Origin of the sequence: Limnothrix sp. FACHB-1083, from assembly GCF_014696485.1 — a bacterium.
Taxonomy (GTDB): Bacteria; Cyanobacteriota; Cyanobacteriia; order CACIAM-69d; family CACIAM-69d; genus CACIAM-69d.
Window position 1 is genome coordinate 57,672 of the sequence record NZ_JACJQD010000013.1, and the last position, 57,671, is coordinate 115,342.

The window sequence follows — 57,671 nt, forward strand, 5'->3', positions numbered from 1 at the left end:
CAACTTAACTATCGCTATGGTTTGGCTGAGTGCCAGTCTTTGGTGGATTGGTTGGCAGCAGATGCGTTGATTTTGCATCTGAACCCCTTGCAAGAGGCGGTACAAACCAAGGGCGATCGCAACTTTGCTGGGTTGCTCGATCGCATCGCAGACCTTTGTGCCCAACTGCCCGTGCCTGTGATTGCCAAGGAGGTGGGCAACGGCATTTCGCGCACCATGGCTGAAAAGTTGCTGGCGGCCGGTGTCCAGGCGATCGACGTGGCCGGAGCGGGGGGCACGTCTTGGGCCAAAGTGGAGAGCGTGCGGGCTTTGGATCCTAAACAGCGTCGCTTGGGCGAAACCTTTGGTGATTGGGGCATTCCCACGGCTGAATGTATCACTGCAATTCGCCAAGTGGCTCCAACGATTCCGCTCATTGCGTCCGGTGGTCTGCGCAATGGTTTGGATGCGGCTAAGGCGATCGCCCTCGGGGCAAATTTGGCGGGATTCGCCATGCCCTTTTTACATGCGGCCAACGAGTCCGACAGTGCTTTGGACTTTCTGTGTGATGTGTTGATTGCGGAATTGGAAACCGCCATGTTTTGCACCGGCAATCGCACGATCGAAGATCTACAAACCTGCGGCCGACTGCAACTTCAGTAGGCGACTGTGGCTGATGGCGCTTGCTTCTTGGGCGCTGAGGGGATGATCCCTTCAGCGATTCCTCAAGATGGGGTCAAATTGGATCGCTGCTTGAGCCAGACTTTAAAATAGTAGAACTTTGAGTGATCACAATCACAATCAAAATGTAATTTGCAGTTTCCCGAGTTAGGGACGCGTCCCGCTTTCCTAGGGCTAGGGATTAAGATCAAGACAGCAAGATAAAGATAGAATAAGTATAAGCTTCTGACGATTCATTGTAACCACTTCATCAGTGGCTTTTCTTTGCTTTTTTGCCCTTCAAGAATGCGCCTCAAAAGGTGGCATTGCTTTTTTCGTGGCTTTTTTCATGATTTTTTCAGGGCTGTTGATCGGCTGCTGGGATGGCCTTGATGGGTGAGTCCTGAATTCCTGGTGTTGAGTAGTTTGGCAAACGTTGCTCAACATGATCGCCCGGAAGCCACGACCAATGCCCTGCTCAAAATCACTGCCCGATCGTTGCTCTGGTGACCCAATGGGGAATGGCGATCCGGCTCGAAATCAAGCTTCTTTCGCTCAATCTTCTCTCTAGCGTTAGGTTCATGACCAATTCTCAGGCAATTGCAGCCAATTCAGAACCCATTCGACGATTAGCGACGGGCAAGGCAGAATCGCCAGCCCGGCCGTTTGATCCCGGATCGTTTCTAGTTTTGGTGGTTGATGATGTCAGCCAAAATGTGCGCCTGTCGATCGAAATGCTAGATCAGGCGGGCTATGAAACCACATTTGCCATGACGGGAGCCGAAGCGTTGATGAGGGTGCGATCGGCCCAACCGGATTTGATTTTGCTGGATTTGATGATGCCGGGAATGAGCGGTTTGCAACTGTGCGATCGCCTGAAAGAAGATCCGATTCTGCGGGATATTCCCGTGTTGTTTGTCACGGCCAGCAACGAAGAAACCCACATGCTCGAAGCCTTTCAGCTTGGCGCTGTGGACTACATCACCAAGCCCTTTCGCTCGGCGGAACTCCTGGCCCGGGTGCGGGTGCATTTGGAACTCAAGCAAGCACGCGATCGCCTTAGTCAGGCCCTGAATGCCCTGCAACGAACCCACGCCCAACTGCAAAGCGCCTACACCGAATTGGGCCGCTTGGCCACCACCGACCCCCTGACCGGTTTGGCCAATCGTCGGCATTGGATGACCCTGGCCAAAAAGGAATTTCAGCGCAGTTGTCGCTATCAACATCCCCTTTCGGTGTTGATGTTGGATTTGGATCACTTCAAGGCCGTGAACGATACCTATGGCCATGCCGTGGGCGATTTGGCCTTGGCCACGGCCACCCAAGCCGCCAGCAGCATTCTGCGAACTCAGGATTGTCTGGGGCGCTATGGGGGTGAGGAATTTGTGATGTTGTTGCCGGAGACCGATGCGGCCGCCGCTGCGATCGTGGCGGAACGGATTCGCAAGGCGATCGCCGATCCGACCATCACCAGTTTGCCCAGCGCCCCGGGCTTAACCCTAACGGTCAGCATTGGCGGCACAAGTTGCCAGTCCACCGACACCTCGATCGAGGCGGCCTTGAACCGGGCCGATCGGGCCCTCTACCAAGCCAAAAACCGGGGCCGCAATCGAGTGATGATGGTGCTGTAGCGGCCCGATTGTTTACGGTTGATTAACCTTCGGCAAGGGCCCACTGCTGGCCGAGGTGCGATAAACTGTTACGAAATGTAAAACTCAAAACGTAACAATTCAGGAACAAACCATGACTCAACCACAACCGACCACCACCCCCAACCTCGAAGAACCCAAATTTGGCTTCAATGACTATGCCGAGCGCCTGAATGGCCGTGCCGCCATGGTGGGTTTCCTGCTGGCTTTGGCGATCGAGGCGGTGACGGGTCAAGGGCTGTTGGCTTGGTTGGGCCTGCTGTAGGGGCCTGCTGTTGTCCGTTGCTTGGCAACCTGCTGCAACTGGTTGAGCTTGTTGAGCGGGATTTGCCAAGCCTCATCCTTTGCGAAATGCTTTGTGAAATTAAGGGCGCAGCCCCTGCCCGATCGCTCGGCCCAAGAGGCGGGTGGGTGTGGCTGCGTCCCTTCCGTGGGCTGCGAATGAGTCGATTCCACAACTGTAGACTCCACAACCGCAAATGTGGAAGGTTGTTGAAGGTCTTTTTTGAAGGTCTATTGATAGCAGCAGAAAAAATTTCTAGCAGCAGAAAGGTTTATACAATCAGAATTAGGGGCGACATGGCTAGGGATTGGCCATCGTTTGGGGATCACCCTTGGGATCAAAACCGCTGAGGACTAAACCGATGGGTAAGCGTTGGCCGCGGCTGTTGCAGCAACGATATCGACGAGAGCCGATCGCCGCCTTCGTGCTAACCATGGGCCTGGTGCAGGTGACGATCGGGGGAGCGGATAGCGATGCGGGTTTGGCCGCTTTGGGGCTAATCTTTTTGGGCGCGGCCGCCGCTCTCTATTGGCTGAAATATTCCGCGCGTGTGATTGACGCGGCCCGATCGCCCCGCATGACCTACCGCAGTTCCTCCGCCAGTCGCTTGCCCGTTTTGCCCGCCGCCCCCCGGCTAACCTCGGTTTACGGAGACCCGGTTTACACAGATCGATCGCGATCACCCCTGCCGCCCTTGCGCCTCCGCGATCGCCCCCATTCCGCCGACTAGCCCTTGTCGCCAGCCTCCGCGATCCCCCAGCCCTCTTGTCAGGGTGAATCCAGAAGTCTGAGCGAATCATCGTCCCGATCGAGCCGCATTGCATGAGCGATCTTTGCACCATCAGCCGTCGTGTCCAATTTTCCGCAAGCTACCGTTATTGGTTGCCGGAACTGACGGAGGCGGAAAATCATCGACGGTTCGGGATCGCCGCTCGATCGCCCGGCAGCACCTTCACGCTTTGGGTGCAAGTCCAAGGGCCGATCGATCCCTTTGGCATGGTGGCCAACCTATCCACCACCATCAAGCGCGCCCTGCAACGGGAAGTGCTGGAACCCTTGCACGGAGCCAACCTCAACCAAATTTGGCCAGAATTTGCCAACACCCTGCCCACCAGCGAGTGGGTGGCCCAGGTGCTGTGGCAGCGTTTGAGCCAATGTTGGCAGCGGCAGGGCTTGCAACTGCGGCAAGTGCAACTGTCGCCCGATCCCGGTTTAGTTGTGGAATATCGAGGGCAAGCTATGGAAGCTCATCTAACGGTTCATACCCACTTCAGCGCCGCCCATCGTTTGGCTTTGCCAACCCTGACCTTGGCTCAAAATAGCGAAATTTATGGCAAATGTTCCCGCCCCAGTGGCCATGGCCACAACTATCAATTGTGGGTGACGGTGCGCGGTCAAATTGACCCTAGAACAGGGATGGTTGTTGAACTCAACCGGCTCCACAATCTCATTGAAATGCAAGTGGTGGAGCAGCTTGATCACACCTTTTTGAATCAGGATATTGCCTACTTTCAAGACATTGTGCCCACGGCGGAAAATATTGCCGTTTATATTCGCGATCAACTGCTGGAGCCATTGCGAGAATTGGGAGTGCAGTTGGTCAAAATTCGGTTGGATGAAACCGAAAATAATTCCTGTGAAGTGTATGTGCAAACGGAGGCTCCGTGGGTCGATCGCCCCGTGACCAGCGCGATCGACCAAGGAAAACCGGCGGGCGTGGGTGCAAACTAGGGCAGTTCGTGCCAGCTATTCAAACCGCATTACTCAAACCGCACCGCCGTGCCACTGACCGCCACCATCAACATGCCACCGCCGTTGGACAGGCTAATGGTTTCATAATCAATATCAATGCCAATGATGCCGTTCGCTCCCAATTCCGTAGCAGCGGCTTTCATTTCATTCATGGCGATGTCTTTGGCCTTGCGCAGTTCTTTTTCGTAGGAACCCGATCGCCCGCCAATCACGTCTCGGATGCCAGCGAAAAAGTCCTTGAAAATGTTCGCCCCCAAGATCGCTTCTCCACTGACCACGCCGTAATAGGAGATGATGCGCTTGCCTTCGAGGCTGGAGGTTGTGGTTAGCAACATAGTGTGACTAGGAATTCCGGTGATCGGTTCTTTTGTTGGGTTTTGCTTGATCTCATCCCTGTTGTAGCAAGATTGATGGGCGATCGACCGAGGGGTTGTGGGGGACTGTTCACGGGTTTTGGTGACTTTCACAGAAAAGACCAAGCCGCTCGATCGGGTCAATGGCCACTTAATCGCCACGAATGGCGGCAAATTTTGCTTGAATGGCCCGCAGATGTTGCACGGGGTCTCAACCATGCTGGTACGAAAGTTGGGCGATTGCGAAGAATTTGTGGCCGGCGATAATTCGATTTTGCGAGAGCTGCTGCATCCCGACAAACAGCCGATCGACCTGCGCTATAGCTTGGCCCATGCGATTTTGCCCGTGGGCGAAACCTCGCTGCCCCATTCCCTGACCACCTCAGAGGTCTACTACATCATGGCGGGGCGGGGGGAAATGCACATCGATGGCGAGGTGCAAATCATTGAGCCGGGGGATGCGGTTTATATTCCGCCCAACGCTAAACAATTCGTGCGCAGCTTGGGGCCCGAGCCGCTGACCTTCATCTTGGGGCATGGAAAATCAACTGTTTTCGTTGAATCCCAGGAAATGAGGACAGACCCTGACGACCTGTGCCAGTTGCAGAGGCGATTGGGAACAGGTGGGTTGCTATTTTTGGTAAAAATTACTATAAATAAATTGACCGGCCACCCGTCAACGGCCAGAGCGGTGTGACTGCCTCAAGATCCCTCCTGGCGATCGCCCGATCGATCGCTTCCCCAGTTATGTTGACCCTCACCACGCCCGACTTGGGGCCCGCAACCCTAGACGCTCAAGTGGGCAACAGCGCCCTGCTGACGGATCTGTATCAGTTGACGATGATCGCTTGCTATTGCGATCGGGCGGTGGAGCAACAAACCGCCAGTTTTGAGCTGTTTACGCGCCGGTTGCCCGATGGGTTTGGCTACTTGGTGGCCATGGGACTGGAACAGGCCCTGCAATACCTGGAACAGTTTCAGGTCAGCGCGTCCCAACAGGCCCAACTGCGGGCCACGGGGCTGTTTGACCATGCGCCCGATCGATTTTGGGACTTGCTGGCGACGGCTCGGTTTACGGGAGACTTGTGGGCCGTGCCCGAAGGAACCGTGGTATTTGCCCATGAACCGCTGCTGCGAATTGAGGCTCCCCTCTGGCAAGCCCAGTGGGTGGAAACCTATTTGCTGAATGTGCTGAACTATCAAACCTTAGTGGCCACGCGATCGGCTCGGTTGCGGGATGTGGCGGGCGATCGGGCGCAAATTTTGGAATTTGGCACAAGGCGGGCCTTCAGTCCCCAGGCGGCCCTGTGGGCAGCGCGGGCGGCCTTGGCGGCCGGCTTGGATGCCACTTCTAATGTGGAGGCGGCGTTGCAATTGGGGCGACAACCGGCGGGCACGATGGCCCATGCCCTGGTGATGGCCCTGGGCGCTTCCATGGGGTCGGAGCTGGCGGCGTTTGAGGCTTTTCAGGGACTGTTTCCCCATGGGACACTGCTGGTGGATACCTTTGACCCGGTGCGGGCGATCGAACAGTTGGCGGAGCGGGTGCGGGCCGGTGGGGCCCCCGTGCCGGCCATCCGATTGGATTCGGGAGACTTGGTGAGCCTGTCACAGCTAGCGCGCGATCGATTGCCGGGAACGCAAATTTTGGTTAGCGGCGATCTGGATGAGGCGGAAATCGATCGCCTACGGGCGGCCGGTGCTGAGATTGATGGCTATGGCGTGGGCACAAAGTTGGTGACGGGCCAGCCGGTGAATGGGGTTTATAAATTAGTGGAGTTGGCGGGGCAACCGGTGGCCAAAGGCTCCAGCGGCAAGGCCACCTATCCGGGCCGAAAACAGGTGCTGCGCGATCGGGACGAGGCGGGCCGTTGGTTGGGCGATCGGCTGGTGTTGGCTGATGAAGTGCCCCGATCAGAGCTGGGATTGTTGCGGCCCGTGATGCGTGCAGGACAACGGCTGACGGATCCAGAATCCCTGCTGACCATTGCCCAACGCACCCGATCGCAGGTTCAAAGCCTCCCGGAGGCGGTGCGATCGATCCATGACCCAACCCCAGTGCGGCCGGAACTGTCGCCTGCGCTACAATCGCTCACGACTCGGGTGCATCAATCGATCCAAGCTGCTTCTTAAGCTGCTTTCCACGCTCCTTCCCAAACTGTCCCAAGGCCAGCACCCCAGTGGTTGCCAATTCCGCTCCATCAACCCGTCATTTTCCACAAACCTGTATTCCTGCCGTTGTTTTGGCGGCCAGAATCCCATGATGTCGATCGCGTTGTTTGGAACCAGTGCAGATCCCCCAACCTATGGCCATCAGGCGATTGTTGCTTGGTTGGCCCAACGGTTCGATCGGGTTGCGGTTTGGGCTGCGGACAATCCCTTCAAAAGTCATCGCGCTCCCCTCGACTGTCGCACGGCCATGTTGCGGGTGCTGATCGAGTCGATCGAACCACGGCCCGCCCATGTGCAGGTTTGTCCAGACCTGAGCCACCCGCGCACGGTGGTGGTGTTGGAACGGGCCCGGGAACGCTGGCCCCACGCCCAGTTCAGCCTAGTCATTGGGTCAGATTTGGTGGCCCAACTGCCCCGTTGGTATCGCTCGGCAGACATTCTGCAATTTGCCCAATTGCTGGTGATTCCTCGGCCGGGCTATCCCTTGGAAACGGCCGCGATCGAACATTTAGCCGACCTGGGAGCCAGGGTGCAGGTGGCTGACCTCAGCAGCCCCGCCAGTTCTTCCACCGCCTATCGGGAAGCGGGCGATCGCAACAGTATCCCCCCCGAAATTGAAGCCTATATTCGGGGTGAGCAGCTTTACCTATGGCAGAACGTCGGCTAGGTTCCCATCGCCTCAATGCAAAACTCAGTGCCAAGCTTAGTGCCCAACAGAGCACCAAACAGAGCGCCAAACAGAGCGCCAAACAGAGTGCCAAACAATCGCCTGCTCCCCTGGCGGGCGATTCCCTGGCCGATTTCAAAGTAGGAGTTGATAACGTCATTTTTTCCGTGGACAGCGACAAGCGCCGACTGTTGGTGTTGCTGGTGATGCGGCAACACGAACCCTTTGCCGGTTGTTGGAGCTTGCCCGGAACCTTGGTGCGCCAAGGCGAGGCCCTGGAAGCGGCGGCCTATCGCGTCTTGGCGGAAAAAATTCGCGTCCGGCATCTGTACCTAGAGCAGCTTTATACCTTCGGTGGGCCCGGCCGCGATCCCCGGGAAGCCGCCGACAGTTTCGGAGTGCGGTACTTGTCCGTCAGCTACTTTGCCCTGGTGCGCTATGCGGAGGTGGAGGCGATCGCGGATTTTGCCACCGATGGGGCGATCGGGATTGCTTGGTATCCGTTTGATCGCCTGCCGGAACTGGCTTTTGATCACGATCGAATTGTGCAATACGGCTATCAACGCTTGCGCAACAAATTGGAATACAGCCCGATCGCCTTTGATGTGTTGCCGGAATCCTTCACCCTCAGCGATCTTTATCAGCTTTACACCATTGTTTTAGGCGAAAACTTTTCAGACTATTCCAACTTCCGCAGCCGCTTGCTGAAGCTGGGAATTTTGTTGGACACGGGCGTGAAGGTGTCGCGCGGTGCTGGTCGCCCGGCTAGTCTTTATCAATTTGATGCGATCGCCTTTCAACAGTTGGAAAATAAGCCCCTCGTTTTTGTCTAAATCTTGGGCGAAATCCTGGTCTAATAGTCAAAATCGCCTGCAAAGACCCTGCCCAAAACGCCAATGACTGCGCCCAGTAACTCCCCCGATCTTGACCAGTTGCCGGCCGATCAAGCCAAGCAACCGGCCCAGCCTTGGTTTTGGCTCCTGTGGGCCGGCTTCACGCTCTATGCTTTCCTGCTGGCTCCGCCCGATCGCCCGGACACCTTGGATTTGATCATTCGCCTTTCGACGGGTCAAGTATCCGGCGAAAATCCGCTCATCGTGGCTCTTTTTAACCTGATGGGCATTTGGCCGCTGGTTTACTGTTGCTTGCTGTTTGCCGATGGGCGGGGGCAACCGGTGCGTGCTTGGCCCTTTGCGATCGGGTCAATGGCATTGGGAGCCTTTGCCCTGTTGCCTTACCTGGCCCTGCGGCGATCGAACCCACAGTTCACGGGCGAGCGATCGCGTCTGATTCGGTTCTGGGATTCCCGTTGGCTGGCTTTGGGCCTCGCGATTGGGGCGATCGGGCTGCTGGGTTGGGGTCTGTCCCAAGGCAACTGGTCAGATTTTGGGCAACAGTGGCAAACCAGCCGATTTATCCATGTGATGAGCCTCGATTTTCTGATGCTTTCCCTGCTGTTTCCTGCCCTGGTGGGCGATGATTTAGCCCGGAGAGGTTGGCATCAGCAAACCATTTGGCAATGGCTAACGTTTTTGCCTTTAGTGGGGCCTTTGGCTTACCTTTGCCTTCGCCCACCGATTCAGGTGACGAATGAGTAACTAGCAATTATTGGGGGAGTGAACCTGGTTGGCTTTTAGCAAACTTCTAAAGTCTCTTCAGGGCTTTTTCAGAATTTTTTGAATTTTTTTGAATTTTATAAACTTTGCAAACTTTGCAAATTCCGTTGAAAGCTTCAATCCCTTTCGGGCTGTTCCAGCGTCTTTTGGAAGAGTGTTTTAACCCATGAAACGTCGCCATTTAATGCAGTCGATCGGGCTGGGTTCCGTGACGGCCGCTGCTGCCGCTTGTGCTCCCAAACCCAGTGGTGGCCCGCCCGTTGCCGCCGACTTACCTAGAATTCAGTGGCGGGCGATCGCCAGTTGGCCCAAAGCCCTCGACACCATTTTTGGTGGCTTAGTCAGCATCTGCGATCGGGTCAAAGAACTCAGCGACGGCCGATTCATCATCACGCCCCACACCGCCGGAGAAATTGTGGGCGCACTGGAAGTGATGGACGCAGTACAGCTCGGAGCGGCTGAATGCGGCCACAGTTCCAGCTATTACTATTTGGGCAAGCATCGAGGACTCGCGTTTGGCACTTCAGTGCCCTTTGGCCTCACGGCTCAACAACAAAATGCTTGGCTCTATGCTGGCGGCGGCTTAACAGCTTTGCAAGCCATTTATCGCAGCTTCAATATTATTAATTTTCCCGCTGGCAACACGGGAACCCAAATGGGGGGCTGGTTTAAACGCGAAATTCAAACCCTCAGTGATTTGCAGGGTTTGAAAATGCGAATTCCTGGTCTTGGTGGCGAGGTGATGTCGCGATTGGGGGTGAATGTGCAGGTGTTGCCCGGTAGCGAAGTGTTCTTGGCACTCGATCGGGGAACCATTGATGCGGCCGAGTGGGTTGGCCCCTATGACGATGCAAAATTGGGACTGAACCGCGCCGCCCGTTTTTATTACTATCCCGGTTGGTGGGAACCCGGCAGCACACTCGATTTCTTTGTCAACTTAGAAGCCTGGAACCGATTGCCAAAAGCCTATCAACAGATGATTCAACTGGCAGCCCAAGAAGCCAACTATGCCATGTTGTCAAACTATGAAGCCCTCAACGCAGCAGGCCTCAAAACTCTCATTGCCAGTGGCACACAACTGCGGCCCTATTCCCCCGAAATTTTAAAACAAGCCAAAACGGAAACAGAAGCACTGTTTGCAGACTTAGCCCAGCGAGATGCAAACTTCAAGGCCATTTATGAACCTTGGAAAACCTTTCAACAATCGGTGATTGCTTGGAACAACACCAATGAATGGGTTTTTGCGGAAGCGGTTAAACCTTAAACCATCCAATCTTGCCTTTGAATCTTTCAAATCCTTTAAATTTTCCCCGTTTAAACCTATGCAAACTATGCAGAATTGGCAACGGTGGCTTCAACAGCAACTCCCTCCCTGGTTGCGGCTGTCTCGACAAATTGATCGCTGGAATTTTCGCTTGGGCCAAGCCATGGGCTGGTTGGTGGTGGCCATGCTGGCGATCGGGTCTTGGAATGTGATTGGTCGCTATTTGGGCCGGGCGATCGGGCAAAATCTCACCTCCAACACCAGCATTGAGTTGCAGTGGTATCTCTTTAGCGGTGTGTTCTTGCTCGGTGCTGCCTACACAATGCAGCGGAATGGCCATGTGCGGGTAGATGTGTTCTATAAAAATTGGTTGCCCCGCACCCAGGCGATCGCCAATTTAGTTGGAACCGTTCTGTTTCTAATGCCCTTTTCGGCTTTGGTTTTGATGGCTTCTTGGCAATGGACAGCCAATGCTTGGATGGTTCAGGAACTCTCGCCCGATCCCGGTGGTTTGCCGCGCTATCCCATCAAAGGATTGATTTTAATTAGTTTTGTGGTTTTGATGATTCAGGGAGTTTCAGAAATTATTAAAAACTTGGCAATCATTGCCGGTTTAGGCGCAGATCCCTCGTCGCAGCCGATTGCCCACTCGATCGCCCCCCATCAACCCAGCCAACCATCGGCCAGCCAAGCATCGGAGAACCCCTCGGAAAACTCATCGGAGGGAGATCGCTAATGGAAACCCTTGGATTTGACTGGCTGGGGCCCCTCATGTTTTTGGGGGCGCTGCTCTTTTTGTCCCTCGGCTATCCCGTCGCCTTCTCCTTGGGTGGGGTTGCCATTGTTTTTGCCCTGATTGGAATCAATGTCGATGCGTTTGAGCCAAGCTTTTTAGCTGCCTTGCCCAGCCGCATTTTTGACATTATGAAAAACTACACGTTGCTGGCCATTCCTTATTTTATTTTCCTAGGATCCGTTCTGGAAAAGTCAGGAATTGCCGAGCAACTTTTAGAAACCGTCGGTATTTTGTTCGGCCGCTTGCGGGGTGGCTTGGCCCTGGCGGTTGTGGTGGTGGGGGCGATGCTGGCGGCCACAACGGGAGTCGTGGCGGCAACGGTCGTGGCCATGGGTCTCATTTCCCTGCCCATCATGCTGCGCTATGGCTACAATCGCGAGCTGGCCACGGGGGTGATTGCCGCTTCTGGAACCTTGGGGCAAATCATTCCGCCCAGTGTGGTGCTGGTGGTGCTGGGCGACCAATTGGGTGTTTCGGTGGGCAATCTGTTCCTGGGGGCAGTGATTCCCGGCCTGATGATGGCGGGGGCCTTTGCCTTGCATGTGTTGCTGGTGGCCTTTTTGAAGCCGGAAGCCGCGCCGGCCCTGCCGCCGGAGGTTTGCCAAATGCCGCGCCGAGAATTGCGGCAACGGGTGGTGCAGTCCATGTTGCCCCCGTTGGTGCTGATTTTGTTGGTGTTGGGGAGCATTTTCTTTGGCATTGCCACCCCCACGGAGGCGGGCGCGGTGGGTTCCTTGGGGGCGATCGCCCTGGCTCTGTTGAATCGCCAATTCAGTTGGGTTGCCCTGCGGGACTCCTGCGAAGCCACCCTGCGCATTTCCAGCATGGCCCTATTCATTTTGATTGGTTCAACGGCTTTCAGTTTGGTTTTTCGGGGTCTCCACGGCGATCGGTTCATGTTCGAAATTCTGTCGAATCTGCCGGGCGAGGGAGTAGGTTTCTTAGCCCTCAATATGTTGGTGGTTTTCCTGTTGGGGTTCTTTATTGACTTCTTTGAAATCGCCTTTATTGTGGTTCCGATTTTTGCCCCCGTTGCCAAAGCCCTTGGGTTCAATATGATTTGGTATGGGGTGATTTTAGGGGCGAACTTGCAAACTTCTTTCCTCACGCCACCCTTTGGATTTGCCCTGTTTTATCTACGGGGCGTTGCGCCTGCCATTGTCAAAACGGAGGAGCTATATCGGGGGGTAATTCCTTTTATTTGTCTGCAACTGCTGGTGTTGCTGATTATTATTCTGTTCCCGGATTTGGTGATGTGGTTACCGTCTCTCAGCTTCGACTGATTAGACAGTAGATCTCTTTTGCAAATCAGTAAAAAGCCTTCATCCTCTTCTCAAAATAGGCCGGCCAACAATCATGCTGTAGATCATCCCGTAGGTTGGGTTGAGGCACGAAGCCCAACAACAGTAAGTTGCAAAACCCAACAGTAACAAGGCTCGTGACGATCGAGTCGGGCTTTACAAAGCTCGGTCTAATCTACGGAAGAACCAAGCGAAGGAATCTAGGAATTCAGGGCCGGGCGATCGCGCTGTTGATCCTGCCGAGAATACACTTGACCATCATCCCAAAGGCCAACCAAAGCCGTGATTAAAGCTTTAGCAAAACCCATGCAGTAGCAGCCAAAACGTACCAATACTTTTAGGGGTGAACCGCTCTTGTAGCAGGGGGGATGACCCAAAACATGGCAGTCAAACAGTTTGGCAAAAAAGCGAATCTGTTGCCCAAGGTTGAGGTGTTTGAATCCGAGCCAAAAATGGTTGTGATAGAAGGTGGTTTGATAGCCGATCGAGCGGGTGCTGATGTCATGGCAACCGCCGGTTTCTTCGCCTAAATGCACCAAATGGGCGGCGGGGTCATACCAAATTTTGAAGCCGGTTTTACGCAGGCTTAAGCAAAAGTCGGACTCTTCGCGAACAGCGCTGCCCCGATAGCGTTCATCAAACCGTAGGCCATGCTGCACAAACAGGTTGCGCCGAAAGGACATGTTACAACCTCGGGCAGTGATCACCGGTTGGGGCTGGGTGGCCCGCACTAGGTCGATGTGATACCAGGCGATCGCGGGGTCAGAGGCTTCCGGCACTTGGTAATCAAATTCGCCCACATGTTTGGTGCATTCTTGCTCCAATTTCATGCGATCGAACACGCGCCCGGCCACCGCTCCAATGTGGGGATCGCCATAGTTGGCCACATGAGCCGCAATGAAACCTGGCTCCAGGCGCACATCATCATCAATAAAAATCAGAATTTCACCACTCGATCGCCGGGCCGCAAAGTTTCGGGCCCCTGGCAAGCTCGCCCACCGCAGGCGATGCCATTGGATTTTGCCCCCATCGGCCCATTGGGCCAGTTTCGCTTCGGTTTCGGGCAGGTGCTGCGGGGTTTGGTCAACGACGATCACTTCAAAATCAGGATAGTCCTGGGCGAGCACATCCTCGATCGAGGTGCAAAGCACTTGTTCGCGCCCGTAGGTGGGCACAATGACTGAAACCTTTGGCAACTGGGAAACCTGACTCATATCAGCAACCGTGGGGGGATGGCTAGGATGGCTGGAGCGATTCGATCGAACCGTAAATCTTAATCCAAGAGCATCCGAGCGTTGTCCGGTGAAGGGCCGCTAGGGGCGGGGGCGGTCAACATACCGCGCCGCGATCGCCCCGCCAACGAACCCAAAAAGATGCATTTGCCAGGACACGCCCGAGCGCAACGGTAGCACCCCAAAGATCAAACTGCCATAGAGGCTGAAGATAAAAATCGAAAGCAAAATGCCGCTGGCACTGCGTTCAAACCAGCCCCGAAATAGCACATAGCTGAGATAGCCAAATACCAAACCACTTGCACCGATGTGGATGGAGTTGCTGGGGCCAATCAGCCAGGTTCCCAGACCGCTAATGAGGGCGATCGCGCCGGTCACTTTCCAAAAAGTTTCGCGGCCGCGCACCAACACCAACCAACCCAGCACCCCCAGGGGCACGGTGTTGGCCATCAAATGGGCCAAGTCGCCATGAAGCAAGGGAGCAAAGACAATTCCCCGCAGGCCGATGACATTGCGGGGAACAATGCCCAATACATCGAGATAGCCCCGAAAAACAAACTGATCAACAATTTCCAGCAGCCACAGGAGGCCAATCAGCGATGCCAAAAATCGCCCTTGGGATTTGAGTTCTTCGGTCACATGCTCAAGGAGTGATTACTGAAATTGACGACTGGAAAGGATTCCCAGAGGAACGCCATTGGAAAGGAGCACGGTGCGCGTTTTCCACTATAGCCAGGATAGCGAACGGAACCGTCGGTAGGGGCGCGATCGGGCGATTGTCGCGGGGTGCTGAATTCGAGGTGATGGCGATCGGGCGATCGACCGTTTTGGAAATCTGTCCCGCACAATCGCTAGTGAGATGGAAATGTTGGCTAGGCTGAAGACAGCCAGGCTTTTGATTCTCTGCATTCCAACGCCTTGGCCGTCCACTGCTGCTTTTCAACGACCGATCGCCCATGGGTTCCCGGACTGAGTTCAAAATTCCAGAACCTGGGTTCAGGGTCTGCGTTGAGTTTGCCAGTTCGGGCAAGTTTCTCCTGCGCTTACCTCCTGGCCAGTCGGCCTCCGTGACCAGGGAGGATGGCAAGCGATCGCTGAAGACTTATTCGGGCCCCGTCGCCATGTTTCCTAATTGTTCTCCTCGTTTGGCTGCCCAGTTGCCCCTTGCTGTTCGATCGGGCCCTGCTGCTGCGCGTCGGTGGCGGGGACTTTGGGGCGGGGCGATCGCCCTGTGGTTGGGTTGGCCCGGCGTTGCGTTGGCCTATCTCCAGTCGATCGACCCGGTTCCCAGCCCCAGTCCCAGCCGCCCTGGGACACCCACACCCACACCAACGCGCCCGCCGACTCCCACTCCCACCCTGACTCCCAGCCCAACTCCCACCCGTCCCCCAACTCCGACTCCCACCCCAACGCGCCCGCCAACTCCAACTCCGACCCCAACGCGCCCGCCGACTCCGACCCCAACTCCCACCCGTCCCCCAACTCCGACTCCCACCCCAACACGCTCGCCCGATCGCGCGGCTCCCTGCCTGAACGAGGGCGATCGCTACCGGGCCCGCATGTGTGAGTTGCGAGCTTCGGATGAGCGCTGGATTGAAATTCACCTCAGCAATCAGCGATTGATCGCCTGGGAAGGAAATAAGCCCGTTTATGCGGTGATTGTGTCCACGGGCAAACCGGGCACGCCAACTTGGCCGGGAATTTTCCGAATTCAGCGCAAGCTCCCGATCGATCGAATGCGCGGGGCCGATTACGACGTGCCCAACGTGCCCCATGTGATGTACTACCACCGGGGCTATGCGATTCACGGGGCTTACTGGCATCAGCGCTTTGGCACGCCGGTCAGCCACGGTTGCACCAACGTGGCCCCGGATCATGCCCGCTGGCTGTTCAACTGGGCCGACGTGGGCACCCCGATCGTGATTCGCCCCTAGGGATTGTCATTAGATTCCCTGAAACCCTTACTCCACTTTGAATTGATCGCGAGGGACAAAGGACTGAAGCCCCTTGTTGCGATGATTTGGGTATGGCAGATCAACTACCTTCACTGGATGCCAGGAAATCGCGACAGGCCCTAATTCTCCCGATCGGGATTGGCTAATCAGCCTACGGACGAGAATCCTTGGTTAAATGGTCTCGAACTGTTTGGCAGCGAGAACCAAGTCATGATCTTTGTCGGGTTGATTTTGGGTGTCGTGATCGGCGGTGCGATCGCCTGGTATTTGATGCAACAGCGGGTGGCCGACCTGGAACGCCAGCAAAAGCAATATCTCGATCGGCAACGGCAAACCCTGGAGCAAGATTTTGAGGTGCAAAAGCAGACGGCTCGCAAAAACTTCGATCGGGAATTGCAAGCCCTGCAAACGGAAATTGCCCAACTGAAAGCACAAACCGCCCCCACCGCCGCACCGCCCACTCCCGATCCTGCACGCTCTGCTCCGCGTCCGGCGGCAACCGGTCAACCGGCGGCCCAGCTCCCGGATCCTTGGGGTGGAGCCGGTGCGCCCGCGCCAACGCCTGCCCCGGAACCCGCACCAGAGCCTGTTGCAGAACCCACGCCGGAACCTACGCCGGAACCCGCACCAGAGCCGATCGCCGCACCGGAGCCAACGGCGGCCTCAGGGGAACCCGTTGCAGAACCCACACCGGAACCCGTGGCCGAGCCGATCGCCGAGCCAGAACCCACACCGGAACCCGCGGCCGAACCGATCGCGGAGCAAGCTGCGGAACCAGTCACTGAACCGGTCACTGAACCGGTCACGACTCCTGAGCCGATCGCCCCAATCGCGCCCAGCAATCAACCCAGCCCGATCGAGCAAGTGACCCAACTCGCCACCAAGGTTCGGGCGATCGGCCAGCGAGCCGAGGGACAAAAACTGATCAACGAGCTGTTGACCTTCACCAGCAGCCCCGATGCCACCGTACGCGCCGCCGCGATCGAGGCCCTCAGCGCCGTCCACAGCCCTGAAGTGGTGAGCTGCCTCGAAAAAGCCCTCCATGATGCGGCCCCGATCGTGGTGCGAGCGGCTGCCAAAGGGTTGGAGCGCTTCAAAAGCCAAGCCCCGATCGCCCAACCGGTTGAAGAATCACCGCTGCCTCCCAACGGCGGCCCCAAACAGCCCTAGGTCTGGCGATCCGGAAGCCAGCGCATGATTTCCCTTCAGTGCGATCGCTCCTTGTGGGTCAAACCCCTCAATAACTGAGGACTGAAAAATAGGGCAATCAATTGTAAAGAATTCCCCGAAAATCCGGATTCATTCCAGAACTAACTGAACTCACAGGGCGGAAAGTTTTTCCTTCTGCCCTGTGTTTTATTTCATACATCGTTTTGAAATGAATGTTTGATTTCGCACAGCATTGCCTGAAAGCCTTAAAATTGCGTTCATTCATGTCGCATTTTGCACATCTTTATCCATTGCTTCGCCCATTATTAAAAAAGTTGTTGTAACTTAAATTCAAGCTTGTCAATTTTATGCAGAATCCTTTAAACTAATTGTAAGGATTTCAAAAAGTCCTCTACAAAAAGTCTTAACGTCTTTTGGGGCTGCTCTAGTTAGACCGCTTCCATTGGCTTATTCAAACAATTTGATTAGCCTTAATTGAGCGCATAAGTTTCTTCACAGCACCGAAGAACAGCCCACAACGATCGACCCAAATTCAAAATTCATCAGATTCGTCAGAGCTAACTCGTCACACCCAAGGCAGATTTACAAGATCTGCATGATCCAAGCGCTCGGATCTATCGATTCAGGTCTATTGATTCGGGTCTATCAATCTAGATCTATCCATCCAGATCCATCGATCCAAACCTATCCGTTTAACCGACTCAACAGGATCAACCCTGTCCTCCGCTGCACAGCGTTGCAGGACAATGCACTGAGGGAATGCTGAGGGAAGACCCACCACAGGCGTGACTCCTTTCAACGCCCCAACCAGTTTTACGTCTGCCGGGATCGCTCCAATCAATTGAGACTTGATTGCCACTCATCATTGAGCCTCCATTGATCGCCAGGTTGTCTTCGTTGGGAACGAAGAATAGCCTTCGCATCACTTTGCATTTTGTGCCCGATCGCGCGGCTAAGTCTTGCGTGCTCATGGTGCATTCAAATTCTTGAATTCCAGTTGCATTTCGCAACGACGATTAAGGTCATTCACAAATCGTTGACCTCTCAAGTCTGGTGCTGAAAACCGTCGTAGCCGTCATGCAGGGTGGCTGCCTTTCTTTGACCTATCAGCGTTGGACAGAACTCCTATGGCTCTTCAGATGTCCCCGGCCGGGATCGACCAAAACAGCGAGATTGCTCCGGAAGTTTCCACTCTCCGTTGGCGCACTGCTGCCAACACCAAAGCCATTCCCCTCAGCGGCAATAACAACATTGATGCTTTGCTGGCGGTGCATATTAATAATCCGACAATCACCCAAGTATGGAATGTGCCCCCTGGCGGGGTGATTACCTACAGTTTTCCCAATGCCAACACAGTCAATAATTTGACATCGGTTGCCCAGGGAGCCATCACCAACCCGGCAGAAATTCCCGAACCGGTGAAACAGGCCGTGCGGCAAGTGTTGCAAAACTACTCCCAAGTGATTCCGGTTCAGTTTCAAGAAGTGCCGGACGAAGTGGGCGGAACACTGCGCGTTACCTTGGGCAAGAGTCCGCAATTGCCCGATGCCTTGGCCTGTGCCTATGTTCCAGGAAGCGCCTATGGGGGACAGGTGTTTTTGTCGGCCAATGGAATGTTTGACCCCAACTTTTTTACGAAGGGGCCCGGCAGCGCTGGCTATGGCACTTTAATTCATGAATTGGGCCATGCCATGGGGCTGAAACATCCTCGGGAATATGGCAGCGAAGCGGGGGATGTGCCCGGTAAAGCGCCTTCTAATGTGGCGGTTTTGGCTCCAGAATTGGATCATCGCCACAACACGGTGATGTCCTACAACGGGCGGGATTTTAGCAGTTTCCAGAATTCCCGCACCCTGATGAACTACGACATTCAGTCCCTGCAATATCTCTACGGGGCTAATACCAGTTGGCGATCGGGTAATGATTTGTACACCTGGAATGCCACTTCGTTTTTAGGGGTGGAAGCCATTTGGGATGGGGGCGGAACTGACACCTTGGAAATGGGATCGTTGCCAGCCTCCGATCGCTACTATTTCGATTTGAAACCCGGCGGTTTGTTAACCACCCAAACGGGGCGCAAGGGTCGCTTTTTTGATATCTATCCCAGCTACCAACCCCTCTATCCCATGTTCGATCGGGGCAAGTCGATCGCCTTTGGGGTCACCCTGGAAAATCTCAATGGCACTGATGGAGCCGACGAGGTACTTGGCAACGATGCCGACAACGTGATTTTGGGGCGCGGGGGCAACGACAGCCTCAGCGGCGGCCTCGGTCAAGACACCCTCTGGGGCGGATTGGACGATGATTGGCTGAGCGGCGAGGCGGGCAACGACCAACTCCAGGGCAACGCGGGCCTCGATACCCTCATTGGCGGTTTGGGCAACGACCAGCTCAACGGCGGCCGCGATGCCGACTGGCTCCAAGGGGACGCGGGCGATGATGTGCTGTTTGGTGAATTTGGGGATGACCTGTTGCTTGGGGGCGACGGAGCCGATCGATTCGTGTTGGGCACGGGCATGGGCCAAGACACGATTCAGGACTTTCAGTCGGGCATTGATGGCATTTATCTGGTCAATGGGTTGACCCCCAGCGCGATCGCCCTGCGACCCCAGGGAACGAACACGTTGGTGCAAGTAACCAGCAGCAATGAGACTTTGGCGATCGTCACCGGCGCACTCTCGATCGCTGACTTTCACCTAGCCTGAGCACTCTAGGGGAATGTCTGAGCAGTCGCTTGCGGCACTGGCCAAGCACCATCCGATCCCGACCCGGGGCCCATGCCACAGTTCCTCTGGCTGCCCGTGGTAAAATGGGAGGCTGAAATCTCGATTTCACGGCAATTTCGCCCAACCGAGGCCGTTCTAAATGAGGCTTGCCGTCGATCTGTCCTTTGGGGCTTTTGCGCCACCACGATGCGAACGATTTGCTAGCCCTTGATGTGTACTAGCCCTTGATGTGTATTTGATCCCGAACGAAAGCCGGGCCGATCGCCCGTTTGGTCTTTCGTTTGGGGTCGTGCCGTTTTTAGGCACTTGTTTTTAGGCCATAAATTTTCAGGCACTTTCTGCACCAGAGACCTATGAGTACTGCCGAAGACCGGATTGTCGCGACCGACCTACGCCAGGAAATGTCGCGATCGTACCTGGAATACGCCATGAGCGTGATCGTGGGGCGGGCGCTGCCGGATGCCCGCGACGGTCTGAAGCCGGTACACCGCCGGATTCTGTATGCCATGCATGAGTTGGGTTTGGCGGCCGATCGCCCCTTCCGGAAATGCGCCCGGGTGGTGGGGGAAGTGCTGGGGAAATATCACCCCCACGGCGACACGGCGGTTTATGACGCGCTGGTGCGGATGGCCCAAGATTTTTCGATGCGCCACCCGTTGATTAACGGTCACGGCAACTTCGGTTCGATCGACAACGACCCGCCCGCCGCCATGCGGTACACGGAATGTCGGCTGCAAGCCCTGACCAGTGAATCGTTGCTGCAAGACATTGAAGCGGAAACCGTTGATTTCATCGACAACTTCGATGGTTCCCAGCAAGAACCGACGGTGATGCCCGCACGGCTGCCGCAACTGTTGCTGAATGGTTCTTCCGGGATCGCGGTCGGTATGGCCACCAACATTCCGCCCCACAACTTGGGTGAGCTAGTCGATGGTCTTTGTGCCCTGATCCAGAATCCCGAAATTACCAATCAGGAACTGATTCGTTGGATTCCGGGGCCGGACTTCCCCACGGGGGCACAGATTTTTGGTACGTCGGGGATTCGGGAAGCCTATTTAACCGGGCGTGGCTCGATCACCATGCGCGGTGTGGCCAGTGTGGAGACGATCGAGCGGCGCGGCGCACCCGATCGCGAGGCGATCATCATCACGGAGCTGCCCTACCAAACCAACAAGGCGGCGCTGATTGAGCGGATTGCCGAGTTGGTGAACGACAAGAAATTAGAAGGCATTTCCGACATTCGCGACGAGAGCGATCGCGACGGGATGCGGATCGTGATTGAGCTGAAGCGCGATGCCCGGGCGCAGGTGGTGCTGAACAACCTCTACAAGCACACGCCGATTCAAGCGAACTTTGGCGCAAATATGTTGGCGCTGGTGAACGGCGAGCCGCGCACCCTGACCCTGAAGGACTTTTTGCAGGTCTTTTTGGACTTCCGGGTGGAGGCGATCGAACGGCGCACCCGCTACGAACTGCGGAAAGCCGAAGAGCGCGATCACATCCTGCAAGGCTACCTGATCGCCCTCAGCAACATGGACACGATCATCGCCCTGATTCGCCACGCGGCGGACACCCCCACCGCCAAGCAGGGGCTAATGAGCGATTACAGCCTCTCGGAAGCCCAAGCGGACGCGATTTTGCAGATGCAACTGCGCCGTCTGACGGCCTTGGAAGCGGACAAGATCGAGCAAGAACACCAGGAATTGCAAGCCAAAATCACGGATTTGCAAGACATCCTGGCCCGGCGCGATCGGGTGTTGACGATCATTGAAGAGGAAGTGAGCCACCTGAAGGCTCGGTTTGCCACGCCGCGCCGCACCACCATTTCCCGCGACAGCGCCCAACTGGAAGAAATTGACCTGATCGCCAACGATCGCGCCACGATCGTGATTACGGAGCAGGGCTACATCAAACGGATGCCCGTCAGCACCTTCGAGACCCAAAACCGCGCCACCCGGGGCAAAACCGGCGCGAAAATGAAGGATGACGACGAGGTACAGCATTTCCTGACTTGCTGCGATCGCGATCGAGTCCTGTTCTTCAGCGATCGGGGCGTGGTCTATGCCCTCAGCGCCTACCAAATTCCCGCCAGCTCCCGCGCTGCCCGAGGCACGGCGATCGTTCAACTGCTGCCAATTCCCCACGACGAAAAAATCACCTCAGTGATCGCCGTTTCGGAATTCTCGGAAGATCTGTACCTGGTGATGTTGACCCAACAGGGCTACATCAAAAAAACCGTGCTCTCCGCCTTTGGCAATATTCGCGCCAACGGTCTGATCGCCATTTCCCTGGAAGAGGGCGACCAACTGCGCTGGGTGCGCCTGACCCGCGAGGAAGACAGTATTTTGATCGGCTCCCGATCGGGTATGGCGATTCACTTCCGAGCCGATCGGGATCAACTGCGGCCCCTGGGGCGGACAGCACGCGGCGTGCGAGCCATGAGCCTTCGCAGTGGTGATGAGTTGGTGGCGCTTGATATTTTGCCCGCCGCGATCGCCTCGCGGGTCGGTCAGGCCGGCGATGATGCGGCCGACGACAACGAACCGATCGAGGAAACCAGCGACGACAGCACCGAAACCAGCAGCCCCGGCCCCTGGGTGTTGGTGATCACCGCTCGGGGTTACGGCAAGCGCGTCCCTGTGGAGCAATTCAAGCTCTATAACCGCGCCACCAAGGGCAAAATTGCCACCAAGTTCAAATCTGGTAAGGGCATTGACGATTCCCTCGCCGGGCTGTTGGTGGTGAATGACTCCGACGAAATCACGATCGCCACGAAACGTGCCACGATCGTTCGGCAGTCGGTGAACGCGATCCCGATTCAATCGCGGGGCGCAACGGGTGTGATGGTGCAGCGAATTGTGGATGACTCGATCGCCGCCGTGGCCCTCGTGCCGCCGGAAGACACCAGCGGCGACAGCCTCGATAGCAACACCGACTCTGAGGATCAAGTTGCTCAACCGGACGAAAATTCCTAGGCAATTGCTGCTGGGCAAATGCGCCTAGGGCAACCTAGGCCAAAATTGATCCCCAATCGATCCCATAAATCCCATCAACCAATCCCATCAACAAATTCCATCAACAAAATGGGGGTATGGCCAAAAACCACACCCCCATTTCGCTTTGCCAAACCTTGGCTTAACGGCTAAACGCTGACCGTACAAGTTTGAACCGGCGCTCCGGTTGACCAAATTGATTAATTTGATTCAACTTGATCAGAGCCAACATCAACCGGCGCATCAGGCTGGGCGATCGCCCGGAACCAAACCTAGTCGAGATAGCCCATCAGATTGGAATCTTCGCCCAAATCATTGGAAGCCATTGGCCGGTTGCTGGGCAGCCAATCACTGGTCGTAATGTCCAGCGTGTTAGCCGTCACCGGGCGATGGCCCGACAGAGTGATGGTTTCCACCACTTCCAAGTTGCTGGCCGACACGGGGCGCGCACCGTAGGCGGCCACCGTGCCCACCACCTTCAGCTCGCTCGTTTCCACGGGGCGATGCTTCGGTAGATTGCTTTGAACCAAGGACAGGTGGCTGACTTCAACGGGGCGATTGTTGGGCAGGTCGCTTTCGATGAACTTAACAGTATCTTCGCCGACGGGACGGTGGCCATAGGTGGGGGCGAGGGGGCGCTTGCGGACAACCGCAGGCAGGGCCCGTTGCTCGCGATCATCGCGATCATCGAGGCGCACTTCATCGCGATCGTCGCGGGCGCGGTTGTTGGTGTCGGTGACGTTGCGGTTGCTCATGAAAACGTACCTCAGATGCCGATACTAGTGCCGTTGGAAGGGGCTGATAGGAGCCGAAGCCCAGTTTGATAACCAGTTTTATAAATTGAACTGTCAAACCCAGGTCATCCTATCAAATGCGCGTGGATCGCGGTGGCTTCGATCGACAAGGGCGATCGAGCAAGGGAGACAGGGCTGGCGAACGGACGGCGCGAACTGGCCCAATGCGGAAATGCCGCGCTGCCAATTCGAGCGCGTTCGGGCGGGTAGATTGCGTTGTCTCTACAGTTATATTTTAGCGGAGCTATAAAAAGATTATTAAAAAAATCATTGCTCTTATAAGCAGCTTTAAAGCAAAGCACCGCCCTTTCCCTGCAAAACCATGGCCATTCATGGAATCCAGGAGCCGCTGTGCGATTCAGCATTCTCTCAAATCTCCCCACCGACTCCAGAAACTAGCGCCAGATCCCCTGTTGGCGAAGGACAACCCATGACCACCTTTGAACTGCAAGCACCATTTGAGCCCACGGGTGACCAACCGAAGGCGATCGCCCGTTTGGTGGAAGCCGCGCGATCAGGTCAGCGATACCAAACCCTGTTGGGAGCCACCGGCACCGGCAAAACCTTCACCATCGCCAGCACCATTGCCCAGCTCGATCGCCCGGCCCTGGTTTTGGCCCACAACAAAACCCTCGCGGCCCAGTTGTGCAACGAATTACGGGAATTTTTCCCAAATAATGCCGTTGAATATTTCATTTCCTACTACGACTATTACCAACCGGAAGCCTATATTCCCGTCACCGATACTTACATTCAAAAAACGGCTTCCATTAACGAAGAAATTGATATGTTGCGGCACTCGGCCACTCGATCGCTCTTTGAACGACGGGACGTGATTGTGGTTGCTTCCATTAGCTGCATTTACGGGTTGGGAATCCCCACGGAATATTTAAATGCGGCGATTCCCTTTCGGGTGGGTCATGAATTAAATTTGCGGCAAACATTGCGAGATCTGGCCTCTGTGCAGTACGAGCGCAATGATGTGGAAATTGGCCGAGGAAAATTCCGCGTCAAGGGCGATGTGTTGGAAATTGGCCCCGCCTATGAAGATCGAATTATTCGGATTGAGTTCTTTGGCGATGAAGTGGAAGCGATTCGCTATGTGGATCCCTTGACCGGGGAAATTTTGCAGAGCCTAGAGGCGGTGAATCTTTACCCCGCTCGCCACTTTGTGACCCCGGAAGATCGCCTGGAGGAGGCAATTCAAGCCATCGCTCGGGAATTGGCTGCACAGAAAATCGCCTTAGAAGCGGAAGGAAAACTCCTGGAAGCCCAACGCATTGACCAACGCACTCGATACGATTTGGAAATGCTGGCCCAGGTGGGCTACTGCAACGGCGTAGAAAACTATTCGCGTCATTTGGCCGGACGACAAGCGGGCGAACCTCCGGAATGTTTAATTGATTATTTTCCGGAAGATTGGTTGCTGATTGTTGATGAGTCCCATGTGACCGTTCCCCAATTAAGGGGGATGTATAACGGTGACCAGGCTCGCAAAAAGGTGCTGATTGATCATGGATTCCGCTTGCCCAGTGCGGCCGACAATCGCCCGCTCAAGGCCGAAGAATTTTGGAACAAGGTGAATCAATGCATCTTTGTTTCTGCCACGCCGGGAGATTGGGAGTTGGAAATTTCCCAAGGGCAAATTGTGGAGCAAGTCATTCGGCCCACGGGCGTGATTGATCCGGAGATTTTTGTGCGTCCCACGGAAGGACAGGTGGATGATTTGTTGGCGGAAATTGTCCAGCGGGTCGATCGCCAAGAACGCACCCTGATCACCACCTTAACCAAGCGGATGGCGGAGGATTTGGCGGATTATTTCCAAGAGCGCAAGGTGCGGGTGCAATATCTCCATTCGGAAATTCAGTCGATCGAACGCATTGAAATTTTGCAAGCTTTGCGAGCGGGCAAGTTTGATGTGTTGATCGGGGTGAATTTGTTGCGGGAAGGGTTGGACTTGCCGGAAGTTTCCCTAGTCGCCATTTTGGATGCGGACAAGGAAGGGTTTTTGCGGGCCGAGCGATCGCTGATTCAAACCATTGGCCGGGCGGCGCGTCATGTGCGAGGTCAAGCGATTCTTTATGCCGATCGGCTGACCGACAGTATGGACAAGGCGATTTCCGAAACGGAGCGGCGACGCAAAATCCAAATTGCCTACAACCAAAAGCACGGCATTACGCCCCAACCGATCATCAAGAAATCCGGTAATTCAATTCTGGAATTCTTGGATTTGTCCCGGCGGCTCAGTGCCAAAGATTTGGAGCAAGCCTACGAACATGCGGCAGATTTGTCCTTGGATGATGTGCCAATGTTGATTGAAAAGTTGGAGGCCCAAATGAAGGAGGCGGCCAAAAATTTGGAGTTTGAAGAGGCCGCCAAATATCGCGATCGAATCAAGCATTTGCGCGATCGACTGTTGGGACAACGGCATTAAGCGGGCGGCTTAATGGTCGGATCCATACCAAATTGATTCCAGGCGATCGATCGCCCGTTGCAGTTCCGCCAAGCTATCCGCCAACACGGTCACATGGCCGAGCTTGCGGCCCGGGGTGGCGCTGGTTTTGCCATACCAATGCACTCGGCTGCGGGGAACCGCGGCCAAGCGATCGCGCTGCTCCTGATAGTCACTGGTGGCCACCTCAAAGCCCAACAAATTCACCATCGCCGCACAGGCACAGTGCAAATCCACCGGCCCAAGGGGCAACCCCGCCACGGCCCGCAAATGCTGCTCGAATTGGGAGGTGTGGCAGGCATCGATCGAAAAGTGGCCGGAATTGTGCGTGCGGGGAGCCACTTCATTCACCGACACCTGACCCTCGGCGGTCACAAACAGCTCAATCCCAAAAATCCCGATCGCCCCAATTTGCGACAACAGGCGATGGGCGATTTCTTGACAGTGGCTGGCCACAGTTGGCGGAATGGGGGCCGGCGCAATTACCCGCCGACAAACCTGGTTCACCTGCTGGGTTTCCACGATCGGGTAAATGGCCACCTCACCCGTTGCCGATCGGGCCGCCACCGCCGCCAATTCCCGCTCGAAGGGCACAAAGGCTTCCAAAATCAGCGGCTGCCATTGCCACTGATCCCCAACCGCCAGCAATGCCGCCCGATCGGCCACCACCCTTGTACCTTGGCCGTCATAGCCATGGCGACGGGTTTTCAGCACGGCCGGAAAGGTTAGGGGCTGACCGTTTTCCCACCGATCGATTTGCATCGCCTGCGCCCGATCGGTAATGGCCGCAAAGGCCGGAACCGGCAAGCCAATTTGCTGCAAAAAACAGCGCTGATCATACTTATCCAGCAAGGGTTCCAAGCTTTTGAGGCTGGGGCGAAAACAGGCTCCCGATCGGGCCAATTCCCCCAACGCCGCCAAATCCACAAACTCATTTTCAAAGGTGACCAAATCCACCCGATCGAGCAATTGGCGCGTCACGGCAGCATCCCCAACCGCCCCTTGCACCACCGCCGCCGATCCCACCCGCGCCACCACCGGGTCATCCAATTTCGGAGTTTGCACCACCAACGACAAGCCCAATTTCGGGGCTGCTTCCGCCATCATCCAAGCCAATTGGCCACCGCCAATCACACCAATTGTTCGCACCGGCCGCTGGATGGGTTCCGCCGCCGCTGCAACCTCTACGAGGGTCATTTTTCTTACTCCCAAAGGAACATATCTCAATCAGCGCTTCAGCAATCCGTTGATGAACCTTCAAGGACAGCCGAGCGATTCTTTGGTGTCGATGCCCGTGCGAGGATTCGTCCCCCGGGCGATCGCGCAGAGCTGTTTGACCTGTGCCCCATCCAGAATGGCCAGCTCAAAATCAGCCCCCTGAATGTTCACATCCTGAAAACTGGATCCCAACAAAATGGCCTCAACCAAAATGGCATCGCTCAGATCGGTGCCAATGAACTTCACGGAATCCATGAATGCATTGGTTAAATCGGCTCCATGCAAATTCGTGTCTTTGAGGAAGGATCCACTAAAGGATGCACCGGGCATTTCCGTATTTTCAAAGGTCACATCCGTTAGGTTGGCGTTGGAAAATTCCGCCGATTGCAACCGTTGATTGGAAAAATCTTGCCCAGACAATTCCGCATTGCTGTAGGACACTGGCGGCGCATATTCCTTGAATTGGGCCCAGGCCGCTGATGGGGCGATCGCTAAACCTATCACCCACGTCCCAATCAACAACACCACCGCCCACAGGCCCAGACTCCGCCCGCCCAATTGCCTCCGACCGTCCGGTTGGATCGTCGCTGAGGAACCTGAGGCAGTGCCGATTTTGGCACGCAGCCCAACGGGAACCAACCGGGCGATCGACTGGCCGATCGAAAATTTCTTCTGAACAATCATGGCTTCCAGGCCCTGCCTATGGCGGGATTCTCCCTATCAGATTAGCGGTCTTTGCGACCAATCCCAACGCTCGCCAACTCCAGCCAAGCCACTAGGATGGAAGCACAAACGGCCGGCCCCGATCGCCCCGCCAGTGCTGCCATGGCCTCGCTCAGGGTCGCCCCGGAGACCGCAGAGGAGTTAGAACTCACATCATGCAACGCTTCATCATCACTTGGATCATTTCGGCCCTGGCCCTGGCCCTGACGGCGCAACTCGTCCCCGGCATTCATTTGGCAGGCTGGACCACCGCCGCGCTCGCCGCTCTGATTTTTGGGCTAATCAACGCCACCGTGCGCCCCATTTTGTTCTTGTTCACCTTGCCGCTGAACATTCTGTCCTTGGGCCTCTTTTCCTTGGTGATTAATGCCTTTTGCCTAATGCTGGTGGCCTATTTCAGCCCCACTGGTTTTGCGATCGAGGGCTTCATTCCCGCCCTGATTGGTTCGATCGTCCTCGCGATCGCCTCCAGCGGCTTGCACAGCCTCTTTGGCATCTTGGGTCTGGAACCTGAATCCTAAAGCGGACATCAATTAGGTTGGGTCCTTCAGATTGCGCTTTCCAGACATACCCTGAAGGCCCAACAGCCAAAGAGCCGGTTATCTTAGAACTTCAGCGGATCGATTTTTGTCGATTCCTGATCAATCCCACCATTAATCCCGATGGATCAAGCCGTTGGGTGACTCATCGGGATTAATTGCTACTTTGAAGATCCGCCGGGCGATCGCCCTTTCTCGGTTCATAGGCGCATCGCTTCAGCCCAGCATTTTCGGCATTTTTTCGCGAAATTCTCGGCGTTGGCTCGAGATTTTCTTGGAGCTGGCTCAGGGTTTTCTCGGGGTTTTTTCGGCGTTTCATTCGTTTCTCGAGATTTTGCTTGAAATCAGGGGGCGGCTTGGCCCTGCTGAGTTTTCCCCATATCTTGCGGCAATTTTCCGATCCTGCCTTCCTCAACCCACCGTTGTAATGAGCCAATGTCGTTTTGTTCTGGGCTATCGGCGGCAATTTGGATTGTTGATGAACATCCGGAGCCACTCCGGGAACTGTGCCAAACCCTGACCCACCGGGGATATCAGGTGCGGTTTCAGACCGGACACTTGGCATTGTCCAGCGTCTTACACAACGGTTCGCAACATCCCCAGTTCCAACCCTTGGATCTGTTGGTGATTGGGCCCGGTCTTTGGCCCAACCTGACCACGGGAATTTGGGGCCCCGCACTCCAACGATTGGGAAATCTGGGCTGTCCTTGGGTGGCGATCGGGCAAGTCAGCCAACCAGAGCAGCGAATTGCGCTCTTTCGGCTGGGCGGTGCGGACTATTTGGAATGTCCCCTCCACTTGCATGAGGCGATCGTTCGGCTAGAGCGACAATTAATCCTTCAGCGGCAACGGGCAGAACTGCAAACGCAAATCCAACAGCTTCAGCGGGATATGCGAGACTACCATCGCGTTGAGATGGAGATGCAGCTTTTGCTGGCCCTGACCCAGGCGATTACGGAAGCCACGGAGATTGAAGGGGCGTTTCATGCGGTCTTGGACTGTGTTTATCACACGATCGGGTGGGACTATGGCGAAATTTGGATGCCCGACCCCAACCGCAACCACCTGGCGATGACGCGATCACACTACGCCATCTCAGACCTGGCCCTCAGTGAATTTGATGACGCGAGCCAATCCTTCGTCTTTGAGCGCGATCGCGGCGTGGTGGGTCGTGTGTGGCAAACGGGCCGCCCCCTCTGGATTGAGGATGCCACCAAAATTCAAGATGCCTTTTTTGTGCGACAAGAACTCGTGCTGCGGGCGGGGCTGCGCACCAACTTGAGCGTGCCGATCATTGCCAATGGGCAAATTTTGGCGGTGCTCTGTTTGTTTCACCGCGTGGCCATGCCCTGCGATGGTCGCCTGATTAAGCTCATGGGAGCCGTGGCGGCCCAAATGGGGGTTTTGCTTCAGCGCAAAAAAGCGGAATTGGAATTACGACGGGCCAACCTGCAACTGGAAGTGTTGGCCAAACTGGATGGGCTGACGCAAATCCCCAACCGCCGCTGCTTTGATCACTACCTGTTGCGCGAGTGGCAACGCCTAGCCCAAAATCGCTGCCTGATTGGCGTAGGGCTGTGCGACGTGGATCACTTCAAGCAATATAACGATGCCTATGGCCACCAAGCGGGGGATGAATGTTTGGTGCAGGTGGCCCGAGCCTTGAGCCACGCGGTCTCAGAATCAGCCAACCTGGTGGCCCGCTATGGGGGCGAGGAGTTCGCGATCGTTTTTTCAGACACCAACTTGGAGCAGGTCAAGGCGATCGCCCACACAATCCAGCAGGCGATCGCCCAGTTAGCGCTGGCCCATGCCCAATCCTCCGTCAGCGAGCACATCACCCTGAGCATGGGTTTTGCGATCGCCTCGCCCCATTTGCCCGACAGCTCCCCAGATGAGCTATTGCGCTGGGCTGATCAAGCGCTCTATCAAGCAAAATATGCCGGTCGCAATCAGTTTCGGGTTGCGACCCTGTCCCGGGCCGTCTGCGAAGGTTGCGAGGAAGTAGGCAACGAAATCGATCCAGGCATCGGCCAACCATCAATAATTTATAGTTAGTTGAAATTGAGGTGAAGGTGCATAGGCAGGATTAGGATGATCAATATTACTGACATGGATATCCCTCCACCCTAAGCCAGCAAACGACAGGAGCCGAAAAAAGTTATCCTTCGTCATCCAATCTCCCTTGATATCATTACCAAACGGGCCAGCAGAATGGAACGGAAAGGAATATATTTCCGAGCCATGATCAGTTTCAATAGGGTGATCTTTATATTTAGTAGATACTGTAACACCATCCACGAGTTTGAAGGCTTTGTACCCTCCCAAAGCCACGAATGTGCAAAAAACATCAATGCTATGAGATTCAGCAGAGATGTAAGGAGGATAGATTCTGTGCAAAAAAAGCTCTCTCAAGATGATGTTATCGTAATGTTCAATATCAATCTTGACATAGTAAGGAGTTCCGTAACACTCAAGGATATCAATGACGTTTTTCGCTGGCAAATAGACTTCTTCAAAGTGATCAAGGATGGAGGGAGCTGGTTGAGGAAATTGACTTAAAACATGATTAGACTTGTGAATATAGAAAGGGAGAGGCTTTGTAGAATGACCAACATTTAAAATACAGTTTTCTACAACGAGTCTTCCTTCAGCAATTTCTTTTTGAAAACGATCTTTGATTTGATCGCAGAGTAGAGGATTCGCTTCAATAGCCACCACAAGATCAGCTTTTAGGAGATAGTAAGGTAGGTCATCTCCGTTGTTTGATCCAAAGTCGTAGAGCACTTTTTTCATGAAGCCAACATCCTGAAAATCAGCCGCGATTATTCAACAAATGCCATAGATCCACTAGATCCCTATGCCATCCGTTGCATCAATATATTAGAAATGGGCAAAGCTGAACTGGTTCAGAAATGAAGCCACTGGGCAGCACCGCACCCATCAATTAGACCACGATCGCCCCAGAAATTGATCGCGCCCACAGGGAACCGCTTGAAGTCAGTAGCAAAAAGCCGAAGCGCAGTCCCACAAAAGAATCAAACCTTGGCCATAACCATTGCTTTAGCCTTAGGCCGAACACCCAACTAATCGCGCAGCACACGGGCCAACATTAGCCCGTGCAGTTGGGCCCGATCGCACAATTGCGCCACCTGGGCCGGGGCGATCGGGTTGGGTTGTTCGTAGGCCGTTAGCCAAGCAGCGGCGATCGCTTCGGGATTCGTCGGCAAGGAGGCAAGGGGCACTGGCGGTGTTGCGCCAACTTGCTTGCTCACTTCAATGCCATCGATCGACTCGTCGCAGAGAGTCCACCCCGGCGCACCCACCGACTCCAGCAACACCCGCACCTTGGGGTCATAGCTGAGACCCCAACAGCGCGACCCCTCCGCCGCCGCCATGATCAGGGCATGGAGCCGCATCCCGATCGTCAGGTTCATTTGCTGAAATAGGCCCTTCAGTTGTCGGGGATCGCTGTAGCTAACAATGCGCGATCGATTGGGCCCGAGATGTTGGGCCAGGCGCTGGGCAATTGCGCCATCGGCGATCGGCTGGAAGGGCACAAACACAATCAGAGCACCGGTTTGGCTTTGGAAGCGATCGAGCGCCACGGCTAATTTTTCCAGGCGATCGGGCGTGAGGCTAGGGTGCGATCGCAAGGCCACCGCCACCTTGGGGCCCGGCGCAACCTCCGGAACCGGCACGCTGGCCAAGGCCCAAACCGGATCCGGGGCCAACTCAAACCCCTTGACTTGCCAGGTTTTGAGCAACTGGGCCGACTCCCGATCGCGCACCGTCACCCCATCGCAAGCCCGAAAGGTCGATCGCGCAATGCCCTTCACCCACCCGCGCCGCAACGGGCCAATTCCCTGGGCCCAAGCCACCCGCCGCAGTCCCCACTGACGCGCCGCCCCCATCAACCCTGCGTAATAGAGCGGACTAGCCCAACTGGTGGCATCTTGCATCAGGCTGCCCCCGCCCCAAACCAAGGCCTGACTCGATCGCAACGCACCCCACAGGGCCGATCGATCCATCCGATTCACCGCCATCACCCCATAGCGATCGCGGGTTTCCGCAGGGTTCCCCGACAGCACCAGCGGCTCCACCCCGATCGGCAGCAATTGCAACAGCGTCGCCAACAAGGCCTCATCGCCCCCATTCCCTTGACCGTAATAGCCACACAACACAACTCGCTGCACAGACCCCATCCCTTCGATCGCATCGAGCTTAAAATACCGAGATTTCAGTCCCCAGCGTCAAGACAAAACCACAGTTTTTCTATCCCCAGTCTCCACATCCGGCAAAAGCTATTTAAATTTAATGAAATCTAGTCGATTCTCCCTCTCGTCAACTTGCAAGAATAATGCAATAAAAATTCCGAGTCATTTCAAGAATAATTTCCCTTAAAAGCTTAAAATTACTCTAGGAAGATCTTTGTAATTTAGAGCAGTGATCTTAGCCAGAGCAATGATCTGGGTTCTTGATTGATTTTCATAATTCATCGCAATAGTTTCATCCACTCCATATCAGCAATTTATTTCAATAAGCCCCTTTAAAGTCTATCCATCACCATTAAGCGAATTGCTCTAGGATCATCCCAACCCTCGCTTTTTCAGAAGAGGTTACATTTTTTACACTGCTTCTTCAAATCTTTAACTATTGAGCGTAACACTGCCAAATTCCTTGCTTTTCAAGGGTTTGTAAGTTTTTACCTCAGCTTCATCAAGGACAGCCGCAATTCATTTAATCTTCAACGTCAAAGCAAGAGATTACCTCTTTAATAAAACTAGATTGATGAAAAAGTTACCCAGCCAGTAACCAGGGTGCAACCCCAATAAATCGACACCGTTTCATCAACTGCTTCTTAGGAGTGAGACCCCATGAAACCCCAACAACTTTTAGCCAGCATCGCAACCGCCACCCTCTGCACCCTGGGTGTTGGTTTGCAAGCAGCCAACGCAGGCACAGTGTACAACGGCTGGAATTACGGCATTGATTCCTTCAAAGACGGCGTGAGCGGCTCTTTGGGTGGAATGTTTGAAATGTATGGCTTCGGGATTAAGCAAGACGGCGAAACCATCTACGTTGGTATCGATGCCCGATTGCCCATTACCGGCCAGCTCGATAACGGCGCGCTCAACAAGTCCATCACCTGGGGCGACATGTTCTTTAACTTCAGTGGCAACCCGCTACTGAATGCCCAAGGAAATCTGTTCGGCGTTCGCTTTGCCAGCACCAACGATTCAGCCGTGAAGCCCTTGGGCCTCTACAGCCAAGTCAGCGGCAAGAACGTTGCCAGCCAAAACCGTGGGTTTGCATCCTATGCGGATCAGTCGAAATACGTGACCGGTGCCAAGGGCATCGCTGGCATGGGCGAACTGACCGACGCAGAAGCCAAGGTTTATTTCAAAGATGCATCGCTGAACGTGATCAGCAAAGGACAACAGGTAGTGGAATCGGTGTTTGAATCCCTCGACAGCACCACCCTGTCAGCCTTGGGCTTCAACCTGAATGGCGCGTTGAACGGTGCCAAGCCTCCGGAAAGCAATGCCAATGGCGCAAAACGGCAAACCTTTGGCTTTAAGTTCACCCGAGGTGAAGGGATGGTGGGTGACTTTGTGGCCCACGTCTTCGCAGAATGTTTGAACGATGGGATGGCTGTGCGGGGCAACTTGGCACCGAAGCCGGAACCCACGCCGGAACCCGTTTCCCTGTTGGGTCTGGCGGCTGTGGGCGCTGCGGTGGCCACTCGTCGCTACCGTGCGGCCAAGGTTGGTTAATTTAACTGACTGGTCGAAAGGGCCAATCTAATGGGCTGATATTGGCAACCTTGGCTTAGTTTGAGCCTGAGCCATGCCCGACAAAATCCAGCAATCCATCAACTCGGGGCGATCGAGCGGCAGTTTCCCAAGAGCCAGCTCATCGCCCCAGTTGTTTTGATCTCAGGACTTTGCATTCTTGAAAAATCATTAAAATTCCGATCCCATGGGAGATTGGAAAAATATCAGATAACTAAATTAATTTTTCATCGAAGCTTCATTAAGTAAAAGTCGAATTTACAGAATCTTTAAAATTCTTTCCGGAAGTTATGACTTTAATAAGCTTAGCGAACACATCCGACGTTAAACATCCGGCAAGCGAAAAGCGGCCTCAACACTCAGTTGAGCAGGATGATTAGCCGTACTTCATTCCACTACAACGTCTTTTGGGAGCGTTAGAGACCATGAAAATTCAGCAGATTTTTGCCGGCGTTGCCACTGCAACCCTCTGCACCTTCGGAGTGGGACTACAAGCAGCCCATGCCGGCACGGTCTATAACGGCTGGAATTATGGGATTGACTCCTTCAAAGATGGCGTGAGCAACGGCAACGTCGGCGGCCTGTTTGAAATGTATGGTCTGGGGATCAAGCAAGATGGCGAGACCATCTATGTGGGAATTGATGCCCGCCTGCCGCTGACGGGTATGGCAACCGGGGGAGTCACCAACGGTTCGATCGCCTGGGGAGACCTGTTCTTTAACTTCACCGGCAGCCCGCTGCTGAACGCTCAGGGCAGCCTGTTCGGTGTGCGCTTTGCTAGCAACAATGATGCATCGGTGAAGCCCTTGGGTCTGTACAGTGGCGTTTCGGGCAAAAACGTTGGTCTGAGTAACCAAGGGTTTGGTTCCTACGCCGAGCAGTCGAAGCATGTGAGCGATCGCGGTGGTTTGCCCGGTGCAGGTGAGCTGACCGATGCGGAAGCCAAGACCTACTTCAAAGATGCTTCTTTGGGTGTGATTACCCAAGGGCAACAGGTGGTGGGGTCAGTATTTGAGGCTCTTGATGGCGCGGCTTTGTCGGCTTTGGGCTTCAACCTGAATGGTGCGCTGGGTGGTGCAACGCCGCCCCAAAGCAGTGCGAATGGCGCAACTCGCCAGACATTCGGCTTTAAGTTCACCCGGGGCGAAGGGATGGTGGGTGACTTTGTGGCCCACGTTTTCGCAGAATGCCTGAATGACGGGATGGCTGTGCGCGGCAACTTGGCTCCGAAGAAGGAAGCATCCACGCCGGAACCGATTTCCCTGTTGGGCTTGGCGGCTGTGGGCGCTGCGGTGGCCAGCCGTCGGCAACGGGCTACGGTGAAAGTCGGCTAAAGGTTGTCTGTTGACCAAAAAACGGTTTAACGGTTCATCGGTTTGTTAATGGCGAATCCATAGCCAATCCATCACTAAATCTTGCCTGCTGATTTGCCTGCTGACGGGGCTGAGTCGCGCGTTGAAGCTTTAGATTCAGGAGCTTTGGATTAGTTGATTCGGTGAGCTTAACCAACTCAGAACGGAGGGTTTCCCTGGAGGAATCCTCCGTTTTTGATTGGGCCAAGAGGGTTCGATCGGGGCGGATTCTGGGGTGATCGGGGCAGAGAGTCGCAGAAACTGGGGAATGGCGAGCCAAAAAATTGCCGAAAAGTATCGGTAAAGTCTTTCAAAATAGAGCGATTCCACAAAAATCGACAGGTATCAACTGGATGAACTCGGCGGCTTCAGTGATCGCAACGGTGAATTCTGGCTTGGCGAAATTAACGGCCCGGCCGTTGGCTCCCTGGCACTGGCGATCGCTCCCGCTGGCCGATCGCTCGGGGGCGGCGGTGTTTGCGGCCCTGTTTGCGGAAGAGCTGGCCCAGGGGGAAATTGCCGTTTTGTTGGAAAGTCCCCCTGCGCCGGAGCAGTGGTGTGCGGCGGCCCAGGAGTTGGCTCGCTATTCGATTTGTGCGGGTCGTCCCCGATCGGGACGGGTTTGGACTCCGGCAGTGGGGGACATTTTGCCCATGTTGGGCGATCGACTGGCGGAAGGCGGGGCGGCGGAGCGGCTGAATGATTCCCAGGATGAACCGGGGCCAGCGTTGCCGTTTCGGGGAGGTTGGCTGGGGTGGCTGGGCTATGACCTGGCTTGGGAGGTGGAGCAGTTACCCCAATTGCGATCGGATGAGTTGCCGTTTCCCGTGGCCTTTTGGTATGAGCCAGATTGCTTTGCGGTGTTGGATCACGGGGGTGATCGGCTTTGGCTGGCGGCGACGGTGGCGGCGGATCTCGATCGGCTCGTGGCCCAGCTAGACAAAGCTGCCACAGCGCTCCCACTGGCGGAATCGTCGGGGGCGATCGAACCAACCAGCACCCTCACTCCTCAATTCACCAGCGACCAAGCCGCCTATACCGCCGCCGTTCGCCAAGCCCAAGAGCACATCCGCGCGGGGGACATTTTCCAGGCTAATTTGTCCCTGCGGTTTTCGGTTCCTTGCCCCGCCAGCGGTTGGACGCTTTATCAGGCCCTGCGCCAAATTAATCCCTCTCCCTTCGCTAGCTATTGGCAAACCCCTTGGGGCGAGGTGGTGAGCTGTTCGCCGGAACGGTTGGTGCAATTGCGCGATCGCCAGGCCAGCACTCGCCCGATCGCAGGAACCCGCCCCCGAGGGATCGATCGCCCCGCCGATTTGGCCAACGAGGTGGAATTGCTGAATCACCCCAAGGAGCGGGCTGAACATGCCATGTTGGTAGACTTGGAGCGCAATGATCTGGGGCGGGTTTGCGATTGGGGCAGCGTGCAGGTAGATGAGTTCTTGACCGTGGAGCGCTACAGCCACGTGATGCACTTGGTGAGCAACGTGGTGGGACAACTTGCGCCCGATCGCACAGCGATCGACCTGATTCGGGCCACCTTCCCCGGCGGCACGATCACCGGTTGTCCGAAGGTGCGCTGCATGGAGATCATTGAAGCCCTGGAGCCGGTGCGCCGCAGTTTGTTCTATGGCTCCTGTGGTTACCTGGACGCAGGCGGTAATTTGGATCTGAATATTCTGATTCGGACGCTGTTGATTCCCCGCACGGCGCGATCGGGGGATTCGCAATTGGGCGATCGACTGGTTTGGGGCCAGGTGGGCGCGGGGATTGTGGCTGACTCCGACCCCGATCGGGAGTGGTGGGAATCGCTCTCGAAGGCCCATGCCCAATTGGCAGCGCTGCGACGGGTGTTGGGGTTGGATGGGGCTGGCCGGGCCGAGCCGTTCCCGTTCCCTGATCCCAATCAGCCCAATTACTCAAATTAATGCAGGCTAAATCATGCAGGCTCACTGGGTTTAGTTCCAAATCCCGTTCAGCCAATCCCGTTCAGCCAATCCCGTTCAGCCAATCCCGTTGGGCGAATTTAGCAGGCCCCAACAGGGCGGAGTTTTAGACCCAAATTCTTCCGTGATAGACTGAGGCAAGCGCTGCCTAGCTATTCCCCAAGTCCCCGGCTTTGAGCCTTGGCTTTCCGCTTCGGGCTTTGGGCAACAGTGCGGCAGCCGCAAACGCTTGGGCCCCAGGCCCCACCACAGCAGCATTTCAACCTCCATTGCGTTCGGTTGCGGCTGCTGTGCGGGTGTCTAGACCCATCGCCTCCAGCCTTTGCCCACCAGCCTTTCCCGGCCAGCGGCAAGGAAAGGTCAATTGGCGCGTTGCAAGTCGGTACAGTGAACCGGCTTTTTTTATGGCCCAATGGGGATCAGTTCCCTCCATGGGTCGTGATCAGTATTGCTTTGCACTTTGATTGCTTTGCGCTCTGGCTGACCACGCCCCATGCCCTCACTCAAGGGCAATTTCTCCAACGGTGATCTTGCCGGATTCATCTCAGAGCGTCGTTACTTAGGCACGATTCTGGGGACAGATCCGCAAGCGCGATCGGCCCTGTTTCCCTTCGGGCCGGATCACTGATCACGCGGTTGGGGGCCATTGCCCGCTCTATCGTTTGGTTTCATGGCTCATCCCGCAATTCCCCGCATTTTGGAACTTGCCACCCCGATCGCCACCGATTTGGGACTGGAGATCGTGGGGGCAACCTTCCACACCAATGAAAGCCCCCCTGTTTTGCGCCTCGAACTCCGCAACCCGATCGCCGATACCAGTCTGGATGACTGCGAACGGTTGAGCCGGGCCTTGGAGCCGGTGCTCGATGAGGCGGATGCCATCCCCGGAGCCTACGTGCTGGAAGTGTCTAGCCCTGGCCTGTCGGAGTTTTTGGAGACCGATCGGGAGTTCACCTCCTTCAAGGGGTTTGAAGTCACCGTCACCACCCGCGAGCCACACAAGGGCAAATCCCTTTGGCAGGGCAGCTTGCTCGATCGCGACGCGGAAACCCTGCGCATCAACCAAAAAGGCCGAGTGATCAGCATTCCGCGCGATTTGGTGGAACGGGTGCGCCTGGCCGACGGAGCCGAGTAGCTCAGCGGCCGACCATCCTGCGCGATCGCCCCATTGCCCATCCCCACACCCGCGATCGCGCCGAATGCTTCACCACTCCCCATTCACCTTTACGAATCTTTAGGAACCCCACACCCATGTCCATGGTTCGCCTAACCGGCCTGCAAGAAATGATCGACGGCATCAGCCGCGAACGCAACTTGCCGAAAACCGCCGTTGAAGCCGCCCTGCGTGAGGCCCTGCTCAAGGGCTATGAGCGTTATCGCCGCACCCAAAGCTTGGATGTGCGCAATATCTTTGACGAAACCTACTTCGACAACTTCGACGTGGAATTGGACACGGAAGAAGAAGGCTTCCGGGTTTTGGCCACCAAGAGCATTGTGGAAGAAGTAGCCGACCCAGACCACGAAATTGCCCTCAGCGATGTACAAGAAGTGGCCGCCGAAGCCCAACTGGGCGACACGGTGATTTTGGATGTCACCCCCGATCGGGACGACTTTGGGCGCATGGCCGCCATCCAAACCAAGCAAGTGCTGGCCCAAAAGCTACGCGACCAGCAGCGCAAGCTGATCCAAGAGGAATTCCAAGAGCTAGAAAGCACGGTGCTCCAAGGGCGCATCCTGCGGTTCGAGCGCCAATCGGTCATTGTGGCCGTCACCAGCGGCTACAGCCAACCGGAAGTGGAAGCGGAACTGCCCAAACGGGAACAGTTACCCAACGACACCTACCGCGCCAACGGAACCATCAAGGTCTACCTCAAGAAAGTTTGCGAAGGATCCCAGCGGGGGCCGCAACTCTTGGTTTCCCGGGCCGATGCGGGGTTGGTGGTTTACCTGTTCGCCAACGAAGTGCCGGAAATTGAAGATGACATTGTGCGAATTGTGGCCGTGGCCCGGGAAGCCAACCCGCCCTCGCGCCATGTGGGCCCGCGCACCAAGATTGCCGTTGACACGGTGGAGCGCGATGTGGATCCTGTGGGGGCTTGCATCGGGGCCCGGGGGTCGCGAATTCAGGTGGTTGTGAACGAACTGCGGGGCGAAAAAATCGATGTGATTCGCTGGTCTCCGGATCCGGCCACCTACATCGCCAACGCCCTCAGCCCGGCCCGGGTGGTGGAAGTGCGTCTGATGAATCCCGAGGAGCGCCAAGCCCATGTGCTGGTGGGTGATGATCAGCTCAGTTTGGCGATCGGGAAAGAGGGGCAAAATGTGCGCCTGGCCGCTCGACTCACGGGCTGGAAAATCGATATTCGCGATGTGGCTAAGTACGATCGCGACGAAGAAGATGCCAAGATGGCCAGCTATCTGGCGGAACGGGAGGCAGCCCTTGCCCTGGCAGCGGCCGAAGCGGCCGATGACTTTGCAGACGAGGAACCGGAAACCGACGACTTTGCAGACGAGGACGCTGAGTTCAGCCCTGGGGAGATTGACCCATCGGCAGCCGCAGACGATGAAACAGATGATGAGTTTGATGGCGATGATCTTGGCGATGATCTTGAGGACGACCAAGAGCAGGCTCCCCTGGACTCGGCGGCGGATGCTGACGACGATGACCAAGAGGAAGATGATCAAGACAGCGATGATTCAGACCCTGATGATCTAGCCGAGAACGACTCCGCAGACGAGGACTTCGACGGCGACGATCCGGATAGCGAGGCGCTGGATCAGGAGGCCAATTGATCCCTTGCCGCCCAACTATCGCCGTTGTTTGATTTGTCGTCGGGTGGCCCATCGATCGGAGTTTTGGCGCATCGTGCGGGTGGCCCACTCCGGTTCGGTGCAACTCGACCAAGGCATGGGGCGATCAGCCTATCTTTGCCCCTGTGCAGACTGCCTACGAGCAGCCCAGCGCAAGGATCGAATCGGGCGATCGCTCAAGGCCCCTGTCCCCGACCCCCTCTATGACCTGCTTTGGCAACGGCTAACCGCCCCGGTTCCCAACCCGGACTCTCTGGGAAATCCAACCCCACCAGAGTGAACCGCCCCCATCGCACGTCATAATAGGAAGGGACTAGACGGCTCGATCGAAATGTTTCAAATGACGGTGGGCTATGATGTCGTGACGCAATAGGATTCGAGGAAACTGGATGAGCACAGGCCGCGTGAGAATTTACGATTTAGCGAGAGAACTACATCTGGAAAATCGCGAGATCTTGGTGATCTGCGAGCAACTAAACATTCCCTTCAAAAGCCACAGCAGCACCATCACCGAATCTGAAGCCGCTCAAATCCGCGCAGCCGCTCGTCAACAGTTTGCGAATCGTCCTGCGCCCTCCAGTCCTGGCCAATCCTCTGCACCCTCGGTGAATCCAGCCTCCTCCAACCCTCCTGATTTGTCCCCCTCCGATACGCCCACAGAAGGGCGCGATTCAGCACCGGCTATGCAAAAAAAGCAGCAAATTCTCGAGATTCGCAAACCAAAGCTACGCCCCAACACCGAAGGAGCAGCCCCCGAAGCCACGCCCCCCGTCAGCCGTCCTGCACCCCCGAAACTCGTTTCGCCCAAGCGGGCCGAACCCGCTCGCCCCGAAGCGGCTAAGTCTGAGGCAGCTAAGTCTGAGGCGGCCAAGCCCGAAATCGTTGCTCCTGTGAATGTCCCCGCCCAGCCGTCCGATTCGCCCGCAGCGCCCCCCGCGGCCTCGGTTGACCTGGCCCCGGCTGAACCCAGCGCCCCCCGCCGCCCCGCCGCCTCAGGCGATCGCCCCGCCGCTTCGGCAACACCGGAACCCATTGCCGAAAAGAAAGCCGAACTGAAAACCCCGCCCCGTCCCGGCACAGCGCCGCGTCCGGTCAAAAAGCCCGAGCTGGTGGGGCCGCCATCGCGGCCGGCCAAGCCCGCCGAAAGCAAGCCTGCTGAACCCCGCGCGGGTGCGCCCAGTCGCCCATCCCGCCCCACCCGGCCCGGCGAGGCCAAAGGCCCCGCAGCCGGCGGCCCTGGCAAAGGGGCCCCGCCAACCATCGTGGAGTTGCGCCGGCCGAAACCCGTGCGCCCCACCGAAGCCACAGCCGACGGTAGCGCTGACGGCACGGCCGCAGCCCCCGCGGCCAAACTGCTGGAAAAACCCACACGCCCGGCCAGCAGCGGCGAAGATTATGAAAACAAGCTGAATCGCCCGACCCTGAATCGCCCCACCAAGAAGGGCAAAGATTGGGAGGCGGAAGAGGAAGAGCGGGCCAGAATTGCCAAGGACAAGGCTGGCAAGAACAAGCGCCGTAACCAGGTGGAATTCGAAGACGAAGACGACTTCGAAGAAGATGATGAACTGATGATGGAAGGGGTGGACGGTCAGCCGGCTCCCTTCCAGGTCAGCCTATCGATCGCCCGGCCGCCGAAGCCCAAGGGTGTTACCCCGCCGAAGCCCGCTCCGCAGCCCAAACCGGTTACCAAGAAAGGGGCCTCGCGCCCGCCTCAACGGGAACGTCGGGAACAACAGGTCAAGAAGGAACGACCGGAGCTGATTACCCTCACGGAGGGTCTGACGGTGGCCGAGTTGGCCGAAAAGCTGGCCGTTCCAGAAACGGAAGTGGTGAAGCGCCTGTTCTTGAAAGGGATGGCCGTCAGTATTACCCAAACCCTCGATGTTCCGACAGCCACCATGGTGGCCGAGGAGTTGGGGGTGATGGTGGAAACCGCCGAGAAGGAATCGGAAGCCCGCAAGGTGACCGAAATGCTCGATGTGGCTGACCTGGAAAGCCTCCAGCGCCGCCCGCCGGTTGTCACGATCATGGGTCACGTAGACCACGGGAAAACCACCCTGCTCGACTCGATCCGCAAAACCAAGGTGGCCCAAGGGGAAGCCGGTGGCATTACCCAGCACATTGGGGCTTACCACGTGCAGGTGGATCAAGAGGGCGGCAGCAAGAAGGTGGTCTTCTTGGATACGCCGGGTCACGAAGCCTTCACGGCCATGCGTGCTCGGGGGGCACGGGTCACGGACATTGCCATTTTGGTGGTGGCGGCCGATGACGGGGTGCAGCCCCAAACGATCGAGGCTCTCAGCCATGCCCGCGCGGCGGAAGTGCCGATCGTGGTGGCCATTAACAAGATTGACAAGGAAGGTGCAAATCCCGATCGGGTGAAGCAGGAACTGGCCGAGCGCGGCCTTGTGCCGGAAGAGTGGGGCGGGGACACGATTATGGTTCCCGTGAGTGCCCTCAAGGGTCTCTATTTGGATGACCTGCTGGAGAACCTGCTGTTGGTGGCAGAAGTGGAAGACTTGATGGCTAATCCCGATCGCCTGGCGCGCGGGACGGTCATTGAAGCCCACCTCGATCGGGCCCGTGGTCCGGTGGCCACCCTGCTGGTGCAAAACGGAACCCTGCGAGTTGGCGACATCCTCCTCGCCGGCCCGGCTCTGGGCAAGGTGCGGGCGATGATTGACGATCGTGGTCATCGCGTTGATGCCGCCACTCCTTCCTTCGCCGTTGAGGTGTTGGGTCTGAGCGAAGTTCCGGCCGCTGGGGAAGAATTTGAAGTCTTCGCCAACGAAAAAGATGCCCGGGCGATCGCCTCTCAGCGCAGCGACCAACAGCGCCAAAGCCGTCTGCAACAGGCCATGGCTTCCCGTCGCGTTAGCCTCACCAGCATTTCTGGTCAGGCACAAGAGGGCGAGCTGAAGGAACTGAACCTCGTGCTCAAGGCCGATGTACAAGGCTCCCTGGAAGCCATTCTGGGATCTTTGCAACAACTGCCCCAAGACGAAGTGCAAGTGCGCGTGTTGTTGGCTGCACCGGGTGAAATTTCCGAAACGGATATTGATCTGGCTGCCGCCAGTAGCGCCGTGGTTGTGGGCTTTAACACCACCCTCGCGCCTGGTGCTCGTCGCTCCGCCGATGAAGCGGGCATTGATGTCCGCGAATACAGCGTGATCTATAAACTGCTGGACGACATCCAAGCCGCCATGGAAGGGATGCTCGATCCGGAAGAGGTGGAAGAACCGCTGGGTCAAGCGGAAGTTCGGGGCGTGTTCCCGGTGGGTCGCGGCACGGTGGCCGGTTGCTATGTGCAGTCGGGCAAGCTGATTCGCGATTGTCTGCTGCGGGTGCGCCGTGGCAAGGAGTTGGTGTTCCAAGGTCGCATGGATTCGCTGAAGCGGTTCAAGGAAGACACCAAGGAAGTGAACAGCGGCTACGAGTGCGGTGTGAACTCCTCGGGCTTCAACGACTGGCAAATGGGCGACATCATCGAGGCTTACCGCCTGGTGGCCAAGCGTCGCACCCTGTCCCTCTAGGACATTTTCGGAAGGTTAATCAGCGAAGCAGTGGACTGATTCGCTGAGGGCGATCGAGTTCATAGTCCGATCAATTCCGGTTCGATCGCCCCATCACCCTTGATCTGGGTTTTCATCAGCCCCGACTAGTCACTAACCACGTGCTAATCGGGGCTGATTCTTTTGTCTGGCATCACAGCCCGATCGCATCGGGTCTGTTAAAACTGACGAAATAGTCCAGCGGGGAAACCGAAACCCAAGGTGGCTCTGGATCGTCATTGAGCCATTCTGAGCCTGCTGATTATTTTTGCTGTTTTTGATTGCTTTGAATGATTACGCTCTACACTGCTCCGTCCCGTTGGGGGCTGGCTAGCGTCAGTCCGGCTTGCATGGAATTGGAAACTTGGTTACGAATTGCCGAGTTACCCTACCAAACAGCCTTAGCCACCGCTCAGGATCTGGCTCAGGCCCCCTATGGCAAAATTCCTTTTATTGAAGAAGCAGGGCAAAAATGGGGCGACACCGCGTTAATTATTGAGCGCTTTCGCCAAACCCAAGGTGTTGATTTGGAAGCTGGTTTGAGCCAGGCTGATCGCGCGATCGCCCTAGCTTTCCGTCGCCTGATTAAGGAACATCTCTACTGGGGTGGAATTGCGATTCGCTACCGCGATGAAGAAAACTGGCAAGACTATCAAAACTTAGTCTTGACTCTGGTTCCCAGTCACTGGAGCAAGGCCCAGAGCGTGGCCTTTGCGGAGAAATTTCGCCAAAGCATTCTGCAACAGATGACGCAACAGGGCCTGGGCCGACTGAGTGACGCTGATTTATATCAACTTATTGCGGCGGATTTGCAGGCCCTTTCGGATTTTCTGGCCGATAAGCCCTTTTTTATGGGCGATCGCCCAACCACGCTGGATGCCACAGCCTACGGTCACATTGGGAATTTCATTGAGCCACCCTATTCCAGCCCGATCGTGGACTTTGCCCGCCAAAAACCCAACCTCTGCGACCACTACCAGCGCATGTCAGCACGCTTTTTTGCCGACAGGGAGACCGAGCAGAAAGCGTCTATGCTGGTTACAAAGCTTGCCCAGCCGTTGGATAGCGCCTTAGCCGAAGAAGCAGGGCCGATCGGGTTGTCCATGAATGAACTTTGATGAATGAATTTTGATCAAACCAGCCGTCATTCAACTGGCCGTAGTCCAATAAGTTTGGGTCTGGACTAGCCTTGATGAAACCGGTCTTGATTAAAACAGCCTTGATCCAACTGGCTTTCATTCAACCGGCTGAGCAACTAACACACAGAACGAATCAAACAGAGAGGGAAGGAGGTCGATCGTGCAGGGGCCAAAACGCGATCCGTATCTTTGGGTGCATTTGGCGGGGTTGGCAGCGCTGCCCCTCTGTGCGGAGTTGTGTTTACTGGGGTTGGCGGCGGGGGATCCTCTGCTGCCAGGTGGCTGGGACTGGCTGTTGGTGGGGCTGTTGGGAACTGCTCCGATCGTGGCCATGCAGTGGTTGCGCCCGTTTTATCCCTTTTCGGTTTTGCTGGTGAGCCTGCGGGCCGATCGCCTCAACGAAACTCAGCAACGAATTTTGCAACGCTGGGCCGGCTGGGAAACCAAGGCGATCGCGCTGGTTGCGTCCCTTTTGGTGCTTTGGGCTTTGCAACGGCTGGATCAACTCTCCCCCTTGGCGGCGGAAATTGCCCCCCTGGATCAACGGGCGATCGGGCTGTTGGTGGTGTGGTTGGGAGCGCTTTTGGGCAGCCTGCTGCTCACCGTTGCCCTCGTGTCTTTGTGGGTGTTGCTCACTCCGCAGACCGCCTTCAGCGAGATCGAGCCTTTTCCCGTTGGCAACGTTCCCAGCAGCTTCCTGCGCCTCAGTATCCGGCTCACCAAAGTCTTACCAGATTTGGAAAATGCCCCAGTGGCCGCGCCCGCCAAGGTTCCTGAACCAGAGTCAGCAACGCCCCCAGAAACCACCAATGCGCCCCAGGAAGAGGCCGCCGCGATCGCCCCGGAGAATCTCCCGATTTCTGACGATCCCGAGCCACTGGATGCCACCGAGCCAGTGAGCACGGCTGAGCTATTGGCTACTTCTGAATTAGTGACGGATTCGGCGGCCGTTGAGGAGAGCGAGTCTCCTGAGGCGATCGAGTCTACGGAATCTGAGCCGATCGCAAGCACTCCTAATGAGCCTGAGTCGATCGAGTCTACGGAACCTGAGCCGATCGAGTCTACGGAACCAGACTCCACCGAACCAGAACCCACCGAAGCGACCAGCAATCCCGAAACAGCAAACCAAGCCACCGATGATGATGATTGGGGCGATATGGTCAGCGATAGCGACAACCACAGCGATGGCGGTAATGATGGCGATGGCCACTAGGTTCAGGGCATCGGTTTAAACAGTTTGGTTGAACAAAAAGTTGAACAAAAGCAAAACCCGACCTAGCACAATGCCAAGTCGGGTTTTGAGCAAGTTAATTCGTCGGCTTGTTAACCAGACAACCGGTTTTTAGATCACCAGTTTCTGATTAGCAATCAGTGATTAACCGTAACGGAGTGGAGCTGGAGGGAGTCGAACCCATCGTCCGCACCAAGTAGTTATACCTTGTTCATTCACAGGCTTAGTCTCGTTGACCCTTGAGACGGGGACCACTACTTAATCCCTAGCGGTAGGATGCCTCGATTAAAGTCTTTGCTAGCAGGCCAACCGAAGAAGACCGGACAGCGCATCCGTTGGGGTTAAACTCGGTGACCTTAACGGAGTCGGACAGCGAGTGCTCAACCGTCTAGTTAGAGGTGTTACAAAACTTAGGCAACAGCCACAGTCTTGCGAGCGAAAGGAACGATGTTGTTCGCATCTACTTTTTTGAGCCATTGATTTACGAGAGTTAGCCCGCTCTCGGCCTGCATCACTCAGTACCTGTTCCCAGCACGTCGAAACCGTGACAGCCCCGTGGTGTTAGCAGTGTTTTCCAGCGTTCTTAGGGTTGCGATCGCCCCAAGCTAGGTTTGGCGACGGCCATTCCAGGAGGGCAACGGCAAACTAAGTTGAGCTTTCAGGAATCAAGGCATTAATTAGTGCATTCCCAATTAATTTGTTCCTCGGCGCTCTTGAGCTGGCTGCTATGGGAGTAGATAACCATCGTTGAATGCTCCTGTATTCTATCGCGATTGGCGGGCGATCGGGCAAGGGCAATTGGGCGATCGGGGCGAAATTTCCCTACTTGTGGCTACGGTTTTGCGCCCTGGAAAGCTGCTAGCCCAAACGCGAGCCAACTGACAATGAGACCCACGCCCCCGATCGGGGTAATGACACCCAAAATTTTGGGCGCGCCGAAACTGAGGGCATAAAGGCTGCCACTGAACAGCACCATCCCCAACAGGGCAGACACCCCGGAGATCGGGAGGCTCGGGGCCACGGGTTTGGGCATCGCGCCCATCGCCACCGCAACCATCCCCAACAGCAGCGCATGGATGAGTTGATAGCGGGCAGCCGTTTCAAAAATCGCCAAGGCGCGATCGCTCAGTTTTTCCGCTAGCACATGGCTGCCGAAGGCCCCAGCCGCCACCGCCATTGCTCCTAAAAATCCAGCCCCGCCTAAAAACCAACGTTCCATTTGATTCACACCAGATTTATTGACACCAGAATTATTGACACCAGATTTTCTTGACACCGAATTTTAATGAATTCGGCCTTCCCTTAATTCCGAAAGCCATACTCAAGCACAAAGAAATCGGGATGAAAGCCAGCCAAAGGCTCTCGCAATTTAACCAATTCAGATTCAGGGCCGTGAATTGCTAGGCAGAACCTAGGCAGAACCGTGATGAATTGCCATGATCTGATCCGCAGCCCGTTGACCTGATCGATAGGCTCCGTGAACCGTGGCCGCATGATTGCGAGAGGTGGCTTCCCCAGCAAAAAACAGGCGATCGGCCACGGGTTTGGTCAGTTGACCGCGATCGCTCAAGGTCGCCCCCACTCGCAGGAAGGAATAGGAGCCGCCCGCAAAGGGATCGCGCCCCCAGCGAGTCACCCAAACCGCCGTTGGGTCAGGAATTTTGGGGCCAAACATCCGTCGCAGAGCCTTGAGGGCACTGGCGGCCTGTTGCCCGTCGCTGAGAGCTTCCAGCTCGCGGCCCTGTTGAGCCGCATTAAACCCCAGCAAAATGGGGCGATCGCTGACCCGCTGGAAATTCACCCACTCATTCCACAGACCCGGCGGATCGGAAACAAACCCGATCCAATCCGGCTCTGAGGGCCAAAAGGAGCGAGGGAATTCTAAATAGATTTTGTTCAGAATGCCCATTCCCAGTCGATTGATGGCGCTTTGGTGGGTCTCGGGCAGGGCTGGGGCAAAGGTCACTTGACCCGACTGCAACACCCCGATCGGCAAGGTCACCACGGCTGCGATCCCAACCCATTCGCCGCGATCGGTGGTGATTTTGACTCCCTGTTGATCATGCTCAATTCGGCGCACCACCTGGTTGAGCTGCAATGTCAAACCACTGGATAAGCGACGGGCGATCGAGTCGTAGCCGGTGGGGAACAGCACATCTGCCCCCTCAAAACCGTCGCCCGCATCCCACTCATTGGCCGATAGCTCCGCCATCGATCCGGCATATTCATGCTCGATCGACCCCTTCAGCAATGTCCAAACCGCCCGTTCATCCTCGGCCGTGAGGTTAGCCCGCTGAACCAAGGCTTGCAAGTCCGCTAGCAGTGGGCGATCGGTGGAACGCTTTTCCCGCAACCGGTTCTGTTGAGCCAACACCTGCTCTAACACCTGCTCTAGGCGATCATGCCGGGCATCATCCACTAACCGACCATCCCAGTCATAAAGCCACTGATTTTCGGCATCCGTGGCCACGGTGGGAATTTGCCACTGCTGAGCCAAGGCGGTGATCGGATTGCCCTGGATGCCATGGATCCAACTGGCTCCCAAATCCAGCGCCACCCCCTTCAGGGCCGAGGGTCGCAAAGACCACAAACGCCCCCCGACCCGATCGCGCCCCTCCAGCACCACCGGATCCCACCCGCGCGATCGCAACTGACGGGCCGCGGCCAACCCGGCAATTCCCGCCCCAATAATCAAGACCCGGCGGGACGATTCAGCCTGCGTTAGCCCTGTCATTGATGGAGATTGTGGTGATGGGACTTGTTTGGATGACGATTGTTGAGCATTCAGCCCCCATCCCTGACCGCAACTCACCAAACTAGCACCGGCCGCACCACCCAGCATTAACCGCAAGAATCGATCGCGCTTCATGGCCAACGCGCCACCCTTTGCCGCTTGTTTTTTTCCAGGATAGGCCGCCAACTCCAGACCTGGATTAGCCCTCTCCCAGTTGACCAGAGGCAATCAACGGCAGCTTCTAGCCATCTCCATTAATCTTCCTGAATTACCCACTGATTCCCATGATTCGGGCCCGGTAATTGGGTTACCATCGAAGACCCGCGCTTGCATTGGGTCCGCTCTGCCATGTATCGTCCCAATCCAGAAAAAAAGCCGCTACGTAGAGCGCTGTTACTGCAACGCCAGGTTATGCCGCAAAACAAATGGCACAACCTCAGCACGGCCCTGCGCGATCGGATCCAGTCCCTCCCAGAGTGGCAAACGGCACAGGTGATTTTTGCCTATGTGAGCCATCGTTTGGAGCCGGATATTTTGCCCTTGGCGCACACGGAGTTGGGACGCAACAAAATTTGGGTGTTGCCCCGTTGCCAAGGGGAATTGCTGATTTGGCATCGCTGGCAACCAGGCGAACCGCTGGAACCGGGGGCCTATGGGGTTCAGGAACCCGCTAGCGATGCGCCCGTGGTGGAACCAACGGCGGCGGATTTAGTTTTGGCCCCCTGCGTTGGGGCCGATCGCCTGGGCTATCGGCTAGGCTACGGGGGAGGATACTACGATCGACTGTTGGCGGAGGTGCGCTCCAATACCCACACGATCGGCGTATGTTTCGACTTTGCCCTATTGGACGCGCTACCCACGGATCCTTGGGATCGGCAATTTGAAGCCTTTTGCACCGAAAGCCAGGTGATTCACCCCCAATCCCACGGCCCCACCCAAATTCGGATCACGATCAAACTTTTTGCCGTCTATCAAGAAACATTCGGCAAATCAGAGCTGATTTGGGAATTGCCCGCTGGCATCACGGCCGGTGAAGTTTGCGATCGGATGATCCAAAAACATCCCAACCTGGAACATTGGCGAAACATGACCCGCTTCGGCATTAACTTTCAGTTTGTGCCCGATAGTACCCTGCTGCGGGATGGGGATGAACTGGTTTTAATTCCACCGGTCAGCGGCGGTTAATTGTTCCATTGTGATTTCCAAGTTGGATCGTGCCTGACTCAGTCATGCTGGGTCAGGCGCAGTATTGATGCGATTAATGCGTCTGAAATCCTTTGTCTGCTTCCAGTCAGGGAATTTTGAATTCCATCCCTTCACGAGCCAGGAAAGAATCGGGCGATCGCTCCTTCAGTTGCCGTTCCACTTCATCCAGAAAATCATCACTGTGGTTTGGCTCGTGGTGAAAGACCGCCAGATGCTTTACGCCCGCCACTTCCGCCAACTTGACTCCCTCTTGCCAAGTGGAGTGACCCCAACCCACCTTGGACGATCGGGGGTTGTTGTATTCCTCATCGGTGTACATGGCATCGTAAATCAGCACGTCTGCCTCACGAGACAGTTGCACCACGTGCTCATCCATTCGATCGGGCAAATGCTCCGTATCCGTGGCATAGACTACCGTTTTTCCGTTCCAGGTAATCCGGTAGCCCATGGCTCCGTTGGGATGGTTGAGCAGCCCCGTCTCAATTTCAATATCCCCATCCACCACAAACTGATCCCCAGCCGTTAGGTCATAAAAATCGACCTCCGCCTTGATCTGTCCCACGGGAATTGGGGAATGGGGATTCAGAATTCGATCGCAAAAATGATGTTTCAGCGGCTCGCCCGTATTCGTTTGGCACCCGTACACCGTCAGCCGATTGCCCGGCGTGAACAGGGGCGCGAAGAACGGCACACCCTGAATATGATCCCAGTGGTAATGCGTGAAAAACAGAAAAGCATCCAGCGTTTCGCCAGGAGCCATTGACTCAGCCAAAGACCGCAGGCCCGTACCGCCATCAAAAATTAAGCGCCGCCCGCCAACACACAACTCCACGCAGGACGTGTTGCCGCCATACCGCACAGTGGACTTGCCCGGTGCAGGAATGCTGCCTCGCACGCCCCAGAAACGGACTAGAAAATCGGGTGAAAGCGCAATCTCCATATTGCCTACATCAAACAAGACCGGAGCAAGCAGATCCGGATTGGACGGGCTAGGTGATCGCAATTCTCTTAGTGAGTGCAGCACCAAGGCACTGACCCAATCGAGCAACTGAGTATTCTCTAGCCAGGGTTATCGAGCTGCGCGATCGGTTGAAAAGCCTAATCGCTGCGGATCTGAGTTGATCACTAACACTAAGTTGATCACTGAGCTGATCGTGACTGATCGTGCGGATCGAGGGTTTGCTGAGAATGCTTAACGCAAATTGCCCGATGCTATGAGGCAAACTTATGGCCCCAGAACACCTCCTGTTGAGCCTAGCATAGACCGCGAGGATGGGCACTAACTACCTAGTTCCATTCCCGATCGCGCTGTTCCGTGCAAATTATCGGGAGCCGGCCAAAATCTAGCGCATGTTTGCACCAAAGCTCAGATTTTGGCCATCCCACCCTAACCTTCAACCCAAAATTGGCTCGATCGCCAGCATCAAAAAATTCCAGCAATCGAAACAATTGAACCCCAACTTTCTGATCGGGCGCTGGTTCCGTGCTTCTTCTGGCGCTGCAACAAGCCTACGGATTAGCCACCGGTTTGCTGGAGTTGGCTTCCTCCGATACTTCCTGGGTCACCAAAACCGCACAGGGACAATGGTGCAGCACATAGTTACTGACACTACCCATGAATAGCTCACTCAGCGTCGATTGACGACGATGCCCCACCACCACCAAATCCGCTTCCCAGGTGTGGGCAAGCTGACAAATGACCTTACCGGGCGAACCGTGGTTTTGCGACCACTCGGCAGGAATTTGGCGTTCTGCGGCCACGTCGGCCAAAATTTTGAGCTGTTGTAGATTTTGGTCAATATAGGACTGCCAAGCCTCGTGATAGCGCTGCAACAAAGCATCATCAGGCAGAAAAGCCGGCACAAAAAATAAATCGTCGCCGGGGGGCATAGGGGCATTGCCTTCGCCGGGAAACAGCACATGCAGCAACATGACCGACGCGCCTAGTTTTTCAGCCAGGTCAATCCCCTGACGAAAAGGAGCATGGTCAACGGAAGGATCTTCAATGGCAATCAAAATTTTGTGATACATGGCTAGGCTCCTTGAAGGCTGGCTGGGATCAAAAAAGCGGGCCGCGTCAGCCAGAGTTAACGAGGGATCGCTGTAAATCAAAACCGGGGCCGTCCCAGAATGATCAGCGATCGCCGAATTTAGTCATACCAAAAAATAGTTAAGTGCTTGTTAAGTTTCAGGCTGAATTAGAAACCATCTCTAGTGTCTCTGATTCTCAATTCAATGTCTAGAAGTTGCCATATTTATTGATAATTCCATGAGCAGCAAGTTCTATTATTTTGTAGTCAATTAAATTTATCAATAAATTCACCATCTGGGTTATTGTTTATTTTTTGATTAATGAGATGCGTTTTATTTTTTATCTTGGCTATTTTTGAATCCACATTCAAATTCAGATGCGAATCAATATTTTCTACCAGGATATAATTTAAGGCTATAGTCTGGCGAGAATTTTTGACCCCATTGAATTTCTTCTTCAAGAAAAGCTCGGTCTTTTATGAAGATTAATGGCAATTAGAAGCCTCTAAAACAGTAGGGATCAGCAAGAATGATGGAAATCCTTGAGCTGTGAAATAGCCGATCGCCCTCGTGCTATGAGCGAGCTTCTAGGTCGGCTTCCGCTTCCAGGGCGATCGCTTGCAGTTGATCCAACCGTTGGGGATCGGCAGGGATCCACAAACCGCGCTGATGGGCTTCTAGCAAACGCTCTGCCATATCCCGCAGGGCCCAGGGATTTTTCTGGCGCACAAAGTCCTGAACAGTGCGATCGAGCAGATAAGCCTCTGCCACACCGTCATACATGAAGTCTTCGACACAGCGAGCCGTGGCATCGTAGGCAAACAGATAATCGAGGGTAGCGGCCATTTCAAAGGCTCCCTTGTAGCCGTGGCGCATGGCGGAGGCGATCCATTTGGGGTTCACAACGCGCGATCGATACACTCGGGCAATTTCTTCCGCAAGCGATCGGGTGCGGGGGCGATCGGGTTGCGCATGGTCTCCAAAATAGACGGTGGGTTGTTGCCCGGAAATGACGCGCACGGCGGCCGTTAAGCCCCCTTGAAATTGATAGTAATCATCGGAGTCTAAAAGGTCATGCTCGCGGTTATCTTGGTTCTGCAAAACCACTTGCATTTCCCGTAATCGCTGCTCAAAGGCTTCCGGGGCCGATCGCCCGATTGGGGCCGCCAGGCCATTGCTGGGTGCATCGCCGCTGACGGGGCCCGAACGACCCGCGCAACTGTAGGCATAGCTGCTCCAGTTCAGATAGGCCCGGGCCAAGTCCTGGTCGCTTTGCCAGTTTTGAGCCTCAATCAGGCCCTGAAGGCCTGCGCCGTAGGCTCCAGGCTTGGAACCAAAGATGCGGTAGTGGGCGCGGGTGCTGGCCTGCTCCTGGGTCAGGCCGCTGGCTTGCCATTGGGCGGTTTCCTGACGCACACGCTGGGCGATCGGGTTGTCGGCGGCGGCTTCATCCAACGCGGCAACCAGGTAAACCGCCCGATCGAACAGTTCAATTAGGTTGGGAAAGGCATCCCGAAAAAAACCAGAAATTCGCAGGGTCACATCCACCCTGGGCCGCCCGATCGCGGACAGGGGCAACACTTCCACCCCCACCACCCGCCGCGCCGCCCCGTCCCAGCGGGGCCGCACCCCCAACAGCGCCAACGCTTCCGCTAAGTCATCGCCTCCGGTGCGCATGGTGGAAGTGCCCCAAACCGACAGCCCGAGAGTGGTTGGATAATCGCCATTTTCCTGAACATAGCGTTCAATCAGGGTGTCGGCGGCCTTACGCCCCACTTCCCAAGCGCTTTCCGTGGGCAGAGATCGCAAATCCACCGAGTAGAAATTGCGGCCGGTGGGCAACACGTCCGCGCGGCCGCGGCTGGGGGCCCCCGATGGCCCCGGCGGCACAAATTCGCCATTGAGTCCCTGCAAGAGCCGATCGATTTCCTGGGGAGTTTGGCGCAAGGCGGGCAGGAGCCGATCGCGCACCCAAGCCAAAGCCTGATCCGTGTGGGATCCCACGGACGGCCAGGGGCGATCGGCAATGAGGGCCGCCACGGCTTCGCTGGCCTGGGTTTCCAGAACGGCGATCGCGTCTCCCAAGGTGCGGCAGGTGGCTAGGTGGGGCCAGCGATCAACCTCCGGCAACGGATCGCCCCAATCGGCCGTGAGAGGATCGAAGCTCAGTTGCCAATCTTGGGCGATCGCCCGCGTCAGGCCTCCTTGGCCGCCTTGGGCAGAACGGGCGATCGCCACGGTCAAATCACGCAATTGATCGCCCGTGGGACAATGCCCAAAAATATGCAAGCCATCCCGAATTTGGGCTTCCTTCAGTTCGCAAAGATAGCCATCCAGAGCGGCGATCAGATCTTCAATGGCTGATTGGTTTTCGAGAACGATCTGAGCTGAGTTTGATCCCTGAGTTAAGGAATAATTAGCAGCTCCTAGTTTGATTTTGAGATCCCGATCGAGCTGATTATCTTCAATCAGTTTCAATAATTTAGGAGCGATCACCCGAGTTCGCTTGGGATCTAAACTTTGCGCTTCATAATATTCATCAATCAGGCCCTCAATTAAGCTCAAATCGCCATACAGTTCTGCCCTAGTTAACGGTGGGGTTAGGTGATCTAAAATTACCGCTTGGGCCCGTCGTTTGGCTTGCGAGCCTTCACCGGGATCATTCACAATAAATGGATAAAAATGAGGAACTGGCCCAAGGGCAATTTCCGGGAAGCAATTCTCTGAGAGAGCAATGCCTTTTCCGGGCAACCATTCTAAATTGCCATGCTTCCCAAAATGGATGATCGCTTGAGCGGCAAATTGCGATCGCAACCACTCATAAAACGCCAAATATTCATGGGTGGGTTCCAAGTCTGGCGCGTGGTAGTTCAAACTAGGATCCCGATCGTATCCTCGGGCCGGTTGAATGCCCACAAAAACCTTGCCCCATTGCAACCCTGAAATGGGAATCACCGGCTCTTTTTCAATCACCGTTTTGGGAAACCATTGCTCATGATCCGGTTTCGGATTGGCCAGGGATCCCCAGCGTTGATTGATTGCCCTTTGCACCTCGATCGGCAAGGTTTCAAACCAGGTTTGGTAGTTCGTGAATGATAGATATTGACGAATGGATCGCCCTGTCCAGCCCTCAGGATCATTGGTCGTTCCTTGGGTCAGTTGCTGAATGAGTTGGTCACCAGTTTTTGGCAATTGTTCTAAATCACCCAAGTCATAGCCCGATCGCGCCAAAGCCCACAGAAAATCAACACAACTTTGGGGCGTATCCAAGCCAACACCATTGGCCAAGCGCCCATCTCGATTTGGATAATTGGCCAACACAATGGCGATCGGGCGATCGCCAGGAGCCGATCGCCGCAACTGCACCCAATTAGCCGCCAGTTTTGCCACAAAATCCAAGCGATCGGGAATGGGTTCAAGCGCGATCGTTTCTGTTTCTAAATCTCGATCGCGCTGTTGCACCGATTTGCAAGCCACCAGCCGAGTTGCCACCCGACCGTCCACCTCCGGCAGCGCCACCTGCATTGCCATATCTCGAGGGGATAACCCTTGCTGGTTGGTGAGCCATTGATCTTGGGTTCCGCTGCTCAAAATAATTTGCAAAACAGGCACATTTAACCGCTGCCAAAGGGAATGGGGTTGCGCCTGGCCAAGGGTAGATTGGGCCTTGGTGATTGCAAATCCCGTTGAAGCCAATAACAGATCGATCGCCTGAGATTCCAGAGCGGAACCCACTTCTTCCTGAATATCCGAATCTTGCAACGAAGCCACGTAAATGGGCACTGGTTGCAAATTCACCGCCAACAGGGCATGGCATAGTTGATCGATCGCCGCTAAGTTTCCCGCTTGATAATAGGCTCGATAAAATAAAATTCCAACAATTCCAACGGTTCCAATCGGTTTAGAAACTGATGAGCTTTCAAGGGCATTATTTTTAGGATATTGGTAAAGCCCCCAACGTTCGATCGGCTGAGGGTTGGGAGGTTGATATTGCGTTTGAAAATAGGTATCTGATAACTTCAAGAGCGCATTTTGAACATTCTCTACACCACCTTCATTCAAATAGCGCCAAATCTGGTCACACAAACTCAAGGGAGCCGTTGAATGGGAAACCAAGTCAGGATCTGGGCGATCGTCTCCGGGCAAAACCAACAGCCCAATGCCCGATCGCTCAGCTAGATCTCGCACCACCTCTAGCCCGTAGCTCCAATAGGCACGGCCCCCCAACAAGCGCAAAACAATCACCTGCGCTTGCGACAAAACGTCCTCAGCATAGGTATCGATCGTCAGTTGCTGTTGCAGTTGCAAGAGGTTAGTGGCGCGGATGGCTGGAAAATTTTCCGGCAGCGATCGACGGGCGATCGACAGCGTTTGAATATCCGTATCTTTGGCCGTCAAAACAATGATCGGAGCCGGAGTTTGCTCAACAAAAATAACGCCTTCTGTATTCGGTTCCCAGCCACCGGGCAACGCAGCAATCCTATGCATTGGTCTTTTGGTCGTCGTGAGCGCTAGTGGAACAATGAGCAGCGTTTAGACAAGAGCGTTTAGACAAGAGCGTTTAGAAAATTGGGCAACTTAATCCCGTTCGATCGCATCGGCCCTTAAAATTTCAAGGCGATCTTTGATTCGTCTTGCCAAAGACCGATCTTAGTCCTGGGTTCGTTCAATCTTTCATCGATTTAGTTGGAGCCATGGCCGGACATAGTAAATGGGCAAACATTAAGCGCCAAAAGGCCCGGGTGGATGCGGTGCGCGGCAGTGTCTTTACCAAACTGTCGCGGGAGATTATTGTGGCGGCCCGCAGTGGTGCGGATCCTACCGGTAATTTCCAACTGCGAACCGCGATCGACAAGGCCAAGGCGGCCGGCGTGCCCAATGCCAACATCGATCGGGCGATCGCCAAGGGAGCCGGTCGGCTGGCGGGGGAAGGGGCGGAACTGGAAGCCATTCGCTATGAGGGCTATGGCCCCGGTGGCGTGGCCGTACTGATTGAAGCCCTCACGGACAATCGCAACCGCACCGCTGCTGACCTGCGCGTGGCCTTCAGCAAAAACGGCGGTAACCTGGGGGAAACCGGCTGCGTGGGTTGGATGTTTGAAAACAAGGGCGTGGTCACCATCGTGGGCGAGGCGATCGAGGAAGATGCGCTGCTGGAAGCCTCGATCGAGGGGGAAGGAGAATCCTATGATCCCTTCTCTGGCCAAGACCAAAAGGGATTTGACCTCATGGGGTTTGAAGTCAAAACAGCCCCAGATAACTTGGAAAATTTGGAATCGGTGCTGAAGGCGCGTGGCTTTCGGGTGTGGCAATCGGAAACTCGTTGGTTTCCCACCAACACCGTCGCCGTGACCGATCGCGATCAAGCCAAAGCCCTGATCAAAATGATGGACGCGATCGAAGACTTAGACGACGTACAAAGCGTCGCCACCAACTTTGAAATGGCCGACGACCTGATGGCGGAAGTGATGGCTTAGGCGATCGGCCCCACAACCGGGGTGATCGCAGGCGAGCATGGGCGATCGCTCAGGAGTCAGACTAAACCCCATCGCTGACCCGATCGGACTGTTCGATCCACTAG

45 protein-coding genes, 1 other RNA gene and 1 pseudogene (1 of these 47 only partly in view) are annotated in these 57,671 nt (G+C 55.6%); 32 read left to right on the forward strand and 15 right to left on the reverse strand.

All coding sequences use genetic code 11. The features are described from left to right. The 5 genes from fni to H6F46_RS15755 all read left to right on the forward strand — a co-directional run. Positions 1-642: the 3' portion of a type 2 isopentenyl-diphosphate Delta-isomerase gene (gene fni, locus H6F46_RS15735; protein ID WP_190355640.1), read on the forward strand. 438 nt of this gene lie to the left of the window's left edge; only the last 642 of its 1,080 coding nucleotides appear in the window; its start codon lies beyond the left edge, outside the window; the stop codon is at positions 640-642. Between the two features lie 578 nt (positions 643-1,220). Next, entirely contained in the window at positions 1,221-2,270 is a 1,050-nt protein-coding gene (locus H6F46_RS15740; protein ID WP_099534943.1) for a diguanylate cyclase, read from the forward strand. A gap of 112 nt (positions 2,271-2,382) precedes the next feature. Beyond that, positions 2,383-2,553, forward strand: coding sequence for a chlorophyll a/b-binding protein (locus H6F46_RS15745; RefSeq protein WP_099534942.1), 171 nt, complete (start codon positions 2,383-2,385; stop codon positions 2,551-2,553). 379 nt (positions 2,554-2,932) lie between these two features. Beyond that, positions 2,933-3,301 (forward strand): hypothetical protein, encoded by a 369-nt coding sequence (locus H6F46_RS15750; protein ID WP_190355641.1) that lies wholly within the window; start codon positions 2,933-2,935, stop codon positions 3,299-3,301. Between the two features lie 92 nt (positions 3,302-3,393). Beyond that, a complete protein-coding gene (locus H6F46_RS15755; protein ID WP_190355642.1) occupies positions 3,394-4,302 on the forward strand; it encodes a 6-carboxytetrahydropterin synthase in 909 nt (302 codons plus the stop codon). A 29-nt stretch (positions 4,303-4,331) separates the two neighbouring features. Here H6F46_RS15755 and H6F46_RS15760 read toward each other — a convergent pair whose 3' ends face one another. Then, positions 4,332-4,658 carry a heavy metal-binding domain-containing protein gene (locus tag H6F46_RS15760; protein ID WP_099534939.1) on the reverse strand — a complete coding sequence of 109 codons (327 nt, stop codon included), beginning with the start codon at positions 4,656-4,658 and terminating at the stop codon, positions 4,332-4,334. 235 nt (positions 4,659-4,893) lie between these two features. Here H6F46_RS15760 and H6F46_RS15765 point away from each other — a divergent pair. The 8 genes and pseudogenes from H6F46_RS15765 to H6F46_RS15800 form a co-directional block, all read left to right on the forward strand. Continuing rightward, positions 4,894-5,205: pseudogene (locus H6F46_RS15765) on the forward strand (cupin domain-containing protein); the annotation flags it as partial. 218 nt (positions 5,206-5,423) lie between these two features. Next, on the forward strand, positions 5,424-6,809 hold the full coding sequence (locus H6F46_RS15770; protein WP_190355694.1) for a nicotinate phosphoribosyltransferase: 1,386 nt from the start codon (positions 5,424-5,426) through the stop codon (positions 6,807-6,809). Between the two features lie 127 nt (positions 6,810-6,936). Next, complete coding sequence (locus tag H6F46_RS15775) at positions 6,937-7,515, forward strand: nicotinate-nucleotide adenylyltransferase (RefSeq protein ID WP_099534935.1); 579 nt, start codon at positions 6,937-6,939, stop codon at positions 7,513-7,515. Next, a complete protein-coding gene (locus H6F46_RS15780) occupies positions 7,497-8,348 on the forward strand; it encodes an NUDIX domain-containing protein (protein WP_190355643.1) in 852 nt (283 codons plus the stop codon). The genes H6F46_RS15775 and H6F46_RS15780 overlap by 19 nt, the downstream gene beginning before the upstream one ends. A gap of 63 nt (positions 8,349-8,411) precedes the next feature. Continuing rightward, the gene (locus H6F46_RS15785) at positions 8,412-9,113 is read left to right on the forward strand and encodes a DUF2834 domain-containing protein (protein WP_242027996.1); all 702 of its coding nucleotides are present in this window, start codon (positions 8,412-8,414) and stop codon (positions 9,111-9,113) included. A gap of 184 nt (positions 9,114-9,297) precedes the next feature. Next, a complete protein-coding gene (locus H6F46_RS15790; protein ID WP_190355644.1) occupies positions 9,298-10,395 on the forward strand; it encodes a TRAP transporter substrate-binding protein in 1,098 nt (365 codons plus the stop codon). Between the two features lie 58 nt (positions 10,396-10,453). Further along, positions 10,454-11,131 carry a TRAP transporter small permease subunit gene (locus H6F46_RS15795; RefSeq protein WP_242027997.1) on the forward strand — a complete coding sequence of 226 codons (678 nt, stop codon included), beginning with the start codon at positions 10,454-10,456 and terminating at the stop codon, positions 11,129-11,131. Then, complete coding sequence (locus H6F46_RS15800) at positions 11,131-12,474, forward strand: TRAP transporter large permease subunit (RefSeq protein WP_190355645.1); 1,344 nt, start codon at positions 11,131-11,133, stop codon at positions 12,472-12,474. Before H6F46_RS15795 ends, H6F46_RS15800 begins: the two co-directional genes overlap by 1 nt. Before the next feature lie 218 nt (positions 12,475-12,692). On the opposite strand, the gene hpsN is transcribed toward H6F46_RS15800, so the two are convergent. Beyond that, positions 12,693-13,706, reverse strand: a complete 1,014-nt coding sequence (gene hpsN / locus H6F46_RS15805; protein WP_190355646.1) for a hormogonium polysaccharide biosynthesis glycosyltransferase HpsN — start codon at positions 13,704-13,706, stop codon at positions 12,693-12,695. A gap of 99 nt (positions 13,707-13,805) precedes the next feature. Then, a complete protein-coding gene (locus H6F46_RS15810) occupies positions 13,806-14,363 on the reverse strand; it encodes a rhomboid family intramembrane serine protease (RefSeq protein ID WP_190355647.1) in 558 nt (185 codons plus the stop codon). 890 nt (positions 14,364-15,253) lie between these two features. Between H6F46_RS15810 and H6F46_RS15815 the strand changes: the two genes are divergently transcribed. From H6F46_RS15815 to gyrA, 4 genes are all read left to right on the forward strand, one after another. Then, positions 15,254-15,658 carry a L,D-transpeptidase gene (locus H6F46_RS15815; protein ID WP_368670728.1) on the forward strand — a complete coding sequence of 135 codons (405 nt, stop codon included), beginning with the start codon at positions 15,254-15,256 and terminating at the stop codon, positions 15,656-15,658. Positions 15,659-15,817: 159 nt separating this feature from the next. Beyond that, complete coding sequence (locus H6F46_RS15820; protein WP_190355648.1) at positions 15,818-16,849, forward strand: HEAT repeat domain-containing protein; 1,032 nt, start codon at positions 15,818-15,820, stop codon at positions 16,847-16,849. A 1,127-nt stretch (positions 16,850-17,976) separates the two neighbouring features. Continuing rightward, on the forward strand, positions 17,977-19,554 hold the full coding sequence (locus H6F46_RS15825; protein WP_190355649.1) for a M10 family metallopeptidase: 1,578 nt from the start codon (positions 17,977-17,979) through the stop codon (positions 19,552-19,554). Positions 19,555-19,928: 374 nt separating this feature from the next. Then, positions 19,929-22,550 (forward strand): DNA topoisomerase (ATP-hydrolyzing) subunit A, encoded by a 2,622-nt coding sequence (gyrA, locus tag H6F46_RS15830; protein WP_190355650.1) that lies wholly within the window; start codon positions 19,929-19,931, stop codon positions 22,548-22,550. Positions 22,551-22,840: 290 nt separating this feature from the next. Here the strand turns inward: gyrA and H6F46_RS15835 are convergent, their stop codons facing one another. After that, positions 22,841-23,323 (reverse strand): hypothetical protein, encoded by a 483-nt coding sequence (locus tag H6F46_RS15835; RefSeq protein WP_190355651.1) that lies wholly within the window; start codon positions 23,321-23,323, stop codon positions 22,841-22,843. A 469-nt stretch (positions 23,324-23,792) separates the two neighbouring features. Here H6F46_RS15835 and uvrB point away from each other — a divergent pair, with 469 nt between their 5' ends. Continuing rightward, positions 23,793-25,796, forward strand: coding sequence for an excinuclease ABC subunit UvrB (gene uvrB / locus H6F46_RS15840; RefSeq protein ID WP_190355652.1), 2,004 nt, complete (start codon positions 23,793-23,795; stop codon positions 25,794-25,796). 9 nt (positions 25,797-25,805) lie between these two features. Here uvrB and H6F46_RS15845 read toward each other — a convergent pair whose 3' ends face one another. Genes H6F46_RS15845 through H6F46_RS15855 form a run of 3 tightly spaced genes read right to left on the reverse strand, consistent with a single transcriptional unit; the run spans position 25,806 to position 27,907 of the window. Continuing rightward, on the reverse strand, positions 25,806-27,011 hold the full coding sequence (locus tag H6F46_RS15845) for a 5-(carboxyamino)imidazole ribonucleotide synthase (RefSeq protein WP_190355653.1): 1,206 nt from the start codon (positions 27,009-27,011) through the stop codon (positions 25,806-25,808). 60 nt (positions 27,012-27,071) lie between these two features. Continuing rightward, complete coding sequence (locus H6F46_RS15850; protein ID WP_190355654.1) at positions 27,072-27,716, reverse strand: pentapeptide repeat-containing protein; 645 nt, start codon at positions 27,714-27,716, stop codon at positions 27,072-27,074. A 41-nt stretch (positions 27,717-27,757) separates the two neighbouring features. Beyond that, the gene (locus H6F46_RS15855) at positions 27,758-27,907 is read right to left on the reverse strand and encodes a hypothetical protein (protein ID WP_158234398.1); all 150 of its coding nucleotides are present in this window, start codon (positions 27,905-27,907) and stop codon (positions 27,758-27,760) included. 3 nt (positions 27,908-27,910) lie between these two features. Between H6F46_RS15855 and H6F46_RS15860 the strand changes: the two genes are divergently transcribed. Both H6F46_RS15860 and H6F46_RS15865 read left to right on the forward strand, forming a co-directional pair. Beyond that, complete coding sequence (locus H6F46_RS15860; RefSeq protein ID WP_190355655.1) at positions 27,911-28,276, forward strand: phage holin family protein; 366 nt, start codon at positions 27,911-27,913, stop codon at positions 28,274-28,276. A gap of 453 nt (positions 28,277-28,729) precedes the next feature. Then, the gene (locus tag H6F46_RS15865; protein WP_190355656.1) at positions 28,730-30,352 is read left to right on the forward strand and encodes a diguanylate cyclase; all 1,623 of its coding nucleotides are present in this window, start codon (positions 28,730-28,732) and stop codon (positions 30,350-30,352) included. On the opposite strand, the gene H6F46_RS15870 is transcribed toward H6F46_RS15865, so the two are convergent. Continuing rightward, positions 30,335-31,090 (reverse strand): hypothetical protein, encoded by a 756-nt coding sequence (locus tag H6F46_RS15870; protein ID WP_190355657.1) that lies wholly within the window; start codon positions 31,088-31,090, stop codon positions 30,335-30,337. The genes H6F46_RS15865 and H6F46_RS15870 overlap by 18 nt on opposite strands. Before the next feature lie 290 nt (positions 31,091-31,380). Further along, positions 31,381-32,499 (reverse strand): polysaccharide pyruvyl transferase CsaB, encoded by a 1,119-nt coding sequence (csaB, locus tag H6F46_RS15875; protein WP_190355658.1) that lies wholly within the window; start codon positions 32,497-32,499, stop codon positions 31,381-31,383. 672 nt (positions 32,500-33,171) lie between these two features. On the opposite strand from csaB, the gene H6F46_RS15880 reads away from it, so the two are divergent. From H6F46_RS15880 to H6F46_RS15920, 10 genes are all read left to right on the forward strand, one after another. Next, positions 33,172-34,071 carry an XDD3 family exosortase-dependent surface protein gene (locus H6F46_RS15880; RefSeq protein WP_190355659.1) on the forward strand — a complete coding sequence of 300 codons (900 nt, stop codon included), beginning with the start codon at positions 33,172-33,174 and terminating at the stop codon, positions 34,069-34,071. A gap of 443 nt (positions 34,072-34,514) precedes the next feature. After that, positions 34,515-35,423: an XDD3 family exosortase-dependent surface protein gene (locus H6F46_RS15885; protein ID WP_190355660.1), complete on the forward strand. Its 909-nt coding sequence runs from the start codon at positions 34,515-34,517 to the stop codon at positions 35,421-35,423. 371 nt (positions 35,424-35,794) lie between these two features. After that, positions 35,795-37,369, forward strand: a complete 1,575-nt coding sequence (locus tag H6F46_RS15890; RefSeq protein ID WP_190355661.1) for an anthranilate synthase component I — start codon at positions 35,795-35,797, stop codon at positions 37,367-37,369. A 511-nt stretch (positions 37,370-37,880) separates the two neighbouring features. Further along, positions 37,881-38,015 carry a hypothetical protein gene (locus tag H6F46_RS19620; protein ID WP_255508522.1) on the forward strand — a complete coding sequence of 45 codons (135 nt, stop codon included), beginning with the start codon at positions 37,881-37,883 and terminating at the stop codon, positions 38,013-38,015. Positions 38,016-38,057: 42 nt separating this feature from the next. Further along, a complete protein-coding gene (rimP, locus tag H6F46_RS15895; protein ID WP_099532892.1) occupies positions 38,058-38,522 on the forward strand; it encodes a ribosome maturation factor RimP in 465 nt (154 codons plus the stop codon). 116 nt (positions 38,523-38,638) lie between these two features. Continuing rightward, entirely contained in the window at positions 38,639-40,180 is a 1,542-nt protein-coding gene (gene nusA, locus H6F46_RS15900) for a transcription termination factor NusA (protein WP_190355662.1), read from the forward strand. A gap of 4 nt (positions 40,181-40,184) precedes the next feature. After that, the gene (locus H6F46_RS15905; protein WP_099532894.1) at positions 40,185-40,478 is read left to right on the forward strand and encodes a YlxR family protein; all 294 of its coding nucleotides are present in this window, start codon (positions 40,185-40,187) and stop codon (positions 40,476-40,478) included. A gap of 109 nt (positions 40,479-40,587) precedes the next feature. After that, the gene (infB, locus tag H6F46_RS15910; RefSeq protein WP_190355663.1) at positions 40,588-43,731 is read left to right on the forward strand and encodes a translation initiation factor IF-2; all 3,144 of its coding nucleotides are present in this window, start codon (positions 40,588-40,590) and stop codon (positions 43,729-43,731) included. A 308-nt stretch (positions 43,732-44,039) separates the two neighbouring features. Beyond that, positions 44,040-44,867, forward strand: coding sequence for a glutathione S-transferase family protein (locus tag H6F46_RS15915; protein ID WP_190355664.1), 828 nt, complete (start codon positions 44,040-44,042; stop codon positions 44,865-44,867). A gap of 181 nt (positions 44,868-45,048) precedes the next feature. Next, a complete protein-coding gene (locus tag H6F46_RS15920; RefSeq protein ID WP_190355665.1) occupies positions 45,049-46,101 on the forward strand; it encodes a low-complexity tail membrane protein in 1,053 nt (350 codons plus the stop codon). Between the two features lie 174 nt (positions 46,102-46,275). Here the strand turns inward: H6F46_RS15920 and ssrA are convergent. From ssrA to H6F46_RS15935, 3 genes are all read right to left on the reverse strand, one after another. Beyond that, positions 46,276-46,674, reverse strand: a transfer-messenger RNA (tmRNA) gene (gene ssrA, locus H6F46_RS15925). A 277-nt stretch (positions 46,675-46,951) separates the two neighbouring features. After that, positions 46,952-47,338 (reverse strand): DUF423 domain-containing protein, encoded by a 387-nt coding sequence (locus tag H6F46_RS15930; RefSeq protein ID WP_190355666.1) that lies wholly within the window; start codon positions 47,336-47,338, stop codon positions 46,952-46,954. Between the two features lie 192 nt (positions 47,339-47,530). Continuing rightward, positions 47,531-49,039, reverse strand: coding sequence for an FAD-dependent oxidoreductase (locus H6F46_RS15935; RefSeq protein WP_305068609.1), 1,509 nt, complete (start codon positions 49,037-49,039; stop codon positions 47,531-47,533). A 162-nt stretch (positions 49,040-49,201) separates the two neighbouring features. On the opposite strand from H6F46_RS15935, the gene H6F46_RS19925 reads away from it, so the two are divergent. Next, positions 49,202-50,038, forward strand: coding sequence for a 5-formyltetrahydrofolate cyclo-ligase (locus H6F46_RS19925; protein ID WP_190355667.1), 837 nt, complete (start codon positions 49,202-49,204; stop codon positions 50,036-50,038). Positions 50,039-50,144: 106 nt separating this feature from the next. Here H6F46_RS19925 and H6F46_RS15945 read toward each other — a convergent pair whose 3' ends face one another. The 3 genes from H6F46_RS15945 to cobN form a co-directional block, all read right to left on the reverse strand. Further along, on the reverse strand, positions 50,145-50,999 hold the full coding sequence (locus H6F46_RS15945; RefSeq protein ID WP_099532753.1) for an MBL fold metallo-hydrolase: 855 nt from the start codon (positions 50,997-50,999) through the stop codon (positions 50,145-50,147). A gap of 569 nt (positions 51,000-51,568) precedes the next feature. After that, positions 51,569-52,090: a universal stress protein gene (locus tag H6F46_RS15950; protein ID WP_190355668.1), complete on the reverse strand. Its 522-nt coding sequence runs from the start codon at positions 52,088-52,090 to the stop codon at positions 51,569-51,571. Between the two features lie 573 nt (positions 52,091-52,663). Continuing rightward, positions 52,664-56,578 (reverse strand): cobaltochelatase subunit CobN, encoded by a 3,915-nt coding sequence (gene cobN / locus H6F46_RS15955; protein ID WP_190355669.1) that lies wholly within the window; start codon positions 56,576-56,578, stop codon positions 52,664-52,666. Positions 56,579-56,784: 206 nt separating this feature from the next. On the opposite strand from cobN, the gene H6F46_RS15960 reads away from it, so the two are divergent. Further along, the gene (locus H6F46_RS15960; protein WP_190355670.1) at positions 56,785-57,567 is read left to right on the forward strand and encodes a YebC/PmpR family DNA-binding transcriptional regulator; all 783 of its coding nucleotides are present in this window, start codon (positions 56,785-56,787) and stop codon (positions 57,565-57,567) included. Positions 57,568-57,671 lie beyond the last annotated feature (104 nt).

What these genes read in the sequence shown, in the direction of transcription:
- H6F46_RS15740 (WP_099534943.1), top strand. Translation starts at nt 1,221, where the DNA reads ATGACCAATTCTCAGGCAATTGCAGCCAATTCAGAACCCATTCGACGA.
- H6F46_RS15745 (WP_099534942.1), top strand. Translation starts at nt 2,383, where the DNA reads ATGACTCAACCACAACCGACCACCACCCCCAACCTCGAAGAACCCAAA.
- H6F46_RS15750 (WP_190355641.1), top strand. Translation starts at nt 2,933, where the DNA reads ATGGGTAAGCGTTGGCCGCGGCTGTTGCAGCAACGATATCGACGAGAG.
- H6F46_RS15755 (WP_190355642.1), top strand. Translation starts at nt 3,394, where the DNA reads ATGAGCGATCTTTGCACCATCAGCCGTCGTGTCCAATTTTCCGCAAGC.
- H6F46_RS15760 (WP_099534939.1), bottom strand. Translation starts at nt 4,658, where the DNA reads ATGTTGCTAACCACAACCTCCAGCCTCGAAGGCAAGCGCATCATCTCC.
- H6F46_RS15770 (WP_190355694.1), top strand. Translation starts at nt 5,424, where the DNA reads ATGTTGACCCTCACCACGCCCGACTTGGGGCCCGCAACCCTAGACGCT.
- H6F46_RS15775 (WP_099534935.1), top strand. Translation starts at nt 6,937, where the DNA reads ATGATGTCGATCGCGTTGTTTGGAACCAGTGCAGATCCCCCAACCTAT.
- H6F46_RS15780 (WP_190355643.1), top strand. Translation starts at nt 7,497, where the DNA reads ATGGCAGAACGTCGGCTAGGTTCCCATCGCCTCAATGCAAAACTCAGT.
- H6F46_RS15785 (WP_242027996.1), top strand. Translation starts at nt 8,412, where the DNA reads ATGACTGCGCCCAGTAACTCCCCCGATCTTGACCAGTTGCCGGCCGAT.
- H6F46_RS15790 (WP_190355644.1), top strand. Translation starts at nt 9,298, where the DNA reads ATGAAACGTCGCCATTTAATGCAGTCGATCGGGCTGGGTTCCGTGACG.
- H6F46_RS15795 (WP_242027997.1), top strand. Translation starts at nt 10,454, where the DNA reads ATGCAAACTATGCAGAATTGGCAACGGTGGCTTCAACAGCAACTCCCT.
- H6F46_RS15800 (WP_190355645.1), top strand. Translation starts at nt 11,131, where the DNA reads ATGGAAACCCTTGGATTTGACTGGCTGGGGCCCCTCATGTTTTTGGGG.
- hpsN (WP_190355646.1), bottom strand. Translation starts at nt 13,706, where the DNA reads ATGAGTCAGGTTTCCCAGTTGCCAAAGGTTTCAGTCATTGTGCCCACC.
- H6F46_RS15825 (WP_190355649.1), top strand. Translation starts at nt 17,977, where the DNA reads ATGGCTCTTCAGATGTCCCCGGCCGGGATCGACCAAAACAGCGAGATT.
- gyrA (WP_190355650.1), top strand. Translation starts at nt 19,929, where the DNA reads ATGAGTACTGCCGAAGACCGGATTGTCGCGACCGACCTACGCCAGGAA.
- H6F46_RS15835 (WP_190355651.1), bottom strand. Translation starts at nt 23,323, where the DNA reads ATGAGCAACCGCAACGTCACCGACACCAACAACCGCGCCCGCGACGAT.
- uvrB (WP_190355652.1), top strand. Translation starts at nt 23,793, where the DNA reads ATGACCACCTTTGAACTGCAAGCACCATTTGAGCCCACGGGTGACCAA.
- H6F46_RS15845 (WP_190355653.1), bottom strand. Translation starts at nt 27,011, where the DNA reads ATGACCCTCGTAGAGGTTGCAGCGGCGGCGGAACCCATCCAGCGGCCG.
- H6F46_RS15850 (WP_190355654.1), bottom strand. Translation starts at nt 27,716, where the DNA reads ATGATTGTTCAGAAGAAATTTTCGATCGGCCAGTCGATCGCCCGGTTG.
- H6F46_RS15860 (WP_190355655.1), top strand. Translation starts at nt 27,911, where the DNA reads ATGCAACGCTTCATCATCACTTGGATCATTTCGGCCCTGGCCCTGGCC.
- H6F46_RS15865 (WP_190355656.1), top strand. Translation starts at nt 28,730, where the DNA reads ATGTCGTTTTGTTCTGGGCTATCGGCGGCAATTTGGATTGTTGATGAA.
- H6F46_RS15870 (WP_190355657.1), bottom strand. Translation starts at nt 31,090, where the DNA reads ATGAAAAAAGTGCTCTACGACTTTGGATCAAACAACGGAGATGACCTA.
- csaB (WP_190355658.1), bottom strand. Translation starts at nt 32,499, where the DNA reads ATGGGGTCTGTGCAGCGAGTTGTGTTGTGTGGCTATTACGGTCAAGGG.
- H6F46_RS15880 (WP_190355659.1), top strand. Translation starts at nt 33,172, where the DNA reads ATGAAACCCCAACAACTTTTAGCCAGCATCGCAACCGCCACCCTCTGC.
- H6F46_RS15885 (WP_190355660.1), top strand. Translation starts at nt 34,515, where the DNA reads ATGAAAATTCAGCAGATTTTTGCCGGCGTTGCCACTGCAACCCTCTGC.
- H6F46_RS15890 (WP_190355661.1), top strand. Translation starts at nt 35,795, where the DNA reads ATGAACTCGGCGGCTTCAGTGATCGCAACGGTGAATTCTGGCTTGGCG.
- H6F46_RS19620 (WP_255508522.1), top strand. Translation starts at nt 37,881, where the DNA reads ATGCCCTCACTCAAGGGCAATTTCTCCAACGGTGATCTTGCCGGATTC.
- rimP (WP_099532892.1), top strand. Translation starts at nt 38,058, where the DNA reads ATGGCTCATCCCGCAATTCCCCGCATTTTGGAACTTGCCACCCCGATC.
- nusA (WP_190355662.1), top strand. Translation starts at nt 38,639, where the DNA reads ATGTCCATGGTTCGCCTAACCGGCCTGCAAGAAATGATCGACGGCATC.
- infB (WP_190355663.1), top strand. Translation starts at nt 40,588, where the DNA reads ATGAGCACAGGCCGCGTGAGAATTTACGATTTAGCGAGAGAACTACAT.
- H6F46_RS15915 (WP_190355664.1), top strand. Translation starts at nt 44,040, where the DNA reads ATGATTACGCTCTACACTGCTCCGTCCCGTTGGGGGCTGGCTAGCGTC.
- H6F46_RS15930 (WP_190355666.1), bottom strand. Translation starts at nt 47,338, where the DNA reads ATGGAACGTTGGTTTTTAGGCGGGGCTGGATTTTTAGGAGCAATGGCG.
- H6F46_RS19925 (WP_190355667.1), top strand. Translation starts at nt 49,202, where the DNA reads ATGTATCGTCCCAATCCAGAAAAAAAGCCGCTACGTAGAGCGCTGTTA.
- H6F46_RS15945 (WP_099532753.1), bottom strand. Translation starts at nt 50,999, where the DNA reads ATGGAGATTGCGCTTTCACCCGATTTTCTAGTCCGTTTCTGGGGCGTG.
- H6F46_RS15950 (WP_190355668.1), bottom strand. Translation starts at nt 52,090, where the DNA reads ATGTATCACAAAATTTTGATTGCCATTGAAGATCCTTCCGTTGACCAT.
- cobN (WP_190355669.1), bottom strand. Translation starts at nt 56,578, where the DNA reads ATGCATAGGATTGCTGCGTTGCCCGGTGGCTGGGAACCGAATACAGAA.
- H6F46_RS15960 (WP_190355670.1), top strand. Translation starts at nt 56,785, where the DNA reads ATGGCCGGACATAGTAAATGGGCAAACATTAAGCGCCAAAAGGCCCGG.